General features: G+C 63.6%; 46 protein-coding genes and 3 tRNA genes (1 of these 49 only partly in view). 30 read left to right on the forward strand and 19 right to left on the reverse strand.

The window, feature by feature from the left end; translation table 11 throughout:
• The 4 genes from C7435_RS14765 to C7435_RS14780 all read right to left on the reverse strand — a co-directional run.
• Window positions 1-199: the beginning of an ABC transporter ATP-binding protein gene (locus C7435_RS14765; RefSeq protein WP_121212278.1), read on the reverse strand. The gene continues 839 nt to the left of window position 1, outside the view; only the first 199 of its 1038 coding nucleotides appear in the window; it begins with the start codon at window positions 197-199; the stop codon falls past the left edge of the window.
• A 22-nt stretch (window positions 200-221) separates the two neighbouring features.
• Window positions 222-1844 carry an ABC transporter permease gene (locus tag C7435_RS14770; protein WP_121212279.1) on the reverse strand — a complete coding sequence of 541 codons (1623 nt, stop codon included), beginning with the start codon at window positions 1842-1844 and terminating at the stop codon, window positions 222-224.
• Between the two features lie 2 nt (window positions 1845-1846).
• Complete coding sequence (locus tag C7435_RS14775; RefSeq protein WP_121212280.1) at window positions 1847-2887, reverse strand: extracellular solute-binding protein; 1041 nt, start codon at window positions 2885-2887, stop codon at window positions 1847-1849.
• 192 nt (window positions 2888-3079) lie between these two features.
• Window positions 3080-3154, reverse strand: a tRNA-Val gene (locus C7435_RS14780).
• Between the two features lie 251 nt (window positions 3155-3405).
• Here C7435_RS14780 and C7435_RS14785 point away from each other — a divergent pair.
• Entirely contained in the window at window positions 3406-3624 is a 219-nt protein-coding gene (locus tag C7435_RS14785; RefSeq protein ID WP_075190982.1) for a phosphoglycolate phosphatase, read from the forward strand.
• Here C7435_RS14785 and C7435_RS14790 read toward each other — a convergent pair whose 3' ends face one another.
• Window positions 3625-4314 carry an HAD hydrolase-like protein gene (locus C7435_RS14790; protein ID WP_075190981.1) on the reverse strand — a complete coding sequence of 230 codons (690 nt, stop codon included), beginning with the start codon at window positions 4312-4314 and terminating at the stop codon, window positions 3625-3627. It lies immediately after the preceding gene.
• A gap of 115 nt (window positions 4315-4429) precedes the next feature.
• On the opposite strand from C7435_RS14790, the gene glmU reads away from it, so the two are divergent.
• Genes glmU through C7435_RS14815 form a run of 5 tightly spaced genes read left to right on the forward strand, consistent with a single transcriptional unit; the run spans window position 4430 to window position 10742 of the window.
• Complete coding sequence (glmU, locus tag C7435_RS14795) at window positions 4430-5788, forward strand: bifunctional UDP-N-acetylglucosamine diphosphorylase/glucosamine-1-phosphate N-acetyltransferase GlmU (protein ID WP_121212281.1); 1359 nt, start codon at window positions 4430-4432, stop codon at window positions 5786-5788.
• On the forward strand, window positions 5785-7254 hold the full coding sequence (locus C7435_RS14800) for an NAD-dependent succinate-semialdehyde dehydrogenase (protein ID WP_075190979.1): 1470 nt from the start codon (window positions 5785-5787) through the stop codon (window positions 7252-7254). The genes glmU and C7435_RS14800 overlap by 4 nt, the downstream gene beginning before the upstream one ends.
• On the forward strand, window positions 7251-7952 hold the full coding sequence (gene rpiA, locus C7435_RS14805) for a ribose-5-phosphate isomerase RpiA (protein WP_121212282.1): 702 nt from the start codon (window positions 7251-7253) through the stop codon (window positions 7950-7952). Before C7435_RS14800 ends, rpiA begins: the two co-directional genes overlap by 4 nt.
• A 29-nt stretch (window positions 7953-7981) precedes the next feature.
• Window positions 7982-9370 (forward strand): glutathione-disulfide reductase, encoded by a 1389-nt coding sequence (gor, locus tag C7435_RS14810; RefSeq protein WP_121212283.1) that lies wholly within the window; start codon window positions 7982-7984, stop codon window positions 9368-9370.
• Window position 9371: 1 nt separating this feature from the next.
• A complete protein-coding gene (locus C7435_RS14815) occupies window positions 9372-10742 on the forward strand; it encodes a class II 3-deoxy-7-phosphoheptulonate synthase (protein ID WP_121212284.1) in 1371 nt (456 codons plus the stop codon).
• A gap of 104 nt (window positions 10743-10846) precedes the next feature.
• Here the strand turns inward: C7435_RS14815 and C7435_RS14820 are convergent, their stop codons facing one another.
• The 3 genes from C7435_RS14820 to C7435_RS14835 all read right to left on the reverse strand — a co-directional run bounded on the left by C7435_RS14820 (window position 10847) and on the right by C7435_RS14835 (window position 13412).
• Window positions 10847-11113, reverse strand: coding sequence for an HU family DNA-binding protein (locus C7435_RS14820; protein WP_075190975.1), 267 nt, complete (start codon window positions 11111-11113; stop codon window positions 10847-10849).
• A gap of 463 nt (window positions 11114-11576) precedes the next feature.
• On the reverse strand, window positions 11577-12572 hold the full coding sequence (locus C7435_RS14830; RefSeq protein ID WP_121212286.1) for an NADP-dependent oxidoreductase: 996 nt from the start codon (window positions 12570-12572) through the stop codon (window positions 11577-11579).
• Window positions 12573-12593: 21 nt separating this feature from the next.
• Window positions 12594-13412 carry a DUF3667 domain-containing protein gene (locus C7435_RS14835; protein WP_158025631.1) on the reverse strand — a complete coding sequence of 273 codons (819 nt, stop codon included), beginning with the start codon at window positions 13410-13412 and terminating at the stop codon, window positions 12594-12596.
• Between the two features lie 184 nt (window positions 13413-13596).
• Between C7435_RS14835 and C7435_RS14840 the strand changes: the two genes are divergently transcribed.
• The 7 genes from C7435_RS14840 to C7435_RS14865 all read left to right on the forward strand — a co-directional run bounded on the left by C7435_RS14840 (window position 13597) and on the right by C7435_RS14865 (window position 18742).
• Complete coding sequence (locus C7435_RS14840) at window positions 13597-14526, forward strand: Gfo/Idh/MocA family protein (RefSeq protein ID WP_121212361.1); 930 nt, start codon at window positions 13597-13599, stop codon at window positions 14524-14526.
• Window positions 14527-14578: 52 nt separating this feature from the next.
• Window positions 14579-16237: an NAD+ synthase gene (locus C7435_RS14845; RefSeq protein WP_121212288.1), complete on the forward strand. Its 1659-nt coding sequence runs from the start codon at window positions 14579-14581 to the stop codon at window positions 16235-16237.
• Between the two features lie 320 nt (window positions 16238-16557).
• The gene (locus tag C7435_RS14850; RefSeq protein WP_147422718.1) at window positions 16558-17169 is read left to right on the forward strand and encodes a hypothetical protein; all 612 of its coding nucleotides are present in this window, start codon (window positions 16558-16560) and stop codon (window positions 17167-17169) included.
• 38 nt (window positions 17170-17207) lie between these two features.
• Window positions 17208-17417 carry a hypothetical protein gene (locus tag C7435_RS17025; protein ID WP_147422719.1) on the forward strand — a complete coding sequence of 70 codons (210 nt, stop codon included), beginning with the start codon at window positions 17208-17210 and terminating at the stop codon, window positions 17415-17417.
• 11 nt (window positions 17418-17428) lie between these two features.
• The gene (locus C7435_RS14855; protein ID WP_121212290.1) at window positions 17429-17710 is read left to right on the forward strand and encodes a hypothetical protein; all 282 of its coding nucleotides are present in this window, start codon (window positions 17429-17431) and stop codon (window positions 17708-17710) included.
• A 27-nt stretch (window positions 17711-17737) separates the two neighbouring features.
• Window positions 17738-18175 carry a hypothetical protein gene (locus tag C7435_RS14860; RefSeq protein WP_121212291.1) on the forward strand — a complete coding sequence of 146 codons (438 nt, stop codon included), beginning with the start codon at window positions 17738-17740 and terminating at the stop codon, window positions 18173-18175.
• A 57-nt stretch (window positions 18176-18232) separates the two neighbouring features.
• Window positions 18233-18742: a hypothetical protein gene (locus tag C7435_RS14865; RefSeq protein WP_121212292.1), complete on the forward strand. Its 510-nt coding sequence runs from the start codon at window positions 18233-18235 to the stop codon at window positions 18740-18742.
• Here the strand turns inward: C7435_RS14865 and C7435_RS14870 are convergent.
• Window positions 18739-21297, reverse strand: a complete 2559-nt coding sequence (locus C7435_RS14870; RefSeq protein ID WP_121212293.1) for a pentapeptide repeat-containing protein — start codon at window positions 21295-21297, stop codon at window positions 18739-18741. The genes C7435_RS14865 and C7435_RS14870 overlap by 4 nt on opposite strands.
• A gap of 166 nt (window positions 21298-21463) precedes the next feature.
• On the opposite strand from C7435_RS14870, the gene gltX reads away from it, so the two are divergent.
• The 4 genes from gltX (at window position 21464) to C7435_RS14890 (ending at window position 24622) form a co-directional block, all read left to right on the forward strand.
• On the forward strand, window positions 21464-22801 hold the full coding sequence (gene gltX, locus C7435_RS14875; protein WP_121212294.1) for a glutamate--tRNA ligase: 1338 nt from the start codon (window positions 21464-21466) through the stop codon (window positions 22799-22801).
• A 316-nt stretch (window positions 22802-23117) separates the two neighbouring features.
• Entirely contained in the window at window positions 23118-24023 is a 906-nt protein-coding gene (locus C7435_RS14880; protein ID WP_170150493.1) for an alpha/beta fold hydrolase, read from the forward strand.
• A 9-nt stretch (window positions 24024-24032) separates the two neighbouring features.
• Complete coding sequence (locus C7435_RS14885; protein WP_121212296.1) at window positions 24033-24422, forward strand: hypothetical protein; 390 nt, start codon at window positions 24033-24035, stop codon at window positions 24420-24422.
• On the forward strand, window positions 24419-24622 hold the full coding sequence (locus C7435_RS14890; protein ID WP_075190963.1) for a helix-turn-helix transcriptional regulator: 204 nt from the start codon (window positions 24419-24421) through the stop codon (window positions 24620-24622). The genes C7435_RS14885 and C7435_RS14890 overlap by 4 nt, the downstream gene beginning before the upstream one ends.
• Here C7435_RS14890 and C7435_RS14895 read toward each other — a convergent pair whose 3' ends face one another.
• Entirely contained in the window at window positions 24623-25222 is a 600-nt protein-coding gene (locus tag C7435_RS14895; RefSeq protein ID WP_325048662.1) for an LOG family protein, read from the reverse strand.
• Between the two features lie 120 nt (window positions 25223-25342).
• Here C7435_RS14895 and C7435_RS14900 point away from each other — a divergent pair, with 120 nt between their 5' ends.
• The 5 genes from C7435_RS14900 to C7435_RS14920 all read left to right on the forward strand — a co-directional run bounded on the left by C7435_RS14900 (window position 25343) and on the right by C7435_RS14920 (window position 30563).
• Window positions 25343-26353, forward strand: a complete 1011-nt coding sequence (locus C7435_RS14900) for a LysM peptidoglycan-binding domain-containing protein (RefSeq protein ID WP_075190962.1) — start codon at window positions 25343-25345, stop codon at window positions 26351-26353.
• A 431-nt stretch (window positions 26354-26784) separates the two neighbouring features.
• Entirely contained in the window at window positions 26785-28674 is a 1890-nt protein-coding gene (locus C7435_RS14905) for an ABCB family ABC transporter ATP-binding protein/permease (protein ID WP_233350799.1), read from the forward strand.
• A gap of 76 nt (window positions 28675-28750) precedes the next feature.
• Window positions 28751-29452, forward strand: coding sequence for a hypothetical protein (locus tag C7435_RS14910; RefSeq protein WP_147422720.1), 702 nt, complete (start codon window positions 28751-28753; stop codon window positions 29450-29452).
• A 14-nt stretch (window positions 29453-29466) separates the two neighbouring features.
• Window positions 29467-29850 carry a hypothetical protein gene (locus C7435_RS14915; protein WP_147422721.1) on the forward strand — a complete coding sequence of 128 codons (384 nt, stop codon included), beginning with the start codon at window positions 29467-29469 and terminating at the stop codon, window positions 29848-29850.
• Window positions 29850-30563 (forward strand): prephenate dehydrogenase, encoded by a 714-nt coding sequence (locus tag C7435_RS14920; RefSeq protein ID WP_121212300.1) that lies wholly within the window; start codon window positions 29850-29852, stop codon window positions 30561-30563. The genes C7435_RS14915 and C7435_RS14920 overlap by 1 nt, the downstream gene beginning before the upstream one ends.
• A 16-nt stretch (window positions 30564-30579) precedes the next feature.
• Here the strand turns inward: C7435_RS14920 and C7435_RS14925 are convergent, their stop codons facing one another.
• Complete coding sequence (locus C7435_RS14925; RefSeq protein ID WP_147422722.1) at window positions 30580-31242, reverse strand: hypothetical protein; 663 nt, start codon at window positions 31240-31242, stop codon at window positions 30580-30582.
• An 86-nt stretch (window positions 31243-31328) separates the two neighbouring features.
• A tRNA-Asn gene (locus C7435_RS14930) sits at window positions 31329-31404 on the reverse strand.
• 368 nt (window positions 31405-31772) lie between these two features.
• Between C7435_RS14930 and C7435_RS14935 the strand changes: the two genes are divergently transcribed.
• Entirely contained in the window at window positions 31773-32123 is a 351-nt protein-coding gene (locus C7435_RS14935) for an Mpo1-like protein (protein ID WP_075190957.1), read from the forward strand.
• 52 nt (window positions 32124-32175) lie between these two features.
• Here the strand turns inward: C7435_RS14935 and C7435_RS14940 are convergent.
• Window positions 32176-32249, reverse strand: a tRNA-Cys gene (locus tag C7435_RS14940).
• A 211-nt stretch (window positions 32250-32460) separates the two neighbouring features.
• Here C7435_RS14940 and C7435_RS14945 point away from each other — a divergent pair.
• The 3 genes from C7435_RS14945 (at window position 32461) to C7435_RS14955 (ending at window position 35486) form a co-directional block, all read left to right on the forward strand.
• Window positions 32461-33114 carry a protein-L-isoaspartate O-methyltransferase family protein gene (locus tag C7435_RS14945; protein WP_199288366.1) on the forward strand — a complete coding sequence of 218 codons (654 nt, stop codon included), beginning with the start codon at window positions 32461-32463 and terminating at the stop codon, window positions 33112-33114.
• A gap of 283 nt (window positions 33115-33397) precedes the next feature.
• Window positions 33398-34786, forward strand: coding sequence for a TolC family outer membrane protein (locus C7435_RS14950; protein WP_121212302.1), 1389 nt, complete (start codon window positions 33398-33400; stop codon window positions 34784-34786).
• A 115-nt stretch (window positions 34787-34901) separates the two neighbouring features.
• A complete protein-coding gene (locus C7435_RS14955; RefSeq protein ID WP_075190955.1) occupies window positions 34902-35486 on the forward strand; it encodes a DUF2497 domain-containing protein in 585 nt (194 codons plus the stop codon).
• A gap of 103 nt (window positions 35487-35589) precedes the next feature.
• Here the strand turns inward: C7435_RS14955 and mltF are convergent, their stop codons facing one another.
• Entirely contained in the window at window positions 35590-36990 is a 1401-nt protein-coding gene (mltF, locus tag C7435_RS14960; RefSeq protein WP_121212303.1) for a membrane-bound lytic murein transglycosylase MltF, read from the reverse strand.
• A gap of 173 nt (window positions 36991-37163) precedes the next feature.
• Between mltF and recA the strand changes: the two genes are divergently transcribed.
• From recA to C7435_RS14980, 4 genes are all read left to right on the forward strand, one after another.
• Complete coding sequence (recA, locus tag C7435_RS14965) at window positions 37164-38243, forward strand: recombinase RecA (RefSeq protein WP_075190953.1); 1080 nt, start codon at window positions 37164-37166, stop codon at window positions 38241-38243.
• A gap of 77 nt (window positions 38244-38320) precedes the next feature.
• A complete protein-coding gene (locus tag C7435_RS14970) occupies window positions 38321-38650 on the forward strand; it encodes a hypothetical protein (RefSeq protein ID WP_075190952.1) in 330 nt (109 codons plus the stop codon).
• Between the two features lie 183 nt (window positions 38651-38833).
• Window positions 38834-41488, forward strand: a complete 2655-nt coding sequence (gene alaS / locus C7435_RS14975; protein ID WP_121212304.1) for an alanine--tRNA ligase — start codon at window positions 38834-38836, stop codon at window positions 41486-41488.
• On the forward strand, window positions 41488-41937 hold the full coding sequence (locus C7435_RS14980; protein WP_075190950.1) for a nuclear transport factor 2 family protein: 450 nt from the start codon (window positions 41488-41490) through the stop codon (window positions 41935-41937). Before alaS ends, C7435_RS14980 begins: the two co-directional genes overlap by 1 nt.
• Before the next feature lie 20 nt (window positions 41938-41957).
• On the opposite strand, the gene C7435_RS14985 is transcribed toward C7435_RS14980, so the two are convergent.
• From C7435_RS14985 to C7435_RS15010, 5 genes are all read right to left on the reverse strand, one after another.
• Window positions 41958-43322 (reverse strand): cytochrome P450, encoded by a 1365-nt coding sequence (locus tag C7435_RS14985; RefSeq protein WP_121212305.1) that lies wholly within the window; start codon window positions 43320-43322, stop codon window positions 41958-41960.
• Window positions 43323-43439: 117 nt separating this feature from the next.
• Window positions 43440-43832 carry a hypothetical protein gene (locus tag C7435_RS14990; RefSeq protein WP_121212306.1) on the reverse strand — a complete coding sequence of 131 codons (393 nt, stop codon included), beginning with the start codon at window positions 43830-43832 and terminating at the stop codon, window positions 43440-43442.
• A 231-nt stretch (window positions 43833-44063) separates the two neighbouring features.
• A complete protein-coding gene (locus tag C7435_RS14995; protein ID WP_121212307.1) occupies window positions 44064-45041 on the reverse strand; it encodes a glycerophosphodiester phosphodiesterase family protein in 978 nt (325 codons plus the stop codon).
• Window positions 45042-45488: 447 nt separating this feature from the next.
• Window positions 45489-46280, reverse strand: coding sequence for a hypothetical protein (locus C7435_RS17030; protein WP_147422723.1), 792 nt, complete (start codon window positions 46278-46280; stop codon window positions 45489-45491).
• A 429-nt stretch (window positions 46281-46709) separates the two neighbouring features.
• Window positions 46710-47305: HlyD family secretion protein (locus C7435_RS15010; RefSeq protein WP_233350800.1), on the reverse strand; the 596-nt coding region annotated here is incomplete at its 5' end.

Genomic DNA, 47305 nt, shown 5'->3' on the forward strand with positions numbered 1-47305 from the left:
GGCAGATCGAACCCGCCTCCAGGCGTTCCAGTCCGGCGATGGCGCGCAGAAGGGTGGATTTGCCGCTGCCTGAGGGACCCAGCAGCGCCGTGATGCGTCCGGCATGCAGGTCGAGGTCGGCGCCAGCCAAAGCGGCGTGGTCGGCCCGGTAGCGGCGTTCTGCGCCGCGAATGCTCAAAACTGTCGGGGCGTCCGTCATGCAGTTTCCCTCGGGCGGCACCCTACCGCGCCTGTCGGGATAGGTAGCGGGCCACGAAGATCATGGGAAGCAGGGCGACCAGCGGGATCAGGAGCGAGGGCAGGGCCGCCTCGCCCAGACGCTCATCGCTGGCGAAATTATGGGCGATGATGGCCAGTGTGTCGTAGTTGAACGGGCGCAGGATCATGGTCGCCGGCAATTCCTTGAGCACTTCGACGAAGACCAGCAGGCCGGCGGATGTGACCCCGGCCGCGATCAGCGGCCAGTGCACGGTGCGCACCCGGCGGCCGCGACTGGCGCCCAGAGTCCGTGCCGCGCCGTCCAGTGACGGTGTGACACGGGCGAGGGCGGTTTCGGCCGGGCTGATGGCGGCGGCGGCAAAGCGCGAAAGATAGGCAAAGACCAGCGCGCCGCCGGTGGCGGTCAGCAGGATCGGGAAGACCTCGCCGGTCAGGGCGCGCCAGGCCGGGTCGAGCAGGGCTTGTGTACCCGACAGGAGCGCGATCACGCCGACGGCTGCGACGGCACCGGGCACGGCATAGCCGAGGCCGGCGGCGCGCGCGGCCAGTGTGGCGATGGCGGTGCGGCTGCGCAGGGCGTAGGCGGTGGCCAGTCCGAGCGCGGCGGCGATCACGGCGGTGATCAAGGCCAGTGTGAGCGAGTGCAGGCTGGCGGCGGCGAGGCCGGGCGCCGTATCGGTGTGCAGGGCCAGCCAGACGAGACGGCCGAGCGGAACGACCATGCCCAGCGCCAGCGGGGTCAGGCAGGCGAGCAGCGCCAGCAGGCCGTGACCGGCACCCAGTTGCAGGCGCGGTGCCGGCTTGTGGCGGCCGGCGGCATTGACGCTGCGGGCGCGGCGACGCTGGGCGCGCTCCAGCCCGAACACGAAAATCGCGATGACCACGAGGACCAGCGACAGGCGGGCCGCGTCGACCAGCGAGCCGGCGCCGCTCCAGGCCCGGATCAGCCCGATCGACAGTGTCGGGGCGCCGAGATGCGAAACAGTGCCGTAGTCTGCCAGGCTTTCCATCACCACCAGCGCCAGGCCGGCGGCAATGGCCGGCCGTGCCATGGGCAGGGAGGTGCGCCAGAAGGCGGTCAGCGGCCCGGCTCCGAGCGTGCGGGCGGCGTGATAGGCGTCGGCGGACTGGCCGGCGAAGGTGTCGCGCGCCAGCAGGAAGACATAGGGGTAGAGCACGAGGGCAAACATCAGCCCGGCGCCCCAGCTGCCACGAATGGTCGGGAAGAGGCCACCGGTCATCGCCTGTAGCGGGCCACCGGCATGGCTGAGATCGAGCCAGGCATAGGCGGCGACATAGGCGGGCACGGCGAGCGGCAGGATCAACACCCAGGCCAGTGTCCGGCGGCCGACAAATTCGGTGCGGGCGATCAGCCAGCCCAGCCCCGTCCCGATCAGCCCGGCCCCGCCGGCCGCGATCAGGGCGACAATGGCGGAGGTGGCCAGATAGGTCGGCAGGCGGGTGCCGGCGAGGTGTTGGAGATAGTCCCCGGTCTCACCGCTCAACGCGATCCAGGCGACCGCCAGGACCGGCGCCGCGCAGATCGCAGCCGCCAGCACTGCCAGGCCGATCGTGCGGCCTGGCAGGCGGACATGACTGCGCAGGAAATGCGCCGGTGCCGGCATGCTTATTGCCAGCCGACCCGGTCGAAAATGCGTTGGGCGGTCTCGTTATTGTCGCCCAGTTCGGAGACGTTCAGGCTGTCTTCGTTGAAGGGCAGCATGGCGGCCAGCGTCGGATTGTCCCAGCTCACATCGGTGCGCACCGGGATTTCATTCGTCATCTCGGCAAAGGCGCGCTGGGCGTCATCGCTGAAGAAGAACTCGATCAGCGTCCGGGCTTCTTCCGGGTGCGGCGCGTTGACCGCAATGCCGGCGCCGGAAACATTGACGTGGGCGCCGGTTGTTTCCTGGTTGGGGAAGAACAGGGTCACCGCGGCGGCGGCGGCCTGGGCGGCCGGATCGTCGGAATTGACCATCATCGCGTAGTAATAATGGTTCAGGATGGCGACGTCGCACTCACCGGCGGCAATGCCGTTGATCTGGGTGCGGTCACCGCCCTGCGGCTCGCGGGCCATGTTGTCGACAATGCCCTGGGCCCAGGCCTGGGCGTCCTCTTCACCCAGATGGGCAACGAGCGAGGCGAGCAGGGACTGGTTGTAGGCATTGCCGCTCTCGCGGACGCAGATACGGCCTTCCCAGCGCGGATCGGCGAGGTCTTCATAGGTCGCGATCTCGCCCGGCTGAACGCGGTCGTTCGAGTAGGCGATCACGCGGGAGCGCTTGGCAAAGCTGACCCAATAACCTTCCGGATCGATCAGGTTGGTCGGGATGTCGATGTCCAGATCAGAGAAGTCGGAGGCGGCGAACAGGCCGGCCTGCTCGGCCCGGTGCAGGCGGGCAGCGTCGACGGTGATGATGACATCGGCCGGGCTGCGCTCGCCATCGGCACGAACCCGTTCAATCAGTTGATCGCCACTGGCGGCGACCAGATTGACCTCGATGCCGGTCTGTTCGGTGAATGCGGCATAGATTGCGGCGTCGCTGGAATAATGGCGCGCGCTGTAGACATTGACGACACGGGCCGTGTCGCCGTCTTCAGTGGCCGGTTGGGAACAGGCTGCCAGCGCGGCGCTCGCCGCCAATGCGAGGAATTTCACGGATTTCATATCACACCCATTCTGCTTGGTTGCCGACAGTCATCTCATCAATGAGAATGCTTCGCAAGAAATCCGTGCAGGCCGGGGCAGTGCCAAGGCGGCGCACCCCCTCCGCAGCGGCGGGAATGGACAGAATCGCACTGCCGCAGTGGCGATCACAAGCGCGATTCTGGAGATCGTGACGGTAGGGAAGGTAGGAAATGGTGGGCGATACTGGGATTGAACCAGTGACCCCCTCGGTGTGAACGAGGTGCTCTCCCGCTGAGCTAATCGCCCGGTGTTTCCGGAAAGCGACCGTATAAGCAGGCACTTCTAACCGGTCAACTACGCGAGGAAGTTGAAGTGCAGATGTGTCTCGCCTCATGTGCGACAACTTGCCACACCGTCATGCTCTCGTCATATGGCCGTCCTGCCTATATCAGCCTCCCCCAAGCTGGAACGCGGCCGCAACGGCCCGTCCCGTCAATCACCAGATTGGACGCAATTCCCGGCCGAGGGAAGCTTCGGTCGAGTAGGAGGTTTTGTTCATGAGTAATGATCTGTGCACGCCTGAAGGTGCGCGTCGTCTCAAAGCGCGTATTGAAGCCTATTGGGCCGAGCGCGGCTATGATGTTTCCGTGGATCTCGTGGAAGCCGGCTTCATGCCTGCCATGCGCTCTGCCCGCACGGATGTGCGCTCCAACCTCGTCAACGGCATGCCGACCCGCGCTGCCAATGATGCCGGTCGCGAGCGCCGCACGGCCTGATCAGGTCGTGGTTCGCCACAGATCGGCGAGCGCCAGCGGTACATCGCTGAAGACATGAATGACCCGGCCGGCTCCCAAGGAGTCGGCCGGTCTTTCACTGTAGCCATAACTCATGACCACGCTGGGCAGGCCGGCTGCCTGCGCTGCCGCGACATCCGGCTCGCTGTCACCTATGAGTGCCGCGCGGCTGTATCCGGCGCCCAGCGCGTCCAGAACATGGTCGGCTGCCGGTTTCTTGGCGCTTGTCCGTTCCGGTCCGATGATGCGGTCGAAATAGCCGCTCAGACCCATCTCCCCGATCAGCATGTCCGACAGGGCTGAAGGTTTGTTGGTGCAGACCGACAGGCGGCTGCCTTGCGTCTTCAACCAGGCCAGCGTTTCCTCAACCCCGTCGAAGACCTTGCTGTGGGCGGCCACGTCCTGGCCGTAGATCTCGATCAACCGGGCGGTTGCGGCATCTGCATCCTCCAGCACCCGGCCCTGACGCGCATGGGCGCGCTCCAGCAGCGCGCGCGCGCCACGTCCCACCATGGCGCGGACTTCGTCCAGGGCCACGGCCTGCAGGCCCAGCGGACGGATGACCGCATTGAGGGCGCGCAGCAGGTCGGGCGCGGTGTCGACCAGGGTGCCGTCCAGGTCAAAGGCGATCGCAGCGTCGGCAAACAGGGCGGCGTCACGGGAGTCGAGCATGATTTCAGGCCTTTGAGCGAGCAAAGCAGGAGAAGCTAGGTTACGCGCGCCGGAGCGATAGGCTATAGCGCTCGACAGGTCGAAACCGTCGATTCCACAGGACAAGGAAGCCGCAATGTCCCGATCCCGCGCCGCCATCATCCTCGCCGCCGGCCAAGGCACGCGGATGAAGTCGAAAACGGTCAAGGTCCTGCACAAGGTCGGCGGTCGACCGATGCTGGACTGGGCCGTGGCCTTGGCCGCCGATTGCGGCGCCTCCGAGATTGTCACGGTCTGGGGTGCCCATTCGCCGGCCGTGCGGGATGCCGCCGAGGCACTGGGGACGCGCACCGCGCTGCAGGATCCACCCAAGGGCACCGGCCATGCCGTGCAGGCCGCGCGCGCCGCCCTGACCGACCTGACCGGCGATGCCATTGTCCTGTACGCCGACACGCCCCTGATCACCGCCGCGACCGTGGCGCGGGTCTTTGAGGCACTCGAGGGCGGCGCGTCGGTTGCCGTTCTGGGCTTCGAGCCGGAGGACCCGGCGGCCTATGGCCGGCTGATCACCAATGCCGATGGCGATCTCGACCGGATCGTCGAATACAAGGACGCCAATGAGGCCGAACGCGCCGTCGGCCTGGTCAATTCCGGCGTTCTGGCGGCGCCGGCGGACCTCCTGTTCGACCTGTTGGGCGAGGTCACCAATGACAATGCCAATGGGGAATACTATCTCACCGACGTTGTCGGCCTGGCCCGCAAGCGCAGTCTGCGCGCCGCGGTGGTGGTCGCCGATGCCGACGAGGTGTTGGGCGTGAATTCCCGCGCCGACCTGGCTGAAGCGGAAGCAGCCTTCCAGGCGCGCATGCGTGCGCAGATGATGGCCGACGGCGTGACCCTGATCGCGCCGGAGACGGTTTTCTTCGCCCATGACACAAAGATCGAACGCGATGTGGTGATCGAACCCAATGTTGTGTTCGGCCCCGGCGTGGTGATCGAGGAGGACGTGGTCATCCACGCTCATTCCCATGTCGAAGGTGCGCATCTGAAACGTGGCGCCCATGCCGGACCCTTTGCACGGCTGCGCCCCGGCGCCGAGCTCGGCGAGGGCTCGAAAGTCGGCAATTTCGTCGAGATCAAGAAATCGCAGCTCGCAGAGGGCGCAAAAGTCTCCCACCTTACCTATATCGGCGATGCGTCGATCGGCGCGAACGCGAATATCGGAGCCGGCACCATCACCTGTAATTACGACGGATATGACAAGCATCGAACCGTGATCGGCGAGAATGCCTTCATCGGGTCGAACACCTGTCTCGTCGCGCCGGTCACGGTCGGGGCGGGCGCTTTCACGGCGACCGGAACCATTGTGACCGAGGATGTGCCCGCTGATGCGCTTGCGCTCGCCCGCACGCCGCAAACCCACAAGCCGGGCTGGGCGGCCCGCTTCCACACCGCCAAGCAAGCCCGCAAGGCCAGAAAGGACAGCCAGACATGAGTGTTACGGACCGTTTGAGCGACAAGAGCCTGTATCGCACCGACAGCTTCATTGATGGCCAATGGGTCAGCGGTGAGGGTGGTGTCGATGTGCTCAACCCGGCCAATAACGAGGTCATCGCGACGGTCGGTGATGTCGGCGAGGCTGGCGCGCGCAACGCGGTTGCGGCCGCGACGCGGGCCTTCGAGACCTGGAAGAAGGTCTCACCCTTCCAGCGCGCTGCCCTGTTGATGAAATGGCACAAGCTGATCCTGGAAAACGCCCAGGACCTGGCGACCCTGATCACCCTGGAAATGGGCAAGGTGAACAAGGAAGCGCAGGGCGAAGTCGTCTATGGTGCTTCATTCGTCGAATGGTCGGCCGAGGAAGCCAAGCGCGTCCATGGCGAAACCCTGTCGACGCCTTTCCCGGGCTCGCGCGGCTGGACTATCCGCCAGCCGATCGGCGTGGTCGGCTGTATTACGCCGTGGAATTTTCCGGTCGCCATGATCACCCGTAAATGTGCGCCGGCCCTGGCGGCGGGCTGCACCATGGTGATCAAGCCGGCACCGGAAACCCCGCTCTCGGCCCTGGCCCTGGCCGAGCTGGCCAAGCGCGCCGGCATTCCCGATGGCGTCTTCAACGTGGTCTGCGGCGATGCACCGGCGATCGGCGGCGTGCTGACCGGTTCCAGCGATGTTCGCATGGTCGGTTTCACCGGCTCGACGGCGGTCGGCAAATTGCTGATGAGCCAGGCCGCGTCGACGGTGAAACGCGTCGCGCTGGAACTGGGCGGCAATGCGCCCTTCATCGTGATGGATGATGCCGATATCGAGAAGGCGGCCGACGGCGTCATCGCCTCGAAATTCCGCGTCTCCGGCCAGACCTGCGTCTCGGCCAACCGCATCATCGCCCAGCCGGCCATTGCCGACAAACTCGTCGCGGCGCTGGAAGCGCGCGTGTCCAGGCTGAAGGCTGGCGACGGCTTCGACAGCGAGACCACGGTCGGCCCGTTGATCCACATGACCGCCGTCGCCCGCGTCGACAAGCTGGTGCAACAGGCCCGCGAGGCGGGGGCCCGCATCGTCACCGGCGGCAAGCCGCTGACCGAGGAGCTGGGCGGCTCCTTCTACGCCCCGACCCTGATTGACGGCGGCGACCCGTCGATGGATGTGTCGTGCTCGGAAATTTTCGGACCGGTGGCCTCGGTCTACCGCGCCGAAACCGAGGCCGACATCATCAAGCTGGCCAATGACACGCCCTTTGGTCTGGCCGCCTATATCTACACGCAGGATGTCGGCCGGGTGCACCGTCTGACCGAAGGCATCGAATACGGCATGATCGGCGTCAACGCGCCGATGGTCGGGGCCGCCTCAACACCCTTTGGCGGGGTCAAGGAAAGCGGTATTGGTCGCGAAGGCGGCAAATGGGGTGTCGAGGAGTTCACCGAACTCAAATATGTGCTGCTGGGTGGTGTCGACCAATGAGCGCCGAACGCCAGAAGGCCCGCGCCGCAGCGGCTGCTCTCAACTATGTCGAAGACGGCATGACGCTGGGACTCGGTTCGGGCTCGACGGCAGAGATTTTCCTGCGCCTGCTCGGCGAGAAGGTGAAGGACGGCCTCAAGGTGCGCGGTGTTCCGACCTCGCAGCGCACGGCCGAGGTGGCGGTCGAGAATGGCGTGCCGCTGATCGATGTCGACCATGTCAATCAAATCTCGATCACCATTGACGGTGCCGATGAGGTTGATGGCCGTTTCCAGCTGATCAAGGGTGGCGGCGCCTGCCTGTTGCGCGAGAAGATCATCGCCAATGCCTCCGACCTGATGATTGTCATGGTCGACGAGACCAAGCTGGTCTCGACCCTCGGCAAATTCCCGCTGCCGGTGGAGGTGGACCGTTTCGGGTTCTCGCTGACCGCCAAGCAGGTCTATGAGGCGCTGCGCAAGGTCGGCATCAAGTCACCGGATGTGCAGCTGCGCCGCAAGGGTGACGGGCTTGAGCCGCTGGTCACCGATGGCGGCAATTACATTCTTGATTGTGCCTGCGAGGCTATCCCGGACGCTGGTGCCGTTGACCTGGCCCTGAAAGCGATCCCCGGTGTGGTCGAGCACGGCCTGTTCATCAATCTGGCTCGTGTCGTCATCGTCGGTGAGGACGGTGACGCCCGGGTGATGGAGCTTTAGGCTCTGTTGCACGCAACAAGGCAATTTGAATGACCCAGTACGACTACGACCTCTTCGTCATCGGCGCCGGTTCCGGCGGTGTACGCGCGGCCCGGATGGCGAAACAGCATGGCGCGGCGCGGGTCGCCGTGGCCGAGGAATATCGGGTCGGCGGGACCTGTGTGATCCGCGGCTGCGTGCCGAAGAAACTGCTGGTCTATGCCAGCGAATTCGCCAAGACGTTCAAACTGGCGGAGAGCTATGGCTGGTCGGTCGGCGAGACCTCCTTCAGCTGGGAAAAGCTGATCGCTGCCAAGGATGCCGAGATCGATCGTCTGTCCGGCATCTACATGCGCAATCTCAACAATTCCGGTGTCGAGGTCATCGAGGACCGGGCGGTGTTCGAGGATGCCCACACCATCCGCCTGGTGAAGTCCGGCAAGACGATGACTGCCGACAAGATCCTGATCGCGGTTGGCGGCACACCCTATGTGCCGGAGATCGAGGGCGCCGAGCTGGGCATCACTTCGAACGAGGCTTTCCATCTGGAAGACCTGCCCAAACATGTCGTGATCGCCGGCGGCGGCTATATCGCCTGTGAGTTCGCGCAGATCTTTGCCGGCATGGGCGCGGAGGTCTGTCAGGTCTATCGCGGCGATACCGTGTTGCGCGGCTTTGACGATGATGTGCGCAGCCATGTTCATGAGGAGCTGGTGCGCTCGGGCGTGCGGGTGGTCACCCACACGGTGTTCTCCAAGATTGAACAGCTGGAGGATGGCCGCAAGCGGGTCCATCTCGACAATGGCAATCATGTCGATACTGACGTCGTGATGTATGCGATCGGCCGCAATCCGCATGTCGACGGGTTGGGCGTGGACAAGGCCGGCGTGGCGCTCGATCCGAAGGGTGCGATCAAGGTCGATGCTTATTCCAAGACGTCGGCAGCCAATATCTACGCCGTCGGAGACGTCACAAACCGGGTCAATCTGACGCCCGTGGCGATCCGCGAGGGCGCGGCCTTTGCGGCGACGGTGTTCGGTGACAAGCCGACGGCCTATGATCACGAAGACATTGCGTCAGCGGTGTTTACACAGCCTCCTGTTGGCTCTGTCGGCCTCTCGGAGGCCGATGCGCGCAAAAAATTTGCACAAGTGGATGTTTACAAGACCTCGTTCCGGCCTATGAAACTATCCCTGACGCCCGATGCCTCGCGGATGTTGATGAAACTCGTCGTCGACGGGGAGACAGAGCGGGTGCTGGGCGTGCATATTGTCGGGCCGGATGCGCCTGAGATGATCCAGCTGGCCGGGATCGCCGTGAAGGCGGGCCTGACCAAGGATCAATACGATGCGGCCTGTGCCGTGCATCCGACCAGTGCGGAAGAGCTGGTGACCATGAAGGAAAAATGGACACCGCCGGAGTTGAAAGCAGCTGAGTGATATGACCTGGTCTCCCCAATCCTGGCGCGCAAAGCCCGTCAGCCAGATGCCCACCTACAAGGATCAAGCGAAGCTGGAGGCGGTGCTCGACGAGCTGTCCGCCCGTCCGGCGCTGGTCTTTGCCGGTGAAGCGCGGCGCTTGCGTCGCCAGCTGGCAGACGTCAGCGCGGGCCGGGCCTTCCTGTTGCAGGGCGGTGATTGCGCGGAGAGTTTCAAGGAATTCTCCACCGAGGGCGTGCGCGACACCTTCCGGGTGCTGTTGCAGATGGCGGTGGTGATGACCTTCGCCGCCTCCAAGCCGATCGTGAAAGTCGGCCGGATTGCCGGCCAGTTCGCCAAGCCGCGCTCCTCCGACACCGAGACCATCGACGGCGTGACCCTGCCCAGCTATCGCGGCGACAGCGTCAATGGTCCCGAATTCACTGCCGAGGCCCGCGAGCCGGATCCGCAACGCCTGATCCGCTCCTATGACCAGTCGGCGTCGACACTGAACCTGCTGCGGGCCTTTGCGTCCGGCGGTTATGCCGATCTGCACAATGTCCACCAATGGACCCAGGACTTCGTCAGCGACAGTCCGGCTGCCGAACGTTATGCCGAGACCGCGACCCGTATCTCCGAAGCCCTGGCCTTCATGAAGGCCTGTGGCATCGGCCGTGACAGTGCGCCATCGCTGGAAGCGGTCGACTTCTTCACCAGCCACGAAGCGCTGCACCTGCCTTTCGAGCAGGCGCTGACCCGCCGCGATCCCAATACCGGGCAATGGTATGCCACGTCGGCGCACATGATCTGGACCGGGGAGCGCACCCGTCAGCTTGACGGCGCCCATGTCGAATATGCCCGCGGCATTTCAAATCCGGTCGGCGTCAAATGCGGTCCGACCATGCAGCCCGACGATCTGCTGCCGCTGATTGATGCCCTCAATCCGGACAATGAGGCCGGGCGCCTTGTTCTGATCGTGCGCATGGGCGCGGACAATGTCCGCAACAACCTGCCCAAACTGGCGGCAGCGGTGACCAAGGCCGGCCGCAATGTGGTCTGGTCGTCCGATCCGATGCACGGCAATACCCACAAGACCGGCAATGGCTACAAGACGCGCGATTTCGATCGTATCCTGCTGGAGCTCGAGAGCTTCATGGATGTGCTCTACGCCGAGGGGGCTTATCCCGGTGGCGTGCATTTCGAGATGACCGGCCGTGACGTCACCGAGTGCGTCGGCGGCGCCAAGACGGTCACCGAGGCCGATCTGGCGGCGCGCTATCACACCCATTGCGATCCGCGCCTCAATGCCGACCAGGCCCTCGACATGGCCTTCCGCATCGCCGAGAGCCTCAAGCGCGTGCGCGGCAATAACTCCGCCGCCAACGCGGCCTGAGACGCGTCTTTCCTCCCCACCGGCGTGGGGAAGAAACCCCAAAGAAAAACGCCGCCCGGAGATATCCGGGCGGCGTTTCGCTTAATCAGGACCCGATGGACTGATTAGATGTCTTTCAGGGCAGCCGCCGGACGGAAAGCCGCCTGGGTGCGAGCCTTGGACATCATCGTTTCGCCGGTGCGCGGATTGCGCACTTCACGGGCTTCACGGTGCTTCGCATAGAAGGTGCCGAAGCCAGCGATCTGGACGCTGTCGTTTTCCTTGACCGAGCCGACGATGGCTTCGATGGCGGAATCCACAGCTTCACCCGCTTGGGCGCGGGACAGGCCGGTCTTCTCGGAGACGGCTTTGGCGAGATCAGACTTGTTCATAGGGTTCCCCCCAGTTGTTCGCGGTCCGGCAAGCACGGTCATCGTATCCGTCCGGTTGCCGCGTGTTCGTTGACGGTCCATCAAGGCCAAGAACTGCCCATGATTGCAAGCTGCAACAGGCGAATCCGGGCCAAATCGCTGCAATTTCCCCGGTAAATCACGGTTTTTCACAGCTCGGCCCCCAAATTGCGTACATTCCACAGCATGTATCAGGGTGAACCGCATCATAACGCGCCGGTCGCGAATCGTCCGATTCGCATGCTCCCGTTCGCACTTGCAGCAGGTTTGGGCGCGTATGTGCTCGCGCTTCTCGCAGGTGCGGGGGAGACGTGGGCGCCGGTCCTTGCCGCAATTGCCGCCGGTTGGACACTGGGCCGACTGACCCGGCGCTAGCGATCACAAGAGCGCCGGGGTCGGGCAGGGGCACGGTTCCGGAATCCCGGACACCGCGCCCCGTCCGTCATCAGATCTTGACCAGCATCTTGCCGGTGTTCTGACCGGTGAAGAGGCCCGAGAAGGCAGCGGGGGCCTGGTCGATACCCTCCATCACGGTCTCGGCCGGCTTGATCTTGCCGGCGGCCATCCAGGCTCCGAGATCCTTCACGAAGTCGCCGAACATGTCGGCATGGTCGGAGACGATGAAGCCGCGAATGGTCAGCGACTTGCCGACGATCTGGGTGAGATTGTCGGGCAGGGTCGCGGCGCCGGTATCATTATAGCGCTGGATCATGCCGCAGGCGGCCATGCGGCCTTTCGGACGCAGGGAGTTGAGCGCTGCGGTGAAATGCGTGCCGCCGATATTCTCGAAATAGCCATCAACCCCATTGGGGGCGACTTCGGCGATGGCAGCGGTGAGATTGTCGGTCGCCTTGTAGTCGACGACATGATCGGCGCCGAGCGATTTGACGAAGGCGCATTTCTCCGCCCCGCCGGCCGTGGCAATGACGGTGGCGCCTATCGCCTTGGCGAACTGCACGCCCGAGGTGCCGACCGCGCCGGCGCCGCCGGACATCCACAGGGTCTCGCCGGCCTGCAGGTCAATCATCCGCTTGATCCCGACATAGGCGGTCAGGCCCGGCATGCCGGCAATGCCCAGGAAGGCCTGCGGCGGCAGCACCGAGGTGTCGATCTTGGTCAGCGCCTGGCCGGGCGCAACATAGCCCTCGCGCCAGCCGAACATGGAGGAGACATGATCGCCCGGCTTCAGCCCGTCGAAATTGCTCTCGATGACTTCGCCGACGGCCCCGCCTTCCATCACCTTGCCGAGTTCGAACGGCCCGATATAGGTGCGCACGCCGCTCATGCGGCCGCGCATATACGGATCGACCGAGATGAAGAGATTGCGGACCAGGACTTCGCCCGGGCCCGGCGCGGGGATGTCTGTCTCCACGACGTCGTAGTATTTCGGATCCGGTGCGCCTTTGAGATAGGCATTCAGGTGGATTTCACGCGATTTCATCAACCAACTCCCGTTTCTTTCTTATGATGTGGACATTTCTGCAAAAACTTCCGGCGAAATGAGCGCCATGAAATGCAGGCCGAACTCGTTCTCCAACACCCAGTCGATGGTGATGAAGGTGCCGATCATGGTGATCAACATCGTGATCGGCAAAAGCGCAACCAGCCCGGCGAGGCGCAGGCCCAGTGCGATCATCGACCGGCCGTAGAAATGGGCCAGCATGACACCCGCGATGATGAAGAAGGCGAGCAGCGCGATCAACATGCCGCCCGCAATGCCGAAGGCGCCCAAAGTGTGCAGGGGGATGAGCGCGATCATCACGATGAAGCTGGCATTGGTCGCGACCAGGTAGATTTGCAAATGGCCCCAGAGCGGCGTCGACGGCCGGTAGAGTTTGAGCGCGATCAGGTAGGGCAGGGATGACAGGGCGGTGATGGGCCACAGCGTGATCGACTGGATGGCCTGAAGCTTGTCTTCAACCCGTTGAAAGGTCAGCGGCGTTTCGAAGTCGACGCGGGCCGAGGCGAGCCAGGCCGCAATGTCGAGATCGGCGTCCGACGCCGTCATCGATTCCAGCGTCGCCGTGAGTGGGGTTCCGAACAGGGCGGCGACGACAAACTGGAAAGAGAAGAGGGCGATGAAAACCCGGATCGGCGACAGGTAAAGCGCATAGTCACGTGACATGCCGGCCGTCGCGACCGCGACGGGTTTGAGAAAACAGTCGCGCATGGTCCGGAAAATCCGGGCATCGACGTCAAAGACCGCGATGGACAGGGAATCGAGCGGCGTATCGCTGTCTTTTGCGCGCTTGGCGCCGTCAATCTCTTGTCTGTCTGGCACGCGCATCCCCCATATTCGCGTCATCCTAGGCCTCGCGCCGGTCGGTGCAAGCCGGGATTGCCGGACCTGATCGGCTTGTCGGCAGTGCCTGCCCTGCAATTGCCCGAAACAAGTGGTGATGCATGTCCCGCTTGATCGTGGCGGCGGCAACGCTATTCACGGCGCCATCAAAAGAGGTGAGTTCATGGCTTCCAAATCCCGCATCCTTCGGACCGGCGTTGTCGGCGCCGGCGTGTTCGGCGGCTTCCACGCGTCGAAATACGCCGCCAATGAGCGGGTCGAGCTGGTTGGGGTCTACGAGCCTGATCTCGAGCGCGCCAAGGCGCTGGCTGAAAAACATGGCGCAAAGGGCTTCGACAATTTTGCCGCCTTTCTGGCCGGGGTTGATGCCATCACGGTCGCCAGCCCGGCCGTGCACCATTTCGAGGCCGCCGCCACCGCGCTTGCCATGGGCAAGCATGTCCTCGTGGAAAAGCCGATTGCCTCCTCGGTGGAAGAGGCGCGCGAGCTGATCTCGCTGGCCGCCAAACATGGCTGCGTGCTCCAGGTCGGTCACCAGGAGCGCTTCGTGTTTAACGCCATGGGGCTGTTTGCAGTTGACGCGACGCCGACGAAGATCACCGCCAGCCGCATGGGTCCGGCTTCGGATCGCTGTCTCGATGTCTCGGTCACGCTGGATCTGATGGTGCATGATCTCGATCTGGTGATTGCGCTGTCCGGTAGCGCTGTGAAATCGGTCACCGGCGAAGTGGACAAGGGGCGGTTTGACCATCCCGACATCGCCAAGGCGCATCTGGTGTTCGACAATGGCTGTGAGGCGGAACTCGTCGCGAGCCGTGTCCACCACGAGCGCGACCGCAAGATGAAGGTCGAGTATGAGGCCGGCGTCCTGGAGATCGATTTCGTGGCCAAGACCTTCAGCAACACGACGCCCTACGCGCTCAATCCGGACTTCGCCGAGAGCGCGACCGCGAAGGACAGTCTGGGCGCCAATGTGAACGCTTTCATCGCGTCAGTGCTCGACGGGGCGCCGGTTGCGGTGCCGGGTATTGCCGGCCTGCGGGCGCTGGATGCAGCGCGGGCGATCGATGGCGCGCGCACTTACGGCTCCTGATCCTGTTGCGCGACGACTTGCAGAGGCCCGCGGCGCGGTCTAAATCGCGGCCATGACAGATCGCATCATTCTCGTCACCGCCCAGCTCAACCCGGTTGTCGGGGATGTTGCGGGCAATCTGGCCAAGGCCCGCGCGGCCCACGCCGAGGCGCGGACGCGTCGCGGCGACATGGTGATCTTTCCCGAGATGTTCCTGATGGGTTATCCGCCCGAGGACCTCGTGCTCAAACCCTCCGCCGTCGAAGCCTGCCGCGAGGCGCTGGAGATGCTGGCCGCTGCGACGCGCGACGGCCCGGCCATCCTGATCGGTCTGCCCTGGCGCCAGAACAAGCGTCTGCACAACGCGGTGGCGTTGTTGGACAAGGGCCAGCTGGTGGCCCTGCGTTTCAAGCATGAGCTGCCGAATTACGCCGTGTTCGACGAAAAGCGTGTCTTCGAGCCCGGGCCGCTGCCCGACATCGTCAAATGGCGCGGCATCAGGCTCGGCCTGCCGATCTGCGAGGATTTGTGGTTGGACGCCGTGCCACAGGCGCTGATCGACAAGGGCGCCGAGATGATCATCACGATCAATGGCTCGCCCTGGCGCCGCACCATTGAACGTGAGCGCAAGCACGCCTTTGCGACCTGGTTTGATCGTTGGCCCGGACCCAAAGCCATGGTTTTTGTCAACCAGATCGGCGGCCAGGACGAGCTGGTCTTCGACGGCGCCTCCTTCTCGCGTGACAGTGAGGGCCGAGAGGTCCAGCGCCTGCCGGCCTTCGAGGAATGTCTCGATGCCGTAGAATGGGTGAAAACCGACAAGGGCTGGTTCGGCGCCGGAGGCCAGATCGTGTCCGTCAAGTCGGGCCTCGAGGCGGACTGGAAAGCGATGACCCGTGCCCTGCGGGATTATATCGACAAGAACGGCTTTCCGGGTGTCGTGCTGGGCATGTCCGGCGGGATCGACAGTGCCATTTCGGCGGCGATCGCGGTTGACGCGCTCGGACCGGACAAGGTGTGGGCGGTGATGATGCCGTCGAAATATACCAGCCAGGAAAGCTTCGAGGACGCCAAGGCCTGCGCCGAGGCGCTGGGCATCCGCTATGACATCATCGATGTTGAGCCGACCATTGCCTCCTTCAACGCCATCCTGTCGACGCCCTTCAAGGGCACCCAGCCGGACACGACCGAGGAAAACCTGCAATCGCGTGCCCGCGGCGTGGTGCTGATGGCGCTGTCCAACAAGTTCGGCCCGATGGTGCTGTCGACCGGCAACAAGTCGGAAATGGCGGTTGGCTATGCCACCCTCTATGGCGACATGAATGGCGGCTATAACGCCCTCAAGGACATCTACAAGACGGAAGTCTTCGAACTCGCCTGGTGGCGCAATTCGGCCAATCACCAGGTCGGTCTCGGTCCGGTCGGCCAGGTCATTCCCGAGCGTATCATCACCAAGCCGCCCTCGGCCGAACTCGCCGAAGACCAGACCGACCAGGACAGCCTGCCGCCCTATGACGTGCTCGACGCCATTCTCTACGGTCTCGTCGAGGAAGAGCGCTCGGTCCGCGAGCTGGTCGCCGACGGCCATGACGAAGCCGAAGTCAAACGCATCGAAAACCTGCTCTACCGCGCCGAATACAAACGCCGCCAGGCCCCGCCGGGCGTCAAGATCGGCCCCAAGAATTTCGGGCGAGATCGGCGTTATCCGATTACGAACCACTTTCGGAATTAGGGGCGAGACCCGCCGGCGCGCGCTGGCGCGTACTCGAGCCATTTTTCCCGGGCGCAGACCCGGGACCCACAGATGCTTCCGGCAAGCGATGAGTCTCACGTCGGTCCCGGATCGCGCTGACGCGCGTCCGGGAAAAATGTACTGTAGTTTCGCGCCCGGCGCGTCCGGTGCCCGCCACCCCATAATCCGCGTGAGAAGCCGCCTGCTGGCTGACAAGCGACGTGTGGATAAGGCGCCCAGCGCCACCCCCTGCGTCACCCCGTCACATTCGTTGAGTCAGTTATTTCTGTCAAAACAGAAATCAACGAATGGAGGTGGACATGAAGACGCATGGCAGGCTCCCCCCAGCGCTGGCCCACAATGCCGCCCGGATGGCGCGGCGGGATGCCGCCCTTGACCGGAAGTCGGGCCGCGGGGCGCCGGGCGCTGGAATCGTCAAGGCCGTGGCCGGGCATGTGACCTGCCCCGACGCGCCCAACCCGGTGGTCGCCTGGCTCACCGGTTGCGCCGCGACGGCGCTGACGGGGTATTGGGCGATCGGTGTCGCCAGTCTCGCCGGCGGAGAGACTGAAGCCGTTCGCTTTCTGGCGGTCTTGGCCGGCGCGCTGCCAGGGGCCTTGGCTTCTGCCGCGCTGATCGCATTCCTGACCGCCATTCCCATGCCGCTCCTTGTCCTTGCCGAACGCGCCGCGCACTGGCGTCGCGGCGCGTCGGATTTTCTCACGGCGGCCCTGATGGGCGCGATACTGGCCCAGCTGTTCGGCTGGCCAATGCTGGACGGTCCGCGCGGCATCGGTCTGACATTGTTCGCGGCTTTCAGCGGCGGTGTTGGCGGTCTGGCTTATTGGCTGGCGGCCGGGAGACCGGGTCACGAACCAAGTATCAACCGGCCCGATCAGGGCCATGTCGAAGTCCTCGCACGGGGGGATTGAGCGGCGCGCTGCCGATATCACCGGATATGGAGACGATGATGGGTTTGTTCAGACGAGCGGTTGGAAAAGCCCCCTGGCGGGCGTTCGCGGCCTGGTTCCTAGCTTGCTATGTCGCGGGCATGGTCCTCAGTGCGGGCTTCTGGATTGCCACGATGATCTTCGATTGGGAAGTTTTCGAGGTCGTCGTGACCGCGGTAATTGCCGCGCCGCTGGTCGGCGCCTATCTCGGGGTTTTGTCGCCGCGCTGACAGCCGCGCCGATGCTGGTCCTGACCAGTCTCGTTCGTTGCGTGAAGGCGGGGCGGCCCTGGGCGGACGTCTTGGTCGGCGGTCTGATGGGCGCAGCGCTGGTCCAGATCTTTGCCGGCGCCATGATGTTCGGCGCGGGCGAGGCGGAGATGCGCAGCACCGGCCTCGTCCTGACAGCTGGTTTCAGTCTCGCTGGCGCTATCAGTGGCTGGGTCTACTGGCAGATCGCCGGGCGCCCGCGCCCGCACAACCCGCTGCCGCAGAAAATCGTTCAAGCTCATGTCTTTGGTTGATAAGACAAGTCCGGGAAGGGGATCATCATGACCACACCGACACGCCCGCCACTGAGCCTTGCCGGCTCGATGCGCAATGTCCTGGCCTGGCTCGCCGCCGCTGTCGCGTCCGGCCTGACGGTCGTCATCGGCTTGGCTTTGCTGGCAGTCATCGAGGCGGAAGGCGGTGTCGAGGCCGAGGCCGAATTCCTGCAGGCCCTGGTCCCGGGGAGCCTGTTCATCGGCGGCTATATCGCGGTCCTGACCGCCCTCCCGACGGTGATCCTGACCTGGGTCCGGCGCTGGCGCGGCTGGTACGGCCTGCCCGTTCACCTCGTCATGGGCGCCCTGACCGGCGGCGCCGCCATCCAGCTTTTCGGATTTCCGCTCTCCTACGGGCTGGAAGGCCTGCCGATGACCGGTTTCTTCGCAGCGACCGGACTGGTCGGCGGCGCGGTTTACTGGCGGCTGTCGGTGCGGCCATAATTCGGGCGTGGGCGGTCGCTTGAGTGTGGTCCGTCGCCCTGCAGGAGATCGTCCGCCATGCCCACCGCGCTCAAACGCCTCTTCGGACGCAATCCTTGGCGCGCCATCGGGGCGTGGCTTCTGACCTGTTACCTGGTCTCGGTGGTGGTGATCGCCGGTTTCGCCCTTCTCGCGGTGTTCGATGCCGGGAGTGATGCAGGACGGCAAAACTACTGGGTCACCGTGACCATGGCGCCGGTGTGGGGCCTGTTCGGCGGTGTTGTCACCGCACTGGTTTCCGCCCTGCCGGTCTGGGGGCTGGTCAGCCTGTTCCGGGGCCTGAAATGGCCGCGGCCGCTGAGCGAATTGATCGCCGGTTCGCTGCTCTCCCTTGTCCTGCTGCAGCTCCTCGTCGGCACCCTGAACTTCGGTGCAGCTGAGGGACCAAGCCCCTTTCCGCTCTGGCTCTACCTTGTCTTCCTCGCCGTCGGCGCGGCCGCCGGCTGGTGCTATTGGCGCCTCGCCGGGCGTCCCGGACGCCCGACCGATGAAGCAGCGGATGCGGTGAAGGCGCGGGTGTTTGACTAGCTGATCTGGAAACGCCGGCGCAGGGTCAACAGGAAGAGAAAGGCCAGCGGCAGGGCGAGCAGACGGTGAATGAGGCGCACCAGGGCGAACCAGTAGGCGTGTCCGTCAGCATTGGGGCCTTCAAGGCGCCGCGTCCAGGGATGGTGTCCGCCGGGATTGACCACGGGCACGACAGTCATCTCCAGCCCGTAAAGCGCCGGGCCGAGCAAGCCGGTGCGGCCTTCCTGGCGCCAATAGGCGGTCCAGCGATCGTCCGTCGGTGACGCGTCCTCCTGCGCCCCGATCAGGCGGGGCGTTTGATGCAGGGCGACAGGGGTTTGCGGTGCAGGCAGGGGCGGCGCGGTGACGGCGAGGGCGAGATAGCTGGCCGCACTCGCAAGCCAGACCACACCCATCCATCCCAGAACCCGGGTCAGGCTCTGGCCGTAATCGGTGACGGCGCCGTAAAGCCGCGCGAAGACAGCCTCCCAGGCTGTGACGTCGGTATCGCGGCCTTCGTCGTCGCTTCGCCCGGTCAAGCGCCGGGCCTGGCGGGCCTTCAGCTCGAGGGCGAAAAAGCGCTGTTCCTCCGCACTCGCCCCGATCTTCGCTGAAAGGCGTTTCAGGGTGCGATAATCGGACTCGTAAAGGTTCGCCTCCAAGCCACGATCATCGAAGCGGGCCTTGGCCGCGTCGTAGGTCTCATTGAACTGCGCTCGGGCTTTATCCGGCAGGCCGCCGTCACCAGCCCGACGCTCGATTTCGTCCCATAACTCTTCGCGTGACGGGAAGGGGATGTAGTCGGGCGCGTGCGGGGCTTTTCGTCCCAGCCATGACCTGACGGTGGCATCGACTTGGCGCCAGGCCCTGTCCCAGCCGGGAAAGCGGCGCGGACGCATCGGCGTGCCAAAGCGAAAGCGGGCCATTTTCCAGCGCACGCCTTCATGCAGGCTGACGCCGTGAAAGCTCGACCGCCCGAAGAATTTGACTCCCTCGAAATCGGGCTCAGAGGAAAACACCCGATCCGAAAAATCCGCAGTCCCGAAAATGCGGGCATTGCCGAGTTTGAAACTGGCAAGCGCGCCCGCTTCGGCCCGGGCCCCGGGTGTGGTCAGCCAAATCTGCGAGACATCGCGACCGGATTGCGTTGTCCCTTCGGAGGCGCGGGCAGAGGTGTCGCCAGGCGCGTTGGAATGGCGCAACTCGCCAGCCTCGGTACCGGATAGCTCACCGCGCGCCAGGTTGACATCGCCCAAGGCCAGAATGCCTGAGAAGTAAGCGTTACCGCCGGAGAATTGCGCTTGATTGAAGTTAGCGTATCCGCCGGAGAATTGCACTTGATTGAATTTAGCGTCCCCGCCGGAGAATTGCGCATGATAGAAGTCAGCGTATCCGCCGGAGAATTGCGCTTGACTGAATTTAGCGTATCCGCCGGAGAATTGCACTTGATTGAAGTCAGCGCATCCGCCGGAGAATTGCACTTGATTGAAGTCAGCGTATCCGCCGGAGAATTGCGCTTGATTGAATTTAGCGTCCCCGCCGGAGAAATGCGCTTGATTGAAGTTAGCGTATCCGCCGAAGAAATGCGCTTGATTGAAGTCAGCGTCCCCGCCGGAGAATTGCGCTTGATTGAATTTAGCGTCCCCGCCGGAGAATTGCGCTTGATTGAATTTAGCGTATCCGCCGGAGAATTGCGCATGATAGAAGTCAGCGTATCCGCCGGAGAATTGCGCTTTTGTGAAGTAAGCGTTACCGCCGGAGAGTTGCGCTTGATTGAATTTAGCGTCCCCGCCGGAGAATTGCGCATGATAGAAGTCAGCGTATCCGCCGGAGAATTGCGCTTGATTGAATTTAGCGTATCCGCCGGAGAATTGCGCTTGATAGAAGTAAGCGCTGCCCTTGAAGAGAACCGTGGCCATCGACAGCGGTGACGCGAAGTCGATGCGGCTTGCGTCCGCGTTGTCCAGCCAGGCGGAGCGATCGGCGCAGAGATGGAGCTGCGGCCGGGCATGTTCGACTTTTGCGGGGGCGGGCGGACGGGGGAAGCGGCGCAAGATTGCGCCAGTGAATTGGACGCGATGATCGGCGCCCTTGAAGCCATACATGCTGACCGTCTTGTCTGTCGCGCCGCTGTGGACGAGGCGACGACTGACCTCTTCTTCCAGCACACCCCACTCAGCCGCATCAAGATCGGCTTTGAAGCTGGGTGTCCTGTCGGCATGGGTTTCGGGCAGGTGCAGGATATGGAAATCGGCCTGGCCGGTGTCCCCGATAAGCAGACTCGCATCGCGAAGCGCTTGGTCCGACCGCATTCGGCCGGTGTCCGGATCCTGGCGAAAATAATCCTGCAGCGTCGCTGGGCGTGAGCCTTCAGGCGCTTTTGCGGTCTCCACGCAGCGCTTGTCCGGTGAAACCGACCAGCCGATCCAGCGGTGCTTTGGTCTCCCATAAGCATCCAGCGCCGCCAACCCGGCCCAGCTGAAATCCTGTTCCCGCCAATGCTCCCACCAGGCAGCCTCGCGCGCGGCCTTCTCGGCGGCCTTGTTGTCGCTTTGCTTTTGGGCCTGATCGTCCACGCCCGTCTCCCCGATTGCGCGCCGGGCGCGAGTTAAGCGCAGATGAAGCGCGAAGGCGAGTAATCGACTGTCGCCGCCACACCCCGCCCCATCCGCTCCCCCCGCTTGCCCCTTTGCCCTGACAGCGCTAAGCCCTGCGCCTCAAACTCAGTGAGGCTCCACGTCGATGACCAAAGTCCGTTTTGCGCCCAGCCCGACCGGCAAGCTTCATGTCGGCAATGTCCGCACCGCGATCTTCAACTATCTGTTCGCGCGCAAGGCCGGCGGCACTTTTGTGCTGCGCATCGACGATACCGATGTTGAGCGCTCGACCCAGGCCTATGAGGACGGTATTCGCGCCGACCTGACCTGGCTGGGCATTTCCTGGGACGAGACGTTCAAGCAGTCGGACCGGTTTGACCGCTATGAGGCCGCCGCCGAGACCTTGAAAGCCAAGGGTCTGCTCTATCCCTGCTATGAGACCGGCGAGGATCTCGATCGCAAGCGCCGCCTGCAAATGGCCAATGGCCGGCCGCCGGTCTATGACCGCGCCGCCCTGGACCTGACCGACGCCGAGAAAGCTGCTTTCGAGGCCGAGGGGCGCAAGCCGCACTGGCGGTTCAAGCTGTCGGGCAATCCGGTGGAGTGGGACGACATGGTGCGCGGCCATGTCGCGATCGAGACCTCCTCCCTGTCCGACCCGATCCTGATCCGCGAGGACGGGTCCTATCTCTACACCCTGCCCAGCGTGCTGGATGATATCGAGTCGGAGATCACCCACATCATCCGCGGCGAGGACCACACCACCAATTCCGGCGCCCAGATCGAGATTTTCGAGGCGCTCGGCGGCAAGGCCCCGATCTTCGGTCATCAGGCGCTGCTGGTCGGCGCCGATGGCGGCAAGCTGTCCAAGCGGACGGGGTCCTTGGGGATTGCCGATCTGCGCGATGTTGATGGGCTGGAGCCGATGGCGATCATGTCGCTGCTGGCCCGCATCGGCACTTCGGATCCGGTCGAGGCGTTTGCCGATGTCGAGGGCATTCTGGAAGGCTTTGACCTGGGCAAGCTGTCACGCTCGCCGGCCCGCTTTGACGATGAAGAATTAAAACGCGTGAACGCCAAGCTGCTGCACGCCATGCCCTATGCCGACGCCCAGCCGAAGCTGGCCGCGCTGGGAGCCGACAAGGGTGAAGCCGTTTGGGAAGCCGTGCGTCCCAATCTGGAAACCCTCGCCGATGCCAAGGCCTGGGCCGTGCTGATCGACGGTCCGGTCACTCCGGTGATCGAAGACGCGGATTATGCCGCCGCCGCCGCGCAGCATCTGCCAGCTGGTGTGCTGGACAGTGAGAGCTGGTCGGCCTGGACGAACACGCTCAAAGAGGCCACCGGCCGCAAGGGCAAGATGCTCTTCATGCCGCTGCGCCAGATGCTGACCGGTGCCGAGCGTGGTCCGGAAATGGCGGTATTGCTGCCGCTGATCGGCCGCGAGAAAGTGCTCAAGCGCCTGGCGGGTGAGACGGCTTAGCCCATCCGGCTCGGTCAGCGCTTTCACGCGTCTTGTCATCCCCGCTGAATGTCCGGCGCAGGCCGGACGCAAGGCGGGGACCGAACTATCTGCCACATATAGGTCCCTGACTTTCGCCCGGCCTTCGCCGGGCGTTCATCAGGGATGACAACCAGAATGAGAGCGTGCCGCCGCACGCGCTCCTGACAATCTGACATGTTTGTATTTCAATTTGTCAGGATCACTTGACACTCGCGCTCTTGAGTGTCAGGTATGCATGACACTAAGTCATGTAGAGCTGATGGAGCAAGCAATGAAGCCTTGTGGTAGCGGGAAGATGAGTATCGGCGGATGGATTGCCATTGCTGTCGCGATTGTAGTTGGCGCAACCGCCGGGCAGGCCGACGGCCAGGGACCGGACGGGGTCATGTCCGGATCGGTGCAGATTGAGCGGTTTGGTTCACCGGCCGGCCGGGATGTCATTCTGGTCCCGGGCCTGGCGACGCCGGGTGAGGTCTGGGCCGATACGGTCGCGGCGCTGGGCGATGATGTGGATGCCCATGTCGTGACCCTGGCCGGATTCGGCGACGTCCCCGCCGTGCCGCGCGGCGAGGCGGGGGTGGTCGGCGGCGCCATCGCTGACCTGACCACCTGGCTTGAAAGCGAGGGGGGTGAGGGCGCCGTTCTGATCGGCCACTCAATGGGCGCCCAGATCGCCCTGCAGGTCGCGGCTGAACTGCCGGACCGGGTCGATGCGGTCATCGTTGTCGACAGCGCGCCCTTCTTTGCCCGCCTGTTCAACCCGGCTATCACAACCGACCAGGCCGCCGCCTATGCCGCTGGCATGTCGGGCCAGATGGCGGCGGCGCCGCGCGAGCAGTTTCTCGCCATGTCGCGGCAGGGGCTGGCGGTCCAGTCGATCACGGCTGACGGTCAGGCGCAGGTGATGGGTTGGATGGAGCAGGCCGACCAGTCCGTCGTCGCAGCGGCGATGGGCGAGGTGATGGGGACGGATTTCAGTCCTGTCCTGCCGCGGGTTTCAGCACCGGTCACCATCCTCTTTGCGACCAGCGAGGGCATGCCGGTCAGCCCCGCCCAGCTCGAATCCCTGTATGCGGATCAATATGGTGCGCTCGCCGATCATGAGCTGCGCCGGATCGACGGGTCGCGGCACTTCATCATGCTGGACCAGCCGGACGCCTTCCAGGCGGTGCTGGTCGATGTCCTTGCCACAACACGATAGGAGGCGGTGATGAACAAGAATGCACGGCAATACACGGTGCGGTTCAGCGCCACGATGGTGCTCTACATGGCCGCCCTGTTCGGCTCGGTCCATCTGCTGCAAAGCGTCGAAATGGCACCGGTCCTGCGCGGCGCGGTCGCACTCTTGCCGGTCCTGCCCGGACTGGCGGCCCTGTGGGTTGTGATGGTGTTTTACCGCTCGCTTGACGAATTCAAGCAACGCATGCTGGCCGAAGCGATGATCATTGCCGCCTTGCTGACCGGCTTTGCCAGTTTCGCCTACGGGTTTCTGGAGGGCGCGCTGGACCTGCCGACCATTCCGTTGATCTGGGTCTTTCCGGTGATGATCGGGCTGTGGGGCCTGGCAGGTTGTTTCCAGAAATACGTGGTGTACCGGTGAGGAACCGTCTCCGCGTCCTGCGCGCCGAGCGGCGCTGGAGCCAGGCCGAGCTGGGTGAACGGGTCGGGGTGTCGCGGCAGGCCATCAATGCCGTCGAGACCGGCAAGCATGACCCGTCGCTGACACTCGCCTTTGCGCTGGCCGGTGCCTTTGATCTCACGATCGAAGCGGTGTTTGACCCGAACGGGGAGGCGGACTGATCAGTCCGCCTTGCCGGTCGTCGTCGCGTCCTTCGCGTCGAGCTGGGCGATGATGCGCGCGATCGCGACCTTGGCATCATCGATCAGGTCAACATGGTCGGCGAGGGATTGCGGCGTGAAGCCCTCGCGCACCGTATGGGCGATCAGCTCGATGAAGGGCGACCAGAAGCCTTCCGTGTTGAGAAAGACGATCGGCTTGTCGTGCAGGCCGAGCTGTTGCCGCGAGATGACGTCGAACACCTCCTCCAGCGTGCCGGTGCCGCCGGGCAGGATGATATAGGCGTCGCTTTCGGCAATGAGCTGGCTTTTGCGCTCGCTCATCGTTTCGACAATCTTGATATCGACACCGTCAAGATGGCCTTCGCGGGCAATCAGGAAGCCGGGGATGATGCCGTAGACCGACCCGCCTTCAGCGGCCGCGGTCGAGGCGGCGATGCCCATCAGCCCGACATCACCGCCACCATAGACCAGCCGGCAGTCGGCCCGGGCGATCGCACGGCCGACGGCCTCGGCGGCGTTTGCATAGGTTTCGCGTTCACCCATACGTGATCCGCAGAAGACACCAATCGACCTTAGTTTCGCCATCGTGACATCACTCATATTTGCTTTATCGGATCGGGATGCTATTCGCCGAAGGCTGACGGCGCGAGGTTTGCATCCAGTTCCGGTATGCCGGAGCACATATTCGTGTCCAGCCCAATTGACGACGGGAGAGCCGCCATGACCGCCACGCGGTCGTTTATCATCGCTGCAGCCCTTGCCGCGCTGGCGATTGCCGCCGCGCTGGCTTTCATCATGTATCGTCCGGCTGTCCAGGATGACGGGGCGCCTGCGCCGACCGTCGGCAATCCGGTGTCTCCCGCTGGCACGACGACACAGCCCGATCCGAGTGCTGCCATGCTGGCTGCCCCGGTTTTCGACATCGTCCGCGTCGCCCCGGCCGGGACCGCGGTGATCGCCGGTCGCGGCGAGCCGGGTGCCTCAATTCAGCTTCTGGCAAACGACATCGCCATCGAGTTCGAAGATGCCGGGTCCCGCACCGACGCGATGACTATCAATGAGCGCGGCGAGTGGGTCATCATTCTCAACGACCCGCTGCCCTCCGGTGCGGTCGAGCTGTCCTTGCTGATGACCGCCAGCGATGGACGCCAGCTGCGCTCGGAACAGGTCGTTGTCGTTTCCATACCTGAACAGCGCGGCCCGACCCCGTTGGTCGTCGTCGGACGCCCCGGCGAGGCCAGTCGTGTCTGGCAATGCCCGTCCTGCTCGACCGGTGAAATGGGGCCGCTGGTTCTGGAAACCGTCGATTATGACGAGACCGGCGCCGTGATCTTTTCCGGCCGTGCCGAAGCCGGCACGACGGTGCGCATCTATGCCAATGGCGCCCAGGTCGGCCAGACCACGGTCGGCCGCGATGGTCGCTGGACCTTGCAGGCCGGCGCCTTGCTGGCGCCCGGCATCTACGATCTCCAGATCGACCAGGTCGACGAGGATGGTCATGTCAGCGCCGTCATCGTGCTGCCGTTTGAACGCGTTGCCGCCGAAGACCTCAACATGGGTCCCAATTCGGTCGTCGTGCAGCCCGGCAATTCGCTGTGGCGACTGGCGCGGCGTCTCTATGGCGAAGGCGTCCAGTATACCGTGATCTACGAGGCCAATCGCGAACAGATCCGTGATCCGGACCTGATCTATCCCGGCCAGGTGCTCGAGGCGCCGACGGAAGACGGGTAGGGGCGGGCGTTTTGAGGCCGGGTTGACGGTCCTTTGCCATGATTGTGAAGCGTGGACAGCGCCCGCGGAATGTCGATGGGCTGCGTGTTAGCGCGGAGGCATTCATTCATCTCATGCCAGCGAACGGGCCTCAGGGGGTCAGCCGCGTCAAGGTCGCCTTCGGCGCCGCAACGCGGGCATGCACCTTGACGCGGCTGAACCCCTGAGGCGAACTCCCGGCAAGAGTTGTATGGGGCTCTCTGCGCGACCGCGCGGGTTTTCGAGTGGCGCCGTTTCCAGTACATGTCACCGCTATCCTGCGGATGCTCGCTGCGTGATCTGCGTCGGATGACGTGTTGCGTGACGTGTTGATGGGCGGCGATGGCGTCTGATTGCCTGTCTCAGTCCTCCCCACTGGCGCTTGCGTCACCGACGCCCTATCTCTGCCCACAATGAGACCGACAACTCCCGACAATGCGGAAGACGCCAAGCAGGCGCCGAAAGGCGCTTTGGGTATCACCATGTGGCGCCTGTTCGCGCTGTTGGCTTCGCCGGACATGGCCAAATGGCGGTTTCGCATGGGGGTGGCACTGGTCCTCACCATCATCGCCAAACTGTTCTCGGTGGCGGCTCCGATCCTGTTTGGTGACGGGATCAACCTGATCGTCGACGCGACCGGAGGCGCCCCGGCTTCGGGCGGCGGGCAGGGCAGCACGCTGTGGCCGGGCTTGCTCACAACCTTCTCACTGGCCTTCATCGCTTATGCCGTGGCCCGCTTCCTGTCGGTCGGGGCGCCGCAATTGCGCGACGCGATGTTTGCCCCGGTCAGCCAGGACGCCCAGCGCCTGACCGCGGTTCGCGCTTTTGCGCATGTCCAGAGCCTGTCGATCGGTTATCATCAGACCAAGCGCACCGGCGCCCTGCAGCGCATCATTGAGCGCGGTGCCCGCGCCGTCGATTTCCTGATGCGCTTCCTGATCTTCAACATCGCGCCGACCCTGTTCGAGCTGACGCTCGCCGCCATCGCTCTGAGTGTCAAATACGGCTGGGAATTCGCCGTGATCGCGGTGGTCACCATCGCCGTCTATATGGGGCTCACCTGGTCGCTGACCGAGTGGCGTGTCGGCATTCGTCGGCAGATGAATGATGCTGACAATGAAGCCTCGGCCCGCGCCGTGGACGGGTTGATCAATTTCGAGACGGTGAAGGCTTTCGCCGCCGAGGAACGCGAAAGTGACGCCTATAATGACGCGATGACCCGCTATGCCGGGGCGGCGGCCAAGTCGCAATCCTCGCTCGCCTTGCTCAACGGGCTGCAGGCGCTGGTGATGAATGCCGGCCTTCTGGCGATGGCGCTCACGGCTGGCTGGAAAGCCTATAACGGCGTGCTCATGGCCGGTGACGTGGCAGCAGTGACGCTGGTCCTGATGAATATCTACCAGCCGCTCAACATTCTTGGCTGGGCCTATCGCGAGATCAAGCAGGGCGCGGTCGATATGGAGCGGGTCTACGAGACGCTGGCGCTCAAGCCCGATGTCGCCGACAGCGCTGATGCGCAGCCGCTGGTCCTGTCCGGCGGGGCGGTGAGGTTCGAGGATGTCGGCTTCACCCATGATGGCCGCTCGCGCTCGCTGGGCGGCGTATCGATGGATATCCCGGCCGGCAGTTTCGTCGGCATTTGCGGTCCGTCCGGGGCTGGCAAGTCGACCGTGCTGCGGTTGCTTTTCCGCTTTTACGATCCCGAGCAGGGGCGGGTGCTGATCGACGGGCAGGACCTGCGCGGCATCGCCCAGACCAGCCTGCGTGAGGCGCTCGGCCTGGTGCCGCAGGACGTCGTCCTATTCAATGATACGCTGCGCGCCAATGTGATCTACGGCAAGCCGGAGGCCAGCGAGGCCGAGATCATGGCGGTGCTCGAACGCGCCCACCTGGCTGATTTCGTGCGCGGCCTGCCGGACGGGCTGGAGACGCGGGTCGGCGAGCGCGGGTTGAAACTGTCCGGCGGCGAGAAACAGCGCGTCGGCGTCGCGCGTGCCATTCTCAAGGATCCGGCCGTGCTGATTCTCGACGAAGCCACCTCGGCGCTTGACAGCCAGACCGAGGGTGAGGTCCAGGCGGCTCTGGCCGACGCCGCCGAAGGCCGCACCACGATCGCCGTCGCCCACCGCCTCTCAACCATTGCCGGTGCCGACCGGATTTTCGTGCTCGATGGCGGACGCGTGGCCGAAGCCGGCACGCATGACGAACTGCTCGCCCGTGGCGGCCTCTATGCCGATATGTGGCGGCGCCAGAGCGAGGCGGTGTCGGCGGCAACGACCCTGGTCGCGGATATCGCTGAATAGGCCGGACTGCGCCCGATCAGGCATTGTCTTTGCGCACCGCCCGCCTAGTCTGGCGGCAGCAGCGCGGGGGCGTCTCATGGATATGATTGTGGAGGGGTGGCAGGCTTTCCGGGCCAGCGGCTTCGGGATGGTCGTGACCTCGACCGAGGCGCAACGCATTTATGCGTGGATCGCGTTGGCGCTGGTCTTCGGGGCCAGTCTCTGGTTTGCGCGGCGGCAACTCAACCTGTTGCGCAGCGTCAGCGCCGCCGAGTTGGACAGTGATCTGCGCTTGCCGGGTCCGGTGCCGAAAAAGCCGGCCAGAATCCAGCGCCGGATTGACTGGTTCGAGGCGCGGCGCGATGAGGTTGTTCATGGCGTCTGGCGGGCGCTCGGTCTTTTGCTGGTGCTGGGGATGATCCTGCCCGGCGCCGTCGTCTTCATGGCGGTCTGGCAACACGACTGGTTATTGCCGGATTACGCGGCGCCGATCGTGATCGGCGAGGGCGAACCGGTGGCAGCGGTCGGCGATGTCGTCATCTTCCTTGCCGACCAGGTCTTCCGCGGCGCCTTGGCGGACATCCCCGAGGTGTTTCGTTTGGGGCTGACCCCGGTCAGCAATAATCCGGACAATGCCGTGATTTCCTGGCTGGTGGTGATCTATCGCTTTGCCGCCGGGATGGTCAGCGGCTCGGCAATCTACATGCTGTATCGGGTCTGGCGCGGTGTGCCCCGCATCGACAGGCGGATCGCCGACTATCGCGAGCGGCTGAAACAGGCTCAACTGCCCGGGGCATAGTCAGGGAGTCCGGCATGAAGACGGTTTTGGTGGCATTGGCGTCAGGTGTGGTGTTGGCCGCGTCCGCGATGGCCCAGCCCGGCATGCCGGGTGAGGCGTTGGCGGATCCGGGCGTTGATGCGGAGGGTTACCCGGTCCTGCCGGACATGCGCGCCGTCCTGCGTCAGGGGAACTCTGCCGCAGCCCTCGCCAGCGCGATCGCCATGGTCGATGATTGCGCTGCGCCGCTGGTGTTCGACGCGGCCTGGCAGGGTGACGTCTATTCGATCTCTGTGCAGTGCACCGATCATCGCGGCGAGACATCCGCCACCGTGGACTATCGCGTCGCCCCTCGTAGCGGTGATTTCGCCTATCTCGAACCGGTCGCTATCCGCACCCATCCCGAGCCGCGTTACTGATGGCGCAGGTCGGTCTTATCGGTCTGGGCGCATTCGGACGACTTGCCGCGACCCATCTTTCGCCACATCTCGATCTTGTCGCTCATGATCCGGCGGTCGCCGCGATGGACGGTGTGGCCTGTGTGCCGCTCGTCGAGGCGGCATCGCGGCCCGTCGTCATTCTCGCGGTGCCGGTTCAATTGATCGCCGAACTCTGCCAACAGGTCGCTCCGTTCTTGTCGCCCGGAGCGCTGGTGCTTGACGTCGCGTCGGTCAAGCTCAAGCCGATGGCCGCCATGCGCGCGCATTTGCCGGCCGGGACACGCATACTCGGCACGCACCCCCTGTTCGGGCCGCAAAGTGCGGCCGACGGGCTGGGCGGGCAATCCATCGTGCTGTGTCCGGAACCGGGCGTTGATCCGGCCTGCGTCGCCGGGTTCCTGCGCGATGATCTGCGTCTGGATGTTCATATCTCCGACGCTGATACCCATGACCGCACCATGGCCAGCGTCCAGGCGCTGACTCATCTGGTGTCCAAGGTCATCACCGATCTCGACCTGCCGGCAGCGCCCTATACGACGCGCAGCTATGACTTGTTGAAACAGGCGGCCGATCTGGTCGCCGGTGACAGCGACGAACTCTTCCGCGCCATCGAGCGTCACAACCCTTATGCGGGTGAGTTGCGGGGCAGGTTTTTCGAGGCGGCCCGGGCGCTGGACGCGCGGCTGGAGTAGGGTGGGACTTGCTGGTTCAGTTCACGACAATCCGTGCACCGCAGAAATACGGTCCGAACTCCTGTGCATCGGCCCTCGGATCCCCGGTCGTCTGGTTGATCGACGAAGCCGGGTAGCCGAACCGGTCTACCAGATAGGCCGTCCCGGTCGCGGCACGGCGGAGCATCAACCCGACCTTGTCCATTGCGGGCGTCGAGCGGTCGAGGCGCGAGTGTGTCTGACCGATAATCGTTATCGGGCGGTAGGTCGGGGGCGCGGTGTCGTAGATCAGGTCTTCGAGCATGCGTTCCGCGATGGCGCCGGGCAATTCGAACAGGGTGCTGCGATCATAGGTGAACAACAGGCATCGATTGTTGGCAACGTCGTGTAGCTGACTCGCGGACAGGATGCCTTCCGGACGATCCAGGTTTGAGGGGTCCGCAGGCTCGGCGATGACGCCTTGCTCTTTGGGCCACAACTGAACGACGACCGCGGCACTGATGCTCGCCAGCGCGACAACCAGCAGGGATATAATCAAGGCGAGGATGATCCGTTCGGTCTGGCGGGCATCCAGTTCACTGAAAAGGCTCGCGGACAACATCCGGACAATGACGTCGCGATAGACCGAGAGCGAGCCCGCAATCGCCAGGCCGAGAACGCCGACGCTCGCGGCAATCGCTGCCAAGTTGAATTCGGTCACATCCATCCCCAGCGCTGCCGAGCGTCATGCATAGCTACAGCCCCGAAGGGCGTCCAGCCGTGATGGGAAGGGGGGTCTCTTGAGAGTGGCTCCTCGGGACGGGCTCGAACCGCCGACCCGGTGATTAACAGTCACCTGCTCTACCAACTGAGCTACCGAGGAATACCGTCTCTCAAGCGAGGCCCGGCTTTTATCAGAGCTTCGCCGCGCCGCGCAAGCACTCTGCTGCGCAAGAAGCGCAAACTGTGTGCAAAAAAAATCGGGAGCCGCAGAGGCTCCCGAAAAGGCATTGGGTGGATGGTGGGGTGTCTTCACGGGAAGACGCATTCAAATTCGCCTCCGAACCCTTAAGGCCGGGTTAACGGGAACGGGAGAATTAGGGAATTGGTTTATCGTCCTTGCCGAATTCCTAATGGAATCATGGAAATGCGTGGATAACTGCGCAGGTTTCATTCACCATGATTTTGCCTGTTTTTGGGGCGGCAAACCGCCGTGTTACTGATTCGGCGGGCGAATCACCGGAGTTGACCATGCGCGACCACGCTACATTCGAATCATTCTGGCCCTTTTATCTGCGTGAACACGCCAAGCCGTGGACGCGGACCTGGCACTTCGTCGGCTCGACCCTGGCGATCGCGGTTCTGATTTATGCGCTCGTCTCGCAGACCTGGTGGCTGCTGCTGGCCGTGCCGGTGTCCGGCTATTTCTTTGCCTGGGTCAGCCATGCCTTTGTCGAGCGCAACAAGCCGGCCACCTTCACCTATCCGCTGTGGTCGCTGATCGCCGACTATCGGATGTATGGCTTCTTTTTGGTTGGAAAGCTCGACGCCGAGCTCGACAAGGCCGGGGTGCCGACCGGCCGCCAGGCCAATGAAGGCTGACATTCGGGTGCCAGGCTAACCGATTACGGGTAAGGGAAATTCGCTGAAGGGTTGGAGGCACCGCCCGGAATCGAACCGGGGTACACGGATTTGCAATCCGCTGCGTCACCACTCCGCCACGGTGCCACGCCTTGCGAGCCGGGAGCTATAGCGCTGTCGCGCGGCGCGAGCAATCCGGCTTTCTCAGCTTTACCGCAGGTCGGCCGGGTCCGGCCTTGCGTTGGCACGATGCGAGGCAATTCGACGCGCGCGCAGTGGCGTGCTTGCGGCACCGCGTGATGCCGGGATATATCAGCGCCGAACCGTATCCCAACAGGGCCTGGTCAGGGAGAGCCTCGTGAGCGAATTCGAAACGGCGCGAAAGCAGATGGTCGATTGCCAGATCCGTCCGTCCGATGTCACCGACCGGCGTCTGATCGCCGCCTTCCTCGACATTCCCCGCCATGTCTTCGTGCCGCGGGCTCGGCGCGCTTCAGCCTATTCCGATGGGCAGGTCCCGGTCGGTGAGGCGCGCACGCTGATGCGGCCACGCGATTTTGCCAAACTGGTCCATGCTGCCGATATCCAGCCGGATGAGCTGGTTCTCGATATCGCCTGTGCCCGCGGTTATTCCACGGCGGTTCTGGCGCGCATGGCCGGCACGGTTGTCGGGCTGGAATCCGACGAGGACAGCCTGTCCCGCGCCTCCGGCCTGCTGTCTGATGTCGGCGCCGACAATGCGGTGGTGATCGAAGGCGATCTCGCTGCCGGTGTTGCCAAACAGGGCCCGTTCGACGTGATCGTCGTCAATGGCGCCGTCGATGCCGTGCCGCAGGCCTGGCTCGACCAATTGGCGCCGGGCGGTCGGCTGGCGGCGGTTATCCGCCGTGGACCGATCGGCAAGGCAACCATCTTCACGCGCTCGGCTGCGGGTATCGGAGAGCGCGTCGTGTTCGACGCCAATGTCGCCCCCTTGGCTGGTTTTCAGGCCGAGGCCGGCTTCGTACTCTGAATTTTTCAGGCTTGGCGGGAACGGAATCGGTGGTCTCATCCGTTTCACACCGACATTGCCGTGTATCCCGGCTGCCAGTTGGCGCGGCAGACAGCCGGATTATTACGGAAATATCAGAGTGAACAGTGTTCACTTTTAATCATGGCGTGCCTATATGCTGACGTGGTATGCGCGTGAGCAGAAATAGCCCGTGTCCGGTCGGCAAGACTGGATCGGGTGCGATGACGCGTTAGTATGAGGCGAGGCGGCGGACACGGTTTCGGCGCTGCAAGAGGGGTTCGTAATGTCGCGATTGAAGAATTTGGCGCTCGTATTGGCCGCCGGTGCATCGGCGCTGGCGCTTGCCGGTGCCAGCCAGGCGCAGACTCTCGAAGAGACGCTGGCGCTGGCTTACAACTCCAACCCGACCTTGCAGGCGGAACGGGCGCGGCTTCGCGCCACCGATGAGGGTCGGGTCCAGGCCCGGGCGGCGCGCTTGCCGACCGTCTCGGCGTCCGCCTCGATTTCGCGCAACCACTCGGAAGGCGAAAGCTTTTCCCAAGTCAACAATACCACCAACAGCTTCGACTCCGACTCGACACCGAAGAATTACGGCCTGTCGGCCAGTCAGCCGATCTATCGCGGCGGCCGGATTGATGGCGCCATCGACCAGGCGACTGCCGTCGTCATGGCCGGCCGCGAGAACTTGCGCGCCACCGAGCAGACCGTGCTCGTCAGCGCAGTGACAGCCTTCATGGATGTGCGCCGGGACAGCAATGTCGTCGAGATCCGCCAGAACAATGTCGAAGTCCTCGCCCAGCAATTGCGCGCGGCGCGTGATCGTTTCGAAGTCGGCGAGATCACCCGCACCGACGTGTCGCAAGCCGAGGCCCGCCTGTCGCTGGCCCAGACCCAGCTTTCCGCCGCCCAGGCCCAGCTGGCCGCCAGCCGCGCCGCCTATGAGCGCGTGACCGGCCAGCCGGCGGCCTCGCTGAGCGAACCCCCGGCGCTGCCGGCCTTGCCCGACAACCTCGCCGACGCCGCCGAATATGCCTTTGACAACAGCCCGCAATTGCTGGCGGCCCGTTATAGCGAAGAAGCCGCCCAGCACGCGATCCGGATCGCCCGCGGCGCGTTGCGTCCGGAAGTCTCGCTGACCGCGTCGGCGTCATCGGCGCGTGATTCGAGTTTTTCCGGCGATGTCCGCGACAGCGCCTCCATCATGGGCCAGGTCTCGGTGCCGCTGTTTACCGGTGGCCTCAACCGGTCGCGCGTGCGCGCGGCGGTCGCCCAGGAAGAACAGGCCCGCTTTCAGGTCCGTGACGCCCGGCGCCAGGTGACCGAGGCGGTGACCAATGCCTGGTATTCCTATGTCGCCTCGCTGGCCGTGATCGAATCGAGCCGTCAGGCCGTGCGAGCCAACGAGATTGCGCTCGACGGCGTGCAGCAGGAAGCCTTTGTCGGCATCCGCACGACGCTGGACGTCCTCAATGCCGAGCAGGAATTGCTGGAATCACGCCTGACCTTCGTGACTGCCGAGCGCGACAGCTTCGTGGCTGGCTATCGCTTGTTGCAGGCAATGGGGCTGGCCTCGGCGACGAGTCTCGGTCTGGACGTGGAAATCTATGATGCGGCTGCAGGAGATTCGCGCGAATCGCGTTTCCCTAACCTTGACTTAACGCCCTGGGACTAGGGTTTTCGCAGAGTCGCGGGCTGGACAGGCGAGTTCCGGCCCGGTTTATTCGCGTAATACGGGAAGCCGACACGCTGACCGACGACGCAGACCGAAGACAAGGACTTGGGCGCTCATGGCCGATGCCGCTGAAAACGAACCGTCGATGGAGGAAATCCTCTCCTCGATCCGCCGCATCATCAATGAAGACGATGATGATGCACCGGCGGAAGCCGAGGCCGAGGCCGCCGACGAGGCTCCAAAGAGCCAGGATGATGTCGATGCCCTGTTCGACGAGCCGGCCGCCGATGAAGGTGCCGGGGACGTGCTGGAGCTTACCGAGCGCGTCGATGATCTTGACGAAGGCACCGAGCCGATGGCGGTTGATGACGATCTGATGATCGTTGATCGCGAGGAGGCGATTGAGGACGAGCCGGTGATGGCCGAGCCCGAGCCTGAGCCCGAAATCGATTTCGACGCCCTCGCCGACGAGACCGCCGACGGCATCATGAGTGAGCCGGCCGCCGCCGCCGCCATGGGGTCCTTCCACACCTTGGCCGAGAATATCCGCATCTCCGACGAGGAAGGCCGCACGCTGGAAGGCGTTGTCCGGGCCCTGCTGCGTCCGATGCTGAAGGAATGGCTCGACGCCAATCTGCCGTCCATCGTTGATGAAAAGGTGCAGGCCGAGATCGATCGCGTGGCGCGTCGCCGCCGTTAGGCCGAACCGACCAATTCAAGGTCACAGGAAAAGGGGCGCGTCCGGCTGGTCGCGTCCCTTTTCCTTGGCGGCGTTGCTTGTGGACCGAAACCAGCGGCCGCGATCAGAGGCCTTGGGCCGCCAGCATGGCCCGGTATTCGCGGATCTTGGCGACATAGCGCACCGGCTCGTGGCCGCGGGCATAGCCATAGCGCAGCGTCGAGTAATATTGCGGATCGGAGAGCAGGGGCAGGGTCTCGGCGAGGTCATCCCAGCTATTCTTGTCGCGGCCGAGACGCTCCGCCAGCCGGCGGGCATCATACATGTGGCCCATGCCGACATTGTAGGCGGCGAGCGCGAACCACAGCCGGTCCTCGCCGACCACGCCATCGGGCACCCGGGCATACAGGTCATCCAGATAGGCCGCGCCGCCGCGAATGCTCTGAAGCGGATCGGTGCGGTCTTCAATACCCACACGCTCCGCAGTCGACAGGGTCAGCATCATCAGGCCGCGCACCCCGGTGGCGCTGACCGCCTCCGGATCCCAATGCGATTCCTGATAGGCCTGAGCCGCCAGCAAGTCCCATTCGAAGGGCAGGTCCTCGGCCGCCGCCTCGAACCAGCGCCGGTATCGCGGTAGGCGGTTGTCGACCCGGCGGACAAAGCGGGCGATGTCGACATAGTCATAATCACCGAATTGACCGAACCAGGTCTCGTCGAGGGCTTCCAGAAGCCCGTTGTCATGGGCTTCGGCGAACCAGGCGGTGAGGGCGGGGGCAAGGCCGTCCACCCGCGCATCATAGGCCCAGGCGAGCGGTTGCTCATTGCTCAGGTTTTGCGCCACGACCAGTTCGGGATGGCGTCGCCGCGCGAAGTCCGTCAAGTGGGAATCGGCGACGGTACAGTCGGCATCGCCGCGCTCGACCGCGTCCAGCAGCGGCATGGCGGAGCCGGCCGGCATGGTCCGCCAGCGAAGCGCGGGCAGTGTGGCCTGCAGGGTCCGCAATGTCTCCTCGTAACTCGACCCTTCAAGCACCAGGATATCGGTGTCGGCCAGCGCGTTGCGGCGGGTCGGTGTCGGGCCGTCACGGCGGCAGACCAGTTGCTCGGTCACTGATTTATACGCCGGCGCGAAGGCCAGGAGCGCTGATCGTTCCGTGGTCTGGGTCAGGCCGGCAGCGGCGAGATGCCCTGCGCCTGCGGTCAGCGCGTTGAGCAGGTCGGGGATGGAGTCGGCGACTTCGAAACGCGCTGTGACACCGAGACTGTCGGCGAAGGCGCGGGCCAGATCCACTTCATAGCCCGTTGGCCCGTCCGGTCCGGCTTCATAGCTGGTCGGGCCTGCCAGGGTCAGCACGACCAGTTCGCCGCGTTCGCGAATCACGGCCAGCGTGTCGGGTTCGGCCGGCGGCGTTTCAGAGGGTTGGCTGCAGCTCACCAAAGCCGGCGCCAGGAGGGCGACCGGGACGACGGCCGCGCGGAGCGGTTTGAAGAATGATCCGATAAGGCGAGCGATATCCGTCATCTGATCAAGTTAGGGGGGCGGTGTCCGGATTTCAAATACTCAATTGTGACAGTCGATCGGGATTTGTTCCGTTTTGTTAACCATAGATGTTCCGCTTGTGTTCCCGGAACAAACTTGGTACATCGGTGCTCGGTTGCCCATACCTGAGGGGCGTGAAATAAGGGATGAAGGCTATGAGCAAGGGCGCGATTCGACTCGTGAAAAACGAAAAGAACATGGACAAGGAAAAGGCGATCGAGGCGGCGCTGAGCCAGATCGACAAGGCCTTCGGCAAGGGTTCGGTCATGAAGCTGGGCCAGAAACCGGCCATGGAGATCGAGGCGATCTCGACCGGTTCGCTGGGCTTGGATATCGCGCTGGGCATTGGCGGACTGCCCAAGGGCCGGATCATCGAGATTTACGGTCCGGAGAGTTCCGGCAAGACGACGCTCGCCCTGCATACCGTGGCGGAAGCCCAGAAAGCGGGCGGGGTTGCCGCTTTCGTTGATGCCGAACATGCGCTCGACCCGGTCTATGCCGGCAAGCTGGGTGTCGATGTCGGCGAGCTTCTGGTGTCACAGCCCGATGCCGGTGAACAGGCATTGGAAATTGCCGACACGCTGGTCCGGTCCGGCGCCGTCGACATTCTGGTCATCGACTCCGTGGCCGCTCTGACGCCGCGGGCCGAGCTGGAAGGTGAGATGGGCGACAGCCTTCCCGGCCTTCAGGCCCGCTTGATGAGCCAGGCGCTGCGCAAGTTGACCGGCTCGATCTCGAAGTCGAAATGCCTGGTGATCTTCATCAACCAGATCCGCATGAAGATCGGCGTCATGTTCGGCTCGCCGGAAACGACGACCGGCGGCAATGCGCTGAAATTCTATTCCTCGGTCCGTCTCGACATCCGGCGCATCGGCGCGATCAAGAATCGCGACGAAGTGATCGGCAACCAGACCCGGGTCAAAGTCGTCAAGAACAAGGTCGCGCCGCCTTTCCGCGAAGTCGAGTTCGACATTCTCTACGGTGAGGGTATTTCCAAGATGGGCGAGCTCATCGATCTCGGCGTCAAGGGCGATGTGATCGAGAAGTCCGGCTCCTGGTATTCCTATAATTCCGAACGGATTGGTCAGGGGCGTGAGAATGCCCGCCAATTCATGCTCGGCAATCCGGATATTGCCAGTGAGATCGAAGCCAAGGTGCGCGCCAATGCCGGCCTGATCGCTGACGAGATGCTCACTGGTCCCGATCTGCCCGAGGAAGACGCCGCAGCGGGGTAGCGGGGTCGGAGCGCTACGATATCGGGCAGTCCAAGCGCAGGCTTGTTGGATGATGTGTGCGGTGTAGGGTCTTGATCATGGACCGACACCCGCACACGTCCGGCAATTCAATTTTTCGCCAGAATATTGCTCTTCTGGCGCTTGTCTCTCTGGCGTTGTTGCTGGTGGACATGGTGTTCGGGTTTCTGGGGGTGCTTGGTGGCGCCATGCTGGCTCTGGTTTCCATGACCAGCTGGCTGGTACTGGCGGGTTATTGGCTGAACACGCTCAAACCCCCAAGCCAGACCTGGATCCGCTTTCTCATGCGGGGCGTGGTCCGCATCCTGATGATGTACTTGGTCCTGCCCATGGTTTTGATGCTGTTTGTCGTGACGTTGGTCGAATTCGGTCGGTTTCTGCCGGGTTGAGGTGAGTCGGGCGGGAACACGGCAGCTTGCCCGTCCGCCGCACTTGCCGAAGAATCGCAGCTTGATTGTGAACGGGTGCTTGGCTAGGCCGGGCACCCGTTTCTATATGTCAGTCTACAGAAACCGGTTTGTGCCAGTCCTTCGGGCCGGCGCGCGACACTCCAGCCGACGGGATCGGACATCATGGCCAGCCTGCGCGACATCCGTGCGACTTTCCTCGACTATTTCGCCAAGCATGAGCACGAGGTGGTTCAATCGGCCCCGCTCGTGCCGCAGGACGATCCGACGCTGTTGTTCGTCAATGCCGGCATGGTGCCGTTCAAGAACGCCTTCACCGGTCAGGAAAGACGCGCCACGCCGCGCGCCACCTCGTCGCAGAAATGCGTTCGGGCCGGCGGCAAGCATAATGATCTCGACAATGTCGGCTATACCGCCCGCCACCACACCTTCTTTGAAATGCTGGGGAATTTCTCCTTCGGCGATTATTTCAAGGAAGAGGCGATTGCCCATGCCTGGCAGCTGGTCACCCAGGAATTCGCGCTTCCGGCCGACAAGCTTCTGGTCACTGTCTATGCCGAGGATGACGAGGCGCGGGCGCTGTGGCGCAAAATCGCCGGCCTGCCGGACGAGCGCATTATCGGCATCGCCACGTCCGACAATTTCTGGTCGATGGGCGATACCGGCCCGTGTGGCCCGTGTTCGGAAATCTTCTTTGATCACGGTCCCGGTGTCGCCGGTGGCCCGCCCGGCTCGCCGGACGAGGATGGTGATCGTTTCATCGAGATCTGGAACCTCGTCTTCATGCAGTTCGAGCAGCTCGGTCCGGATGAGCGCATCGACCTGCCCAAACCCTCGATCGACACCGGCATGGGTCTTGAGCGCATCGCCGCCATCCTGCAGGGCAAGCACAATAATTACGACACCGATCTGTTCCGCAGCCTGATCGCCGCCGGCGAGGACGTTCTGGGTGTGAAGGCGACCGGCGATGCCCTGGCCAGCCATCGTGTCATCGCCGACCATTTGCGCTCGACCTGCTTCCTGATGGCCGACGGGGTCAGCCCGTCCAATGAAGGCCGTGGCTATGTGCTGCGCCGGATCATGCGTCGCGCCATGCGCCACGCTCATTTGCTCGGTGCCAGCGAACCGGTCATGTGGCGGCTTGTCGAGGCGCTGAAGACCGAGATGGGCGACGCCTATCCTGAATTGGTGCGCGCCCAGCCGCTGCTGGAAGAAACCCTGCAGGTCGAGGAAGAGCGTTTCCAGCGCACGCTGGGCCGCGGTCTTTCCCTGCTCGAAGAGGCGACCGCTGACATGGCCGAGGGTGATGCCCTGGCCGGCGCGACCGCCTTCAAACTCTACGACACCTACGGTTTTCCCCTCGACCTGACGCAGGACGCGCTGCGCGCCAAGGGCATGACGGTTGACGAGGCCGGTTTCGATACCGCGATGGCCAAACAGCGCGCTGATGCCCGGGCCAGTAAATTTTCCTCCGGTGATGCCGCGCCGGATGCGGTCTGGTTCCAGGTCCGCGACAAGGCGGGGCCGACCGTATTCACCGGCTATGCCGGCACCGGTGGCCAGGGTCGTCTGTTGGCGATTGTATCCGGCGGCCAGGACGCCGAGGCGCTCGGCACCGGCCAACGCGGCGAACTGGTGTTCGACCAGACCCCGTTTTACGGCGAAAGCGGTGGCCAGTGCGGCGATAGCGGCGAAATCCGGTTTGATGACGGCGCCGTCTTCACGGTCGAGGACACGCAAAGGCGCGGCGGTGACCTGCACGCCCATATCGGTGTTCTCACCAAGGGCGAGATCACGCTCGGCGACAGTGCGGCGCTGGATGCCGATGCCCCACGCCGGGCCGCCATTCGCGCCAATCACTCGGCCACGCATTTGGTCCATGCTGCCCTGCGCGATGTGCTCGGCGGTCATGTCACCCAGAAGGGATCGCATGTCGGACCCGAGAGGCTGCGCTTTGACTTCTCGCACAACAAGGCCATCACGGCAGAACAGCTCGCGGCCATCGAGGCGCAGGTCAATGCGGTCATTCGGCAGAATGTCGAGGTCTCAACCCGTGAAATGACGCCGGACGCCGCCATCGAGGCCGGTGCCCTGGCGCTGTTTGGCGAGAAATACGGCGACAAGGTTCGCGTCCTGACCATGGGGCAGGCTCTGGCGGATCATGAAAAACCCTATTCTGTGGAATTGTGTGGCGGCACCCATGTTGCGCGCACCGGCGATATCGCCCTGTTCAAGATCGTTTCCGAAGGCGCGGTTTCGTCGGGTATCCGTCGTCTCGAAGCGATGACCGCCGAGGGCGCACGCCTGTACATGGAAGAGCAGATCGGCTTTGGCCGCGCCGCCGCCGATGCCCTGAAAATCCCCACCGGCGACCTTGCCGGCCGGGTGGTCAGCCTGATGGAGGACCGCAAGAAGCTCGAACGTCAGCTCGCCGAAGCCAAGAAGCAATTGGCCATGGGTGGCGGCGCGGCCGGGGCTCCGGCCGGACCGGAGGTGGTCAATGGCATCAACTTCATCGGCCGGGTGGTTGAGGGGGTCGGCGGCAAGGATTTACGCGGCCTGATCGACGAAGCCAAGGCGCAGATGGGGTCCGGCATCGCTGCCTTCATCGGTGTCAATGAGGGCAAGGCGGCGCTGGCGGTCGGCGTCACGGATGATCTCAGGGACCGGTTTGGTGCGGTCGACCTCGTGAAGGTCGGCGCGGCAGCAGTTGGTGGCAAGGGCGGCGGTGGCCGGCCCGATTTCGCCCAGGCCGGTGGTCCGGACGGTGCCAGGGCCGAGGACGGCATCAAGGCCATCCGCGATACGCTGGCCGGCTGATGCGCAAATCGGCCAAGTCGGACATCCAGCTCTTGGGCGACAAACCGGCGGCCCGCGCCATCGCAGCGGCGCGCGCCGGTTTCAACGCCGCGCTGGAGGCACGATCACTCAAGGCGATCGCGGACGTGCTGGTCGAGGAGGTCGTCCTGATCCCCGGTGACGAGGCGCAATTGATCACCGGCCGGGACGCCCAGCTGGAGGCCTGGTCATCCATTTTCAGCCAGATGCCGGATGTCAGCTATGTCCGCACCCCGTCCCGCATCGAGGTCTGTGAGGACAGCCAGCTGGCCGCCGAGACCGGCCGCTGGAAAGGCGCCTGGTCGACTGACGGTTTCGCCATCCGTTATTCCGGGCGCTATTTCGCCAAATGGCGCTGCGTTGAGGGCCAATGGAAGCTCGAGGCGGAAACCTTCGTTACGATGAAGCGCAGTGGCGGTCGCGCCGCATAACACCGGCTCGCAGCCGGCGATCAGCGGCCGGTGCGGACCTGCGTCGGGCGATCCTTGCCCAGGCCGTAAAGATTGACCTCGAGGCTTGAGATCGCATGGACCAGCGTGTTCGGCGCAATGGTCTGCCGACCGGTCCAGGCAATGTTCGGAAAGCGCTCGAATATCTTCCTGAACGCCGATTGCAACTGCATCTGGGCGATGCGATTGCCGAGGCATTTGTGCGGCCCGTGTCCGAAGGCAATATGCTTGTCGACATTCTCGCGCGTCAGGTCGAAACGGTCAGGATCGGCGAAGACCTCCGGGTCCCGGTTGGCAGCGGGATACCAGAGGATGACTTTCTCGTCCTTGGCGATGCGCTGGCCATTGAGCTCGGTATCGGCCAGTGCGGTCCGGCGCATGTGCTGGACCGGCGAAATCATGCGCAGCGCCTCGTTCGACATCGCCGGGACAAGTTCCGGGTCCGCCAACACTTTCTGACGTTGATCCTCGAACTGGGTCATCAGGCGGATGGTACCCGACAGCGAATTGCGGGTCGTGTCATTGCCGGCAAAGATGATCAGCAACCAGGACCCGTCGAGATATTCCTGGGGCAGGGGCTTGCCGGCCATTTGTGTATTGGCAATCGCCGTCATCAAGTCCTTGCGCGGATTGATCCGGCGCTCGGCCATGACGCGCTCGCCATAGGCGAACATCTCGTTGACGTAATGGTAGAATTTGATCGGGAACCAGGGCCGCCGCGACAACAGGCTCCACGGATTGACGAAATACTGGTTTGCCAGTTCCAGATAATGCATCCAGCGGATGATTTTGGGTCGGTCCGGCTCGTCGATCCCGAGCATTTCGCACAGCGTGTAGAGCGGCAATTCCTGGGAGAAGAGTTTGACGAAATCGACGACCGGACCCTGGCGCTCCATCTCGTCGAGCAGGCTGTCAATTTTCACGTCGATCCGGGTCCGCAATTCCTCGACGAAGCGCGGAATGAAGAAATCCTTCTGCTGGATGCGCATCTGCATGTGATGCGGCTGGTCCAGATTGATGATCGAGTTGAAGGCGGCCGGGATCAGCTTCTTGGGTTTCCACTCCTTACGCGGCATGACGAACATGTTGATGCTGCCGCGTTCCGAGGAATAGACGTCCGGCGCGAGTTCGACGGTCTTGATGTCCTCATAGCGTGTCACCGACCAGAAACCGGCCCGCTTCGGATCCGCCGATGACCACATCACCGGGGCGGTCTCGCGCATGCGACGGAAGAATTCATGGGGATGGCCCTGGGTCCAGGCCGACGGATCCCACAGGTCAAATCCGTCCAGTGACGGATATCGCATGCCCAGATGCGGCGCGGTTTGCGCCTGGTCTTCGAGGATCACATCACTGACTAGCTGCATCGAATTCCCGCCCGCCGCAAAAAGTGAACATTGTTCATATAGGACGCTAGGCCAGGCCGGCCGGGCTTGGCAAGTGATGATCGGGGCGCTTGGGGCGGGGGCGGCGCCGGGCTATGGTCAGCGCGGTTCTGCCAGCCAGGCACGGGCTTCGGCCTCGGTGGCGAATATCCGGTCGATCGCGCGGCGTTCATCCCGGCCCATCATCTCCCAGAAAGTGAGCAGGGCACTGGACAAGTCGTCAGGACAGACCAGCGCTGACCGGATCGGCGGCGACTCCCCGGGCGCCGGGTCGAGCGCCTGGATGGCTTTCGAGAAGCTGGCCGCCTCCTCCAATGAGAAAACGGAAAAGTCCGCATTGTGGAACAGGCACATCATGTCAAATTCGCGCGACCAGTCCGGGTCCGAGATTGCCGCCCGAAAGACCTTGAGGATACCCTCAGAAGTGAGGGTTCCGGACATTGTGTAGATGATGAGCCCGTCCCGGACATTGACGTGGTAACTGGCCTTCAAGACGGACTCCGTTGCTGCAGTCGCATCAGGTCGTCGCCACTGACCTTTTCTGAACCCCTGTGAACACAGAGTCGGTTGTCGGGTTCGAACTCGAAATCCGCTATCATTTTCCGGCACGCGGTGAGGGGTCTGGTGCGGACGCACGGACCATTTCATCCCGTCAATATCGTCTCGCGGGGTCGGGTTTCAAGCGGTTTCGAAATACATCTGCATGTTGTGCGCATCAGCCGGTTACGGATTGCCCGTGATGATCGGGCCGATTGCATCGATCCGGTTGGTGAGGATACCGCCCCGGAACCGCCCCGGCAGGGCGTCGCGTTGCCCCACCGTGTCGATCCCCGTCGAGTTCATCGTCGCCCGGTCAAGATCGCCCATCACCCAGACTTCACTGCCGACCGAGGCCATGCGTGTCTCCAGCCGGGTCGGCCAGCCCCAGGCGAGGCGGGCATAATTGGCGGGCAGGACCAGCACGGTATCATGGCAGACCTCCGGAACATGTCCGCTCCATCCCCAAGCCAAGTAGGACAGACCGCAGGCGCGAATGCGGGCCCGGCTCATCCGGCGCAGGTCCGGGCGCAATTCGGCTAGCCGGGCATCCGGTCGCGACGCTGCAAAGACAATCAGACGGTCAGTGTCGACGGCGCGGGCGTCAAGATAGGCGAGAAGCCGGTCTGCCTCACTGGCATCATTGCTCTTGATATTGAACAGGAAATCCCCTTCGGGGAAAGCCTCCAGGACTTCGCCCAGCGTCGGGATGGCGCCGACCGCCGTGCCGCGCAGCGGCCAGGTTTCGCCACCATCGGCGGTATAGCCATAACCGGCATCCAGCGTGCGCAGTGTCATCATCGATTGCTCGCGGACCACGCCTGAGCCATCGGTCCGGCAGTCCAGCGTCCAGTCGTGGAAGACCGCGAACTCGCCATCCGTGGTCGGGTGAATGTCGATCTCGATCCGGCTGGCCCCGGCCGCAAAGGCGGCAGCCATCGAGGGCAAGGTATTCTCGATGAAGCCATGCTGCGGCGGATCGATCAGCACAGCGGTGCAGTCATCGCGTCCGACACCCGCCGGATCGAAAGTCTGGTGCACGCCGCGATGGGAGACATAAAAGGGCACATCGCGCTGTGGCGTCGCCAGCCAGGAGGCGTTGTTGAGATAGAGCGCCGCCCCTGCGACGCCGAGAATGCCCAGTGCGATGTGGCGTTTTTTCATGATGTCTCCCCCGATCCGGAGAAGCTGGAGACGTCTCGCGGCGGCAGCAAGGCACGAATTGGACGGGATCGGGGCGATTGATCTTGGGCGCATTGCGCGGCCCGATCCATAGATCCCTTGTCAGCCAGCGGGCCGTATCCGGTTCTTGAGGTCAAGGGCGCCGCAGGCGCCGCTTCGCGGGCATGCCCCTTGAGCTCAAGAACCGGATACGGCTTTCTCCCGGCAAGGGATGTATGGCGAGGTTTGCGCCGGTGGCGCCGGGGGATGTGGGGTATGATGGAGTGACCCTGTGGTGGAAAATGGTACGTGTCCCCATTTATCCTGTCCCCATTTATCCTCGAAAATTGCGATTCAGCTCTTGCAGGCGAAGGTAGAAGTCCTGCTCTGGTGTAGGTTGAACACGCGTTGTGCGATTGCCTGCAGTCATCTAAGTCCCCACTTATAGCGCTATTCGCTTTGGCGTTCCGGCCAACTCAGCGTCAGATGCCGTGAGATGGGACAACCATCCACAACACTTGGAAGATAAACACGCGTCCTCAACACCGTGTCGATTGCCCAGAAAATGCGATCGTCGGCCTCGCAACCTTCGATATCGACGCTGGTCATCAGCACTTCGCCTGATGGATCGACTTCAAATTCAACGCTGCAGTCTTGAATATCCTCATTGGTCAATCCTGCAGTACCCATCACCTCAGCCACCGGCCATTCTATCCACAGGCCACCAGGCGGAATGCAGCCCCCCCCTGTGCCAGGGGCGTCGAGATCGTATTGATCACAGCCAGTGAACTCGTTCACTTTGACGATAATCTCGTTCGCCACTTGGCTTGCAAGCTCAATCGAACCTAACGCCAACTCGGCCGATAGCTGGCGACGCATCATCCTAAGCTCGCCGTACACATCGCTCGCAGTGGCCGCCCGAAGACACCGAGAAACCTGATTGACCGGGTACCGTTCGCTGATCTGTAGAAGGTATTCAGCGATAGGTAGTCGCCGGTCGCCGAGACCGCGCACCCAACGATCACGCGCTCCAACATCATCATTTGGAACAGTGCATGCAGATCCACCGAACTCAACAGCGTGACCCGTGCCGCGTTGTAGAACGGAAAGCAGTATCGAGTGGGCATGATCGATCTCGTAGGCTCGAACATAAGCCGTGAAAGCGCAAATCTCTGCTTCGCTAATTGGAAACAGAGGTGGATAAGCACCGGATGGAGGCATTGCTTCAAAGAGTTCCCGCATCCGTGACACTTCGCCTGCGCGAGCAGCCTGACATACTCGGCGCCAACCCCATTGATCTACGGGACGTTGCTCCGCTGGCGCCGACCCTTGCGCTCCCGTTAATTCCGCTCCAACAGCGGCATGATGATTGCCGTTCAACGCCCCAGCGCCCGTGGCAAGGCAAAGCGCGAACAGCAAAGCGGCAACTAGGTTCAAAACGCCCCCCTCATCGCTCCCGCCCCGCCTCGTTCATGGCCCGCAAAACCGGGCTCAGCAAAAACGCGATCACGCGCCGTGTGCCCGTCTTTATTTCGACCGTGGCGGACATGCCGGCGGCCAGAACGGGGGCACTTCCATTGACTGAGATGTTGTTTATGACAACCCTGACGCGTGCAGGATAGACAAGCCCCCTATGCTCGTCAACGATCGCGTCGGGAGAAATTTGCTCAACTATTCCATCGAGATACCCATATCGCATGAAGGGAAGGCCTCCAGCTTGATGCGGACCTCCTGGCCCTGCGCAACAAAGCCGACATCGCGGTTGAGGAGGTAGGCTTCGACATAGAGTTCGCGGCCGGCCGGGACCAGGGTGACCACCGGCTCGCCGGGCTCGCCGGGCTCGGCGACCTCGCCGATCGTGGTGACATTGACCGCATTGACGATGCCATCGACCGGGCTGAGCAAGGTCTGGCGGGCAGCGCGGGCCTCGGCCTTTTCGAGGATTTCGGTGCGGGTGGCGATAATGCTTTCCGCTTCCGACAGCTCGCCCGCCGCCTGGGCGCGGAAGCTTTCCAGGGCGGTCTCCATGTCCTGTTCGATCATGGCCGCCTCGGCGGTGGAGCGCAGGATGGCCTGGGTCTGACCTGCGGCCCGCTGATGAATTGGGAAACGCACCATTTTTCGCACAAGACGCGCGGAACCGCCCATAAATCCCTTGTCAGCCAGCGGGCCGTATCCGGTTCTTGAGGTCAAGGGCGCCGCAGGCGCCGCTTCGCGGGCATGCCCCTTGAGCTCAAGAACCGGATACGGCTTTCTCCCGGCAAGGG

It is taken from the genome of Maricaulis maris (genome assembly GCF_003634045.1).
GTDB lineage: Bacteria > Pseudomonadota > Alphaproteobacteria > Caulobacterales > Maricaulaceae > Maricaulis > Maricaulis maris.

Bases quoted from the DNA above. Each gene is read 5' to 3' on its own strand.
- C7435_RS14935 (WP_075190957.1), top strand. From the start codon at position 31,773: ATGCGCGACCACGCTACATTCGAATCATTCTGGCCCTTTTATCTGCGT.
- C7435_RS14855 (WP_121212290.1), top strand. From the start codon at position 17,429: ATGCTGGTCCTGACCAGTCTCGTTCGTTGCGTGAAGGCGGGGCGGCCC.
- rpiA (WP_121212282.1), top strand. From the start codon at position 7,251: ATGAGCGCCGAACGCCAGAAGGCCCGCGCCGCAGCGGCTGCTCTCAAC.
- C7435_RS14905 (WP_233350799.1), top strand. From the start codon at position 26,785: ATGAGACCGACAACTCCCGACAATGCGGAAGACGCCAAGCAGGCGCCG.
- C7435_RS14860 (WP_121212291.1), top strand. From the start codon at position 17,738: ATGACCACACCGACACGCCCGCCACTGAGCCTTGCCGGCTCGATGCGC.
- C7435_RS14815 (WP_121212284.1), top strand. From the start codon at position 9,372: ATGACCTGGTCTCCCCAATCCTGGCGCGCAAAGCCCGTCAGCCAGATG.
- C7435_RS14880 (WP_170150493.1), top strand. From the start codon at position 23,118: ATGAGTATCGGCGGATGGATTGCCATTGCTGTCGCGATTGTAGTTGGC.
- C7435_RS17025 (WP_147422719.1), top strand. From the start codon at position 17,208: ATGGGTTTGTTCAGACGAGCGGTTGGAAAAGCCCCCTGGCGGGCGTTC.
- C7435_RS14800 (WP_075190979.1), top strand. From the start codon at position 5,785: ATGAGTGTTACGGACCGTTTGAGCGACAAGAGCCTGTATCGCACCGAC.
- recA (WP_075190953.1), top strand. From the start codon at position 37,164: ATGAGCAAGGGCGCGATTCGACTCGTGAAAAACGAAAAGAACATGGAC.
- gor (WP_121212283.1), top strand. From the start codon at position 7,982: ATGACCCAGTACGACTACGACCTCTTCGTCATCGGCGCCGGTTCCGGC.
- C7435_RS14785 (WP_075190982.1), top strand. From the start codon at position 3,406: ATGAGTAATGATCTGTGCACGCCTGAAGGTGCGCGTCGTCTCAAAGCG.
- C7435_RS14770 (WP_121212279.1), bottom strand. From the start codon at position 1,844: ATGCCGGCACCGGCGCATTTCCTGCGCAGTCATGTCCGCCTGCCAGGC.
- mltF (WP_121212303.1), bottom strand. From the start codon at position 36,990: ATGACGGATATCGCTCGCCTTATCGGATCATTCTTCAAACCGCTCCGC.
- C7435_RS14830 (WP_121212286.1), bottom strand. From the start codon at position 12,572: ATGAAATCGCGTGAAATCCACCTGAATGCCTATCTCAAAGGCGCACCG.
- C7435_RS14895 (WP_325048662.1), bottom strand. From the start codon at position 25,222: ATGAGTGATGTCACGATGGCGAAACTAAGGTCGATTGGTGTCTTCTGC.
- C7435_RS14915 (WP_147422721.1), top strand. From the start codon at position 29,467: ATGAAGACGGTTTTGGTGGCATTGGCGTCAGGTGTGGTGTTGGCCGCG.
- C7435_RS14995 (WP_121212307.1), bottom strand. From the start codon at position 45,041: ATGAAAAAACGCCACATCGCACTGGGCATTCTCGGCGTCGCAGGGGCG.
- C7435_RS14980 (WP_075190950.1), top strand. From the start codon at position 41,488: ATGCGCAAATCGGCCAAGTCGGACATCCAGCTCTTGGGCGACAAACCG.
- C7435_RS14955 (WP_075190955.1), top strand. From the start codon at position 34,902: ATGGCCGATGCCGCTGAAAACGAACCGTCGATGGAGGAAATCCTCTCC.
- C7435_RS14850 (WP_147422718.1), top strand. From the start codon at position 16,558: ATGAAGACGCATGGCAGGCTCCCCCCAGCGCTGGCCCACAATGCCGCC.
- C7435_RS14985 (WP_121212305.1), bottom strand. From the start codon at position 43,322: ATGCAGCTAGTCAGTGATGTGATCCTCGAAGACCAGGCGCAAACCGCG.
- C7435_RS17030 (WP_147422723.1), bottom strand. From the start codon at position 46,280: ATGCGGGAACTCTTTGAAGCAATGCCTCCATCCGGTGCTTATCCACCT.
- C7435_RS14840 (WP_121212361.1), top strand. From the start codon at position 13,597: ATGGCTTCCAAATCCCGCATCCTTCGGACCGGCGTTGTCGGCGCCGGC.
- C7435_RS14790 (WP_075190981.1), bottom strand. From the start codon at position 4,314: ATGCTCGACTCCCGTGACGCCGCCCTGTTTGCCGACGCTGCGATCGCC.
- alaS (WP_121212304.1), top strand. From the start codon at position 38,834: ATGGCCAGCCTGCGCGACATCCGTGCGACTTTCCTCGACTATTTCGCC.
- gltX (WP_121212294.1), top strand. From the start codon at position 21,464: ATGACCAAAGTCCGTTTTGCGCCCAGCCCGACCGGCAAGCTTCATGTC.
- C7435_RS14950 (WP_121212302.1), top strand. From the start codon at position 33,398: ATGTCGCGATTGAAGAATTTGGCGCTCGTATTGGCCGCCGGTGCATCG.
- C7435_RS14920 (WP_121212300.1), top strand. From the start codon at position 29,850: ATGGCGCAGGTCGGTCTTATCGGTCTGGGCGCATTCGGACGACTTGCC.
- C7435_RS14775 (WP_121212280.1), bottom strand. From the start codon at position 2,887: ATGAAATCCGTGAAATTCCTCGCATTGGCGGCGAGCGCCGCGCTGGCA.
- C7435_RS14885 (WP_121212296.1), top strand. From the start codon at position 24,033: ATGAACAAGAATGCACGGCAATACACGGTGCGGTTCAGCGCCACGATG.
- C7435_RS14900 (WP_075190962.1), top strand. From the start codon at position 25,343: ATGACCGCCACGCGGTCGTTTATCATCGCTGCAGCCCTTGCCGCGCTG.
- C7435_RS14820 (WP_075190975.1), bottom strand. From the start codon at position 11,113: ATGAACAAGTCTGATCTCGCCAAAGCCGTCTCCGAGAAGACCGGCCTG.
- glmU (WP_121212281.1), top strand. From the start codon at position 4,430: ATGTCCCGATCCCGCGCCGCCATCATCCTCGCCGCCGGCCAAGGCACG.
- C7435_RS14865 (WP_121212292.1), top strand. From the start codon at position 18,233: ATGCCCACCGCGCTCAAACGCCTCTTCGGACGCAATCCTTGGCGCGCC.
- C7435_RS14910 (WP_147422720.1), top strand. From the start codon at position 28,751: ATGGATATGATTGTGGAGGGGTGGCAGGCTTTCCGGGCCAGCGGCTTC.
- C7435_RS14970 (WP_075190952.1), top strand. From the start codon at position 38,321: ATGGACCGACACCCGCACACGTCCGGCAATTCAATTTTTCGCCAGAAT.
- C7435_RS14845 (WP_121212288.1), top strand. From the start codon at position 14,579: ATGACAGATCGCATCATTCTCGTCACCGCCCAGCTCAACCCGGTTGTC.